Raw genomic sequence first — 57,001 nt, forward strand, 5'->3', positions numbered from 1 at the left:
AGTCCCGCGGCGACGCCGACCCTCCTGGCCTTGCCGCGGCGGGCGCCCGAGGGGGCGGGCTCCGGCGCGGCCTCGGCGCCGATGACGACCAGCGGGCTGGTGGCGGTGACGCTGGGCAGCGGCCGCCGCGCCTCCGCCTCGCACGCCGCCAGCACGCGTTCGCGCAGCTCGCGCGGCGGCTGGGCCGGTGCGCGGCGGGCCAGCAGCTGGGGCAGCCTGCCCTTCTCGAACGCGCCGATGAGCTCCAGGTGCGTCCGGGTGCCCGCGGGGGCGCGCATGAGCGCGTCCAGGACGGCGCGTTCCAGGCGGATGCGGGCGGCGTGCAGCAGCCCGCGCGCGGTGTCGGGGGCGACGCCCACCACCCGGGCGATGTCGTCGATCTCCAGCCACTCGCCCGCCCACAGCAGCAGCACCTCGCGGTGGTCGGCGCGCAGACCGGCGGCGGCGCGCAGCAGCGGGTCGCCCTGCCCGGCGGCCGGCCGCGGGGACGGCGGGCGGCTCTGGAACACGCCGTCCGGCAGGCCGCCCAGGGCGCCGCGTTCCAGGCAGGCCGAGCGGGCCAGCGCGTACAGCCACAGCACCGTGTCGCCGCGCGGCGGGTGGCGTACCGTCGCGACGAACGTGCTGGTGACGGCGTCCGCCGCCGCGCGGTCGCCCACCAGCGACCAGCAGTAGGCGTACAGGCGGGCGGCGTGCGCGTCGTACAGGGCTCCCGGGTCCGCGCGCATCATTCCTCCGTCGTGACCTGGGCCGACCCCCCAGGCAGGACAAAACGGTGGGAAACGGGACTCTAGTGCAATCTGCGACGGAGTGGGTAGTTGGGTTGGTTTCACTAACTTTTCTCAAGATTGCCGGATAGGTGATCCGGTTCACCGGGGAAGGCTTCGAGACCGTCGCCGAAGGACTGTTTCGACACAAGGGGGTGCCCCGGTGGTCCACCTGACCGTGGACGAGGTCCACCAGTACATACGCGGTGTCTGCTTCAAGAAGGGCCCGCCCGGCACCGTCGGCGCGGAGACCGAGTGGCTGGTGCTCGACCGCGCCGCGCCCGGCGCGCCGGTGCCCCCCGCCCGGCTGCGCGCCCTGCTCGACCGGGCCGGGCCGCCGCCGCACGGCAGCCGCATCACCTACGAGCCGGGCGGCCAGCTGGAGCTCAGCTCGGCGCCGTTCCCCGGGCTCGGCCCCGCGCACCGCGGCCTGGGCGCCGACATCGCGCACGTCCGCGACGCGCTCGCGCCCGCCGGGCTCGTCCTGGCCGGGCACGGCGTCGACCCGGCGCGCGGCCCGGTCTTCCAGGCCGAGCACCCGCGCTACCAGTGCATGCGCAGCTACTTCGACTCCCGCGGCTTCACCGACGCGGGCATGGCGATGATGTGCTCGTCCGCGTCCGTCCAGGTGTGCCTGGACATCGGCGCGGACGCCGCCGACGCGGCGCGGCGGTGGCGGCTCGCGCACGCGCTCGGCCCGGTGCTCGTCGCCGCGTTCGCCAACTCCCCGGTACGCGCCGGGCGCCGCACCGGCCTGCGCTCCACCCGGCAGGCCGTCTGGACGGAACTGGACCCGTGCCGCACCCTGCCCGTCCTGCGGCCCGGCGCCGACGGCGACCCCGCCGAGGCGTGGGCCCGGTACGCGCTGGACGCCCGCGTCATGGTGCTGCGCACCGCCGCCGGCGACTGGGTGGCCGACCCCGGCATGACGTTCCGCGAGTGGCTGGCCAAGGGGGAGCCGGGGCTGGACGACCTCGTCTACCACCTGTCCACCCTGTTCCCGCCGGTCCGGCCGCGCGGCTGGCTGGAACTGCGCATGATCGACGCGCTGCCCGGGGAGTACTGGGCGGTCCCGGTCGCCGTCGCCACCGCCCTGCTGGACGACGCGCGCGCCTCCGCCGCCGCCGAGGCCGCCACCGAACCGGTCGCCGACCGGTGGGCGGCCGCCGCCCGCGACGCGCTCGCGGACCCGGCCCTGGCCAGGGCCGCCCGCACCTGTTTCCACGCCGCGCTGGACGCCCTGCCCCGGCTCGGCGCCCACCACCTGATCCCGCTCGTGGAGGAGTACACCTCGCGCTACGTCGACCGCGGCCGGTGCCCCGCCGACGACGTCACCGGCACCTCCGGCCCGCCCCTCCGCCCCGACGAACCGACCCGTGAAGGAACCCGTCATGCCTCCGCTGAGCTCGCTTGACGAACAAGCGTTGAAAGAACTGATCGCGGCCGAGCTGCAATCGGCGCGGGACCGCAGCCTGGGCCTGACCACCGAGGCACTGGACGAGCCCGAGCTGACCGCCCAGGTCTCCCCGCTCATGTCCCCCCTGGTCTGGGACCTGGCGCACGTGGGCAACTACGAGGAACTGTGGCTGCTGCGCGCCGCCGCCGGCATCGAGCCCATGCGCCCCGAGATCGACGACCTGTACGACGCGTTCGAACACCCCCGCGTTGAGCGCCCCAGCCTCCCGCTGCTGCCCCCCGAGGAAGCCCGCGAGTACATCGCCACCGTCCGCGCCAAGGTGCTCGACTCCCTGGACGCGGTGCGGTTCGACGGTTCCGGACCGCTGACCACGGGCGGGTTCGTCTACGGCATGGTCGTGCAGCACGAGCACCAGCACGACGAGACCATGCTGGCCACGCACCAGTTGCGCAAGGGCGCCCCCGCCCTGCTCGACCCGCCGGAGACACCGGCCCCCGCCCGTGACACCGTGCCGGCGGACGAGGTCCTCATCGAAGCGGGCCCGTTCGAGATGGGCACGTCGGACGACCCGTGGGCCTACGACAACGAACGTCCCGGTCACGTCGTCGACCTGCCCGCCTACTACATCGACACCGAACCCGTCACCAACGCCGCCTACCTCGCCTTCATGGAGGCCGGTGGCTACGACGACCCCCAGTGGTGGCACCCCAAGGGCTGGGAGTGGCGCTGTGCCAAGGGCAAGCGCGCCCCCGCGTTCTGGACACGTGAGGCGGGCCAGTGGCTGCGCCGCCGTTTCGGCAAACTGGAACCGGTGCCCTTGGACGAGCCCGTACAGCACGTGTGCTGGTACGAGGCCGACGCCTACGCCAGGTGGGCGGGCAAACGGCTGCCCACCGAGGCCGAGTGGGAGAAGGCCGCACGCTGGGATCCGGTCGCCGCCCGCTCCCGCCGCTACCCCTGGGGCGACGAGTACGAGGAGGGCCGCGCCAACCTGGGACAGCGCATGCTCCATCCCTCCCCGGCGGGATCCTTCCCTTCGGGGGCGTCCGCGTACGGGGTGCGGCGGATGCTGGGGGACGTGTGGGAGTGGACGTCCACCGACTTCCACGGCTACCCGGGCTTCCGGTGGTTCCCCTACAAGGAGTACTCCGAGGTGTTCTTCGGCCACGAATACAAGGTGCTGCGCGGAGGCTCCTGGGCCACGCACCCCCTCGCCGTACGCGGCACGTTCCGCAACTGGGACTACCCCATCCGCCGCCAGATCTTCACAGGGTTCCGTCTTGCGCGTGACGCGGCGGAGCCGCCGGCGCGGCCCTCTGGGGGCAACTGATGTGCAGGCACGTGGGATACCTCGGGGCGCCGGTGACGTTGCACTCGTTGATGTACGAGGGGGAGCACTCGCTGGAGCGCCAGTCGTACGCGCCGCGCATGACGCAGGGGAACCTGCTGAACGCCGACGGGTTCGGCGTGGGCTGGTACCACGAGGGGGAGGCCGTCCGGTTCCGCAGGGCGCAGCCCATATGGACCGACGCGTCCTTCCGGGAGGTCGCCCGCGTCGTGACGTCCGGATGCGCGGTCGCCGCCATCAGGTCGGCGACCGTGGGCTTCCCCGTGGACGAGAGCGGCGCCCAGCCGTTCCGTGACGGCCCCCGCCTGTTCAGCCACAACGGCGTGGTGGAGGGGTTCGCGGGTGTGGAGGCCAAGCTGCGCGAACTGGCCGGGGACCTGGCGCCGGTGCCCGACGCGCGCGCCGCCGTCGACTCGGCCCTGCTGTTCGCCATGGCCGCCCGGCACTGGCGCGACGGCGCGTCCCTCGCCGAGGGCCTGGCCGCCGTGGTGCGCACCGTCACCGCCCTCGCCCCCGGCCGTTACAACCTGCTCGCCGCCGACGGCACCGCGCTCGCCGCCACCACCTGGGGCGACTGCCTGCACGTCCGCGCCAGGCCGGACGCGGTGATGCTGTCGTCCGAACCCCTGGACGAGTCCGGATGGCAGGCCGTGCCCGACCGTTCGCTGGTGACCGCGGACGCCGAGTCCGGCGTCCGCGTCACCCCCCTGTGAAGGAGCCGCCCGTGGACCGGTACCTGACCGCCGACGACCTGGCCAAGACGCTGCGCCGCGACGTGCGCGACGGGCTGACCGCGACGCCGAAGACGCTGCCGCCCAAGTGGTTCTACGACGAGCGGGGCAGCGCGCTGTTCGAGGAGATCACCCGGCTGGACGAGTACTACCCGACCCGGCGGGAACGGGAGATCCTCGCCGCGCGGGCCTCCGACATCGCCGCCGCCACCGGCGCCGAGACGCTGCTGGAGCTGGGCGCCGGATCGGGGGAGAAGACCCGGCTGCTGCTGGACGCGCTGGACGGCACGCTGCGCTCCTACGTGCCGGTGGACGTCAGCGGCGACTTCCTCGCCGAGGCCGCCGGGCAGATCGCCGCCGACCACCCCGGCCTGGCGGTGCGCCCCGTCGTCGCCGACTACGAGCAGCACCTGCACCTGCTGCCCGGCGGGCGGCGCCGCCTGATCGCCTTCCTCGGCGGGACGATCGGCAACATGCCGCCCGGCGCCCGCGTCGGCTTCCTCGGCGGCCTGCGCGCGGGCATGGCCGACGGCGACGCGCTGCTGCTGGGCGCCGACCTGGTCAAGGACGAGCGCCGTCTCGTGCGCGCCTACGACGACGCGGCCGGGGTCACCGCCGCGTTCAACCGCAACGTCCTGCACGTCGTCAACCGGGAGCTGGACGCCGACTTCGACCCCGGCGCCTTCGAGCACGTCGCGCTGTGGGACGCCGAGCGGGAGTGGATCGAGATGCGGCTGCGCTCGGCCCGCGACCAGGCCGTCCGGATCGGCGGGCTGGACCTGGCGGTGTCGTTCGCGGCGGGCGAGGAGATGCGCACCGAGATCTCCGCCAAGTTCCGCCGGGAACGCCTGGAGGACGAACTGCGCGCCGCCGGCCTCGCCCTCGCCGAGTTCTGGACGGACTCGGCGGGCGACTTCTCCCTGTCCCTGGCCCGTCCCGCCTGACCGTCCCGCCTGACCGTCCCGCCTGACCGTCTCGTCTGAGCTGGTCGCCCCCCGGTCCATCCTCACCGGACGGGCCGGGGGCGGCGCGCGTCAGGCGGTCGCGCGGGAGGGGTGGGCCAGGTGCAGGCGGCGCAGGTTCTCCACCAGGCGCGCGGCGATGTAGCGGTGACCCTCGGGGGTCGGGTGCACCCCGTCCTTCTTGATGAAGACCGCCGCGTTGCCGGTCCCTTCGGAACGGTCGCCGGTGATCCACCGCTCGGCGATCGGGTCGATGAACGGCACGCCCAGCTGCTGGGCGACCCCGCGCAGCTGGTCGCGCACGGCCAGCGCGGCGGGCGGGGGCGTGTCGCTGCCCCAGATCGGGCCGATCAGCGCGATACGGGTGCCGGGCCAGCGCTGCCGCGCCCGCACCAGCAGGTCGCGGGCGGGCGGGCCGACCTGCACGTCCCGGACGCGCGCGTCGTTGTGCCCGCCGGAGATGATCAGCAGGTCGGGGGCCGGGCGCCAGCCGAGCTGGCTTTCGAACATCACCCCGAACGGCGTGCGGCCGGCGCCGCCCTGCACGAACCCGGTGCCGCCGCGTCCTCCGACGATCACCTGCCAGCCGAGCAGCCGCGCGGCCGCCGAGGCGTAGGCGGTCTCGACGAGGGTGCCGCGTTCGCCCACCGTGTAGCTGTCGCCCAGGAACATGACCACCGGGGCGCGCGGCACGGACGACGCCGAGGGGGCGGCCGGGGCGGCGGCGTTCGGGCGGCTCGGCTCGGAGAACGCGCCACAGCCCGTCGCCAGCAGGGAACCGAGGCACAGCGTGGCGATCGCCGCGCCGCGGCGGGCGCGGCGAGATGTCATGAAGTGACCACCATTTCTCCGGGGACGCACCGAATACTACTGAGGACCGCGCCTCCGGAGGGGCGGTCTTACCCGACACGTGGCGTTCACCGGCGGCTCATTTGGCCGACCCGGACGTGCCACCCGCCGACGCGAGCCTTCCGCGCGTGAATCGACGCGACCGGCTCCGGGAACTGGATCTGCTGCGCTTCGCCGCGGCCATGGCGGTGGTGCTGTACCACTTCACCGGCTTCGGCGGCTCGGGCCCCTGGCCGGAGCCCGCCCGGGCGGTGTTCCCCGGCCTGGGCGAGATCACCCGGTACGGCTATCTCGGCGTCGACCTGTTCTTCATGATCAGCGGCTTCGTCATCCTGATGAGCGCGTGGAACCGCGGGCCGGGCGAGTTCGGGATCTCCCGGGTGACCCGGCTGATGCCCGCGTACTGGGCCAGCGTGCTGCTGGGCGCGGTCATCTACCTGGTGTTCGGCCTCGGCAAGGGCGTCCCGGGGCTGGTCGTGCCCAACCTGACCATGCTGCAGGCCGGCCTGGGCCTGCAGAACGTGGACGCGGTCTACTGGACGCTCTGGGTCGAGCTGCACTTCTACTTCCTGGTGGCGCTGCTGGCCGCCCGGGGCATCACCTACCGGTCCTGCCTGGTGTTCATGGCCGCCTGGATGCTCCTCGGGGTGTTCGCCGACGAGGCGGAGAACAAGTTCCTGCAGGTCATGCTGGTGCCGACGTGGAGCCCGTACTTCATCGCGGGCATGGCGCTCTACCTGATCCACCGGTTCGGGCCGACACTGCTGCTGTGGGGGTACGTGGCGGCGGCGTGGCTGCTGGCGACGCACTGGGCCGCCTGGCGCACCGACGTGGCGTTCAAGGGCGCGCACGAGGTGGTGGCGTCGGCCGCCGTCGCCGGGATCTTCCTCATCATGATCCTGGTGGCGACCGGGCGGCTGTCGTGGCTGCGCTGGCGCGGGCTGACCGTGCTGGGCGCCCTGACCTACCCGCTGTACCTGACGCACTCGCAGATCGCGCTGCCGCTGCTGGAACGCGCCTACCCGTCCCTGGACCGCTGGACGGCCCTGGTGCTGGTCACGGCGGTGTCGATGCTGGTCGCCTACGCGGTGTACCGGCTGGTCGAACGCCCGGGGCAGGCGTGGCTGCGCCGCCGGTTGCGCGCCTCGCTGGTCCCGCTGCGCCGCCCGCCGGAGCAGCAGGCCGCCGAGCCGTCCGTCCCCGCCCCGCGCCCGGCGGACGGCGATCTCGTCGGGGCGGGCGGCCGTCCCGCCTCGCTCGGGTGAACGACGGGAAAACTCATAACGTTCGGCGTATTGACATATCTTTTCCCGGTTCCTTAGTGTCTTCGCATGTCAGAGCGTGATCGTCCGCTCCATGCGCGGATCCGCATGGAGATCGAGGCGCGCATCAGGGACGGCCGCCTCGGCCCCGGGACCCGGGTGCCGACGGAGGCCGAGCTGGGCCGCGAGTTCGGGGTGTCCCGGATCACGGTGCAGCGGGCCCTGCGCGACCTCGCCGAGGCCGGGCTGGTCGTCCGGTACCGGGGACGCGGCACGTTCGTGGCGCAGACGGCGAGCGAGGAGAACCTCCTGCGCTTCACCGGACTGCTCACCCCCGGGCCGGAGAAGCACGGCGACCACCGCGTGGTGTCCGTCGAGGTGCTGCCGGCCGGCCGGGCGGCGCTGCGGCTGCCCGGCCTGGACGACGACGAGGCCGTCGTGCAGCTGGAGCGGCACAAGCTCGGCGACGACGGCGTGGAGGTGCTCAACACCGAGCTGGCGGTGCTGCCGTTCCGGTACGCGCCCGACCTGCCCGACCGCCCGCTGGAATCCCTGATCACCCACGTCTACCTGCGGGAACGGGGCGTCGCCCTGCGCCGGTCCCGGCTGTACGTCGAACCGCACGCGCTGACCGAGGAGCAGGCCGCGCTGTTCGGGCTGCCCGCAGGCGCACCGGTGTTCCGGTGGCTGCGGGTCACCTGGGCCGCCGGCGACGAGCCGGTGGAGGTCATGGAGGCGATCCTCCCGGCCACCACCGAACGGTTCTACGTCGAGACCAACCTCGCCTGACGCCTCGCCCGGCTGGACCGTTCCCACCTGTCATCCACCGCCGATCCCCGCAAGTTCCCGCCCCATACCCCACCTCTTCCGATGGTGAGCCCTCCCCGGGCTCCGCGGACCTGCCTGGAGGTATGTCCCGTGCCCCCTCATCCCCTCGTCCCATCCCGCGTGACCGGCCTGGCCGGCCTGACCGCCGCGGCCGCGCTGGCGCTCGGCGCCTGCGCCGCCCCCAACCCCTCGGCCGCCGCGGGCACCGTCGTCGTCGCCGGATACGGCGGCTCCTACCAGGAGGCGTTCGAGCAGTCGGTGATCCCCGGCTTCGAGAAGTCCTGCGGCTGCAAGGTCACCTACATCGCGGGCAGCTCCACCGACACAGTCGCCAAGCTCAAGGCGCAGGCCGGCCGCCCGCAGATCGACGTCGCGCTGATCGACGACGGCCCGCAGGCGCAGGCCGCGCAGGCCGGCCTGCTCGCCAAGCTCGACCCCGCGCGGGTGACGCGGCTGCCGCAGGTCGCCGAACTGGCCCGGCTGCCCGGGGACGTCGGCGTCGGCTTCGGCCTCACCGCCACCGGCATCGCCTACAACCCCGACTGGTTCGCCGAGAACGGGCTGCCGGAGCCGACGAGCCTGGAGGACCTGGCCTCCCCCAAGCTCAAGGACAAGGTCGTCCTGCCGTCCATCACCAACACCTACGGCGTCCACCTGCTGGTCATGGCGGCCAAGGCGGGCGGCGGCTCGGAGAAGAACATCCAGCCCGGGTTCGACGTGGTGCGCAGGCTGGCCGCCAACGCCGTCACCTTCGACAACACCGCCGACGTCTCCAACTACTTCCTGCAGGGCCAGGCGGCCGCCTCGGTGTGGGGCAAGTCGCGCGTCGAGACCCTCGCCGACAAGAAGTTCCCCATCAAGTTCGTCTACCCGAAGGAGGGCGCGGTCCCGCTGCTCGCCACCGCCAACGTCGTCAACAAGGCGCCGCACCCCGACCTGGCGGCCCGGTTCGTCAACGAGCTGCTCGGCCCCGAGGCGCAGAAGAAGCTGGCCCAGGACGGGTACGACGGCCCCACCGTGAAGAGCGTCCAGCTCGACCCCGCGCTGCGCGACAAGGTCGTCAACCTCGACCGGGCCGCCGAGCTGACCCGGCTCGACTGGGCGACCGTCAACGCCGGCCGGTCCGCCTGGACCGACACCTGGAACAAGCGGGTGGAGGCGTGATGACCGGCGCGCGCCCGGACCCGGCCGGCGGCCGGCGGCTGCGCCTGACCGGGGTCCGCAAGAGCCTGGGCGGCCGGGAGATCGTCAAGGGCCTGGACCTGGAGACCGAGCCCGGCGAGTTCCTCACCCTGCTCGGCCCCTCCGGCTGCGGCAAGACCACCACGCTCAACATGATCTCCGGGCATCTCACCGCCGACGGCGGGACGATCGAGGTGGATGGCCGCGACGTGACCGGCACGCCCCCGCACCGCCGCTCCATGGGCATGGTGTTCCAGTCCTACGCGCTGTTCCCGCACATGACGATCGCCGACAACGTCGGGTTCGGGCTGCGCATGCGCAAGGTGCGCGGCGCCGAACGCGACCGGCGCGTCGCCGAGGCGCTGGAGATGGTCGGCCTGGACGGCATGGCGGACCGCTATCCCCGGCAGCTGTCCGGCGGGCAGCAGCAGCGCGCCGCGCTGGCCCGCGCACTGGTGATCCGTCCGGACCTGCTGCTGCTCGACGAGCCGTTCTCCAACCTGGACGCCAAGCTGCGGGTGCGGCTCCGCGAGGAGGTCGTGGCACTGCAGCGCCGCGTCGGCATCACCACGATCCTGGTCACCCACGACCAGGACGAGGCGCTGGCCGTCTCCGACCGCATCGCGGTCATGGCGGAGGGCACGATCCACCAGCTCGCCGGACCCGAGGAGATCTACCGGCGCCCCGCCACCGGGTTCGTGGCCGAGTTCGTCGGCGAGGTCAACGCCTTCGACGGCGTCGCCGAGGGCGGCGACGGCGCCCGGATCGGGGACGCGGTCGTCGCGGCCACCCCCGCGGCGGGCCCGCCGCCCGCGGCCGGCACGGCGATCCGCGTGTACGTGCGTCCCGAGGCGGTCCGGCTGCGCAAGGACCGCGCCGCCGCCGGGCTGACCGGCACCGTCACCGGGACGCGCTTCCTCGGCTCCCGGGTGCGCTGCGACGTCGACACCCCGGCGGGCCCGGTGACGGCCATGCTCCCGTTCGACGCCGAGCCGCCCACCGTGGGGGAGGAGGTGACGTGCACATGGCGACCGTCGGACGCGTCGCTGGCCCGGCGGTAGGCACCGCGGACCGGCCGCGCCTGCGCACCGGCCTGCTGCTCGCCGCCCCCGCCATCGCGATTTTCGCGCTGCTGTTCGTGGCTCCGCTGTGCACCCTGGTGGCCAACAGCTTCCGCACCCAGCAGGGCGCCCTCACCCTGGACAACTACGTCCGCTTCCTGGGCGACCCGTTCTACCGCGGGGTGCTGCTCAACACCTTGAAGATCGCCGCGCTGACCACCGTGGGGTGCCTGCTCGTCGGCTACCCGTTCGCGCTGTACCTGCGCGGCCGGTCGCCGCGCGTGCGCAACTGGCTGGCGCTGATGCTGCTGTCCCCGCTGCTGGTCAGCATGGTGATCCGCGCGTACGGGTGGCTGGTGGTGCTCGGCCCCAACGGACCGGTCGCGGGCGCGTTCGAGGCGGTCGGGCTGGGCGCGCCCCGGCTGCTCTACAACGACACCGCCGTGCTCATCGGCATGGTGCACGTCATGCTGGCCTACATGGTGCTGCCGCTCATGGGCAGCCTCGACCGGATCGACCCGACGCTCGTCCCGGCGGCCCGGGGCCTCGGCGCCTCCGGCTGGACGTGCTTCTGGCGGATCACCGTGCCGCTGTCGGCGCCCGGCATGCTGGCCGGGGCGATGATCGTGTTCAGCCTGACCGCGTCCAGCTTCGTCACCCCGGCCATCCTGGGCGGCCCGAAGGTGAAGCTGATGCCGTACTTCGTGTACACGCAGGCCACCACCACCCTGGACTGGCCGTACGCGGCGGCCATCGGGTTCGTGCTGGTGATCGTCACCACCGGGCTGCTGCTGGGGTACGCGCGGCTGCTGCGCCGGGGCAGGGGCGAGGTGGTGTTCGCATGAGCCGCCTGGGCCGCGCGCTCGGCACCGTCTTCGCGGTGCTGGTCGGGTTGTTCCTGCTGGCGCCCGTGCTGGCGACGGTGGCGTCCTCGCTCACCACCACCCGGTACGTCACGTTCCCGCCCAAGGGGCTGACGCTGCACTGGTACGCCGAGCTGCTGAACAAGCCGGAGTTCCTGTCGTCGTTCCTGCTGAGCGTGGTCGTGGCGCTGGCGGCGGCCGTGGTGTCGTCGGCCGTCGGGCTGGCCGGGGGCCTGGCCATCCACCGCTACCGCTTCCCGGGGCGCGCGGCGTTGGAGGGCCTGCTGGCGGGCGCGTTCGCGGTGCCCACGATCGTGCTGGGCATCGGGCTGCTGCAGTGGTTCGCCCAGCTCGGGCTGGCCGCGAGCCCGCTGACGCTGCTGCTGTCGCATCTGGTGCTGACCGTGCCGTACACGGTGCGGCTGGTGCTGGCGGGCCTGGCCGGGCTGGACCGCTCCGCCGAGCGGGCCGCGGCGGGCCTCGGCGCGTCGCCGCCGCTGGTGTTCTGGCACGTCACGCTGCCCGCCGTGCGCGGCGCGCTGGTCGGCGGGGGGTTCTTCGCCTTCATCACCTCCTTCGACGACCTGACCGTGGCGCTGTTCGTGGTCACCACCGACCTGCAGACGCTCCCGGTGCGGATCTTCAACTACCTGCAGTACGACTACGACCCGACGGTCACCGCCATCGGCACCCTGATGGTGCTGTTCGCGGCGGTCGCCGTGGTGGTGATCGAACGCGTCGTCGGGGTCGCCCGGCTGTTCGGCGCCGCCGAGGACGGGCACTGACCCACGGGCCCGTCCGGTTGCCCGAGCCCTCTGCACGAGCCGTCTTCACGATCGTTCTCACGAGCCGTCCCATCCACGAGTAAGGAGCTTGCGTGCGAGTCGTCGTCATCGGGGCCGGAGTGGTCGGCGCCGCCGTCGCGGCCGGGCTGGCCCGGCGCGGCGCGGAGGTCACCGTGCTGGAACGCGACGTGCCCGGCGCCGGGACCACGGCCACCTCGGTCGCCTGGATCAACGCCAACAACAAGGACCCCGAGCCGTACTTCGCGCTCAACCACGCGGCGGTGCGCGCCCACCACGGCCTGGCCGCGGGCGGCGGCGACTGGTTCTTCCCGACCGGCAACCTGGAGTGCGCCGCCGCGCCCGAGCACCGCGAGCAGCTGGCGGCGCGCGTCGCCAAGCTGCTGGACCGCGGCTACCCGGTGCGGCGGATCACCGCCGAGCGGGCCCGCGCGCTGGAACCCGACCTGATCCGCCCGGCCGACGCGGACTACGTGTTCTTCCCCGAGGAGGCCCACACCCTGCCGGTCAGGCTGCTCGGACGGTTCCTCGGCGAGGCCCGCGACCTGGGCGCGCGGGTGGTCGCCGGCGCCGAGGTCCGCGAGATCGCCGCCGGGCCGTCGGGGGTCACCGTGACCGTGGCCGGCGGGGACGCCTACACCGCGGACACCGTCGTCACCTGCACCGGACGCTGGACCGAGGAGGTCGCCGCCCGGGCCGGGCTGACCGTCCCGATGCTCGATCCGCGCACGTCCGGGCCCACCACCAACGGGTACCTGGGGGTGACGGCGGCGCTGCCCGCGCGGCTGTCGCGGGTGCTGACGACCGACCGGCTCAACCTGCGGCCGGACGGCGGCGGACGCATCCAGCTGCAGGCCCTCGACCTGGACGCCACCGCCGACCCCGCGGTCGAGCCCGGCCCCGCGATCGGCGCGCGGATGCTGGACCGGCTGGCGGACGTGCTGGCCGCCACCGACGGCGCCCGCATCGAGCAGATCCGCGTGGGGCAGCGCGCCATGCCCGCCGACGGCCTGACCGTCGCCGGCTTCGCCGACCCGCACGCGCGGATCTACGTGGTCGCCACCCACAGCGGGGTGACCCTGTCGGCGCTGCTGTCCGAGGTCGTCCCGCAGGAGGTGTACGGCGGCGAGGCCCCGCTGCTCGCCCCGTTCCGCCCGGGCCGTTTCGCCGACGGCACCGCCGGCCCCGCCCCGGCCCCGGCCCGCAGGCCGGGCGAGCAGTGACTCACGCCTCGGCCGCGGCGGCGGGCAGGGCGCCGGGCACGGCGGCGAGGTCCACCCCGGCCTCGGCCAGGACGTCGGCCGCGGTGCCGCGGCCGACCACGGCCAGCCCGGCCAGCAGGTGGTCGCAGCCGATCCGGTCAGGGGCGAGATCGCGGGCGATGGCGAGGGCCTTGCGCGCGTAGGGCGTCCAGGCGATGCGTTCGGCCGCCTGCGAGGCCCCGAGCGTCAGCCGGGGCTCCAGCAGGCGGCGCAGCTCGTCGGGGGACGCGCCGCGCGCGGCCAGCAGCCGGGTGGCGCTGTTGTCCTCGGCGAGCAGCCCCCACAGGACGTGCTCGGTGCCGATGTAGTTGTTGCGGTTGCGCACCGCCAGGGCCTTCATGTGGGTCATGGCCTGGCGCAGTTCCTCGGCGTACTCGTCCGGGTCGTAGGCGCGGTGCGGGACGAGGAAGCGCTGCTGCGCCGCCTGCCGTGACACCCCCAGGGCCGAACCGATGTCGGTCCACGAGCAGCCGTGCAGGCGGCAGTGCTCGACGTAGTCCTCGACCAGGTCGTCGGCGAGCGCCTGCAGCCGTCCGGCGATGTCGGCGGCCGTGGTCAGCAGCGCGATCCAGTCGGGCTGCGCGCCGTCGCGCCGGTGCGCGGTGGCGCAGGTGCGGTCCACCTCGGCGATGAGGTCGTCCAGATCGGGAAGGCTCATGAGGCAAGTGTTCGTTGACAAATCCGGTTTGTCAACGAACACTTGCCAATCTTGTGGACGGTGGGAACGCGCCCGGCTCAGGACAGGGCCTTGATGACCAGGGGCAGGACCTGGCCGACCGCGTTCATGTCGTTGGTGAGCCGGTTCTTGGTCAGCGCGAACGCGATGCCCGTGGCGGTGTCGCCGCACGCGAAGCTGCCGCCGACCCCGCCCACGCCGAACAGGGTCGGCGAGTCCAGCTCCGGGTCCATGGGGAAGCCGACGGAGTAGCCCAGGCCCCAGGTGGTCGGCATGCCGAACACCTGGTCCGGGCCGCTCGCCGACGGCGCGGTGACCTCGGCGAGCCGCTCGGGGGAGATCAGGCGGACGCCGTCCACCTCGTCCAGCAGCGCCGCGTACAGCCGGGCCATCGCGCGGGCCGAGGTCTTGCCCCCGGCGGGGATGTCGGCCTCCAGCATGTCGGTCCGGTTGCCCAGCGCGGCGGTCGGGAACGCGTGCATCGGCGCCGACCGGAACAGCGGCAGGTCGGCGGGCATCTCGCCGAACGCCTCCGCCTCCGGTGCCTGGCCTTCGGGCATGGGGGCGTCCTCCAGGCGGGCCAGCCGGCCGTGCTCGGACGCGGGCATACCGAAGTACAGCTCACCGGACACGCCGAGCGGCCCGGCCACCTCCTCTTCCAGCACCCGGGAGATTGGCCTGCCGGTGACGCGGCGCACCACCTCGCCGAGGATGTAGCCGAACGTGTAGGCGTGGTAGCCGATCTTGGTGCCGGCCTCCCACCACGGCTCGGCGTCGGCGACCGCCGCGCACATCTTCTCCCAGTCGCACAGGTCCTCGATCGTGCTGTCCAGCGGGATGCCCGGCACCCCCGCCGTCTGGTTGAGCGCGTGCTGGACGGTCACGCCGCCCTTGCCGTGCGCGGCGAACTCGGGCCACAGCTCCGCCACCGGGGTGTCGTAGCCGAACAGGCCCCGCTCGACGAGAACGTGCACGACCGTGGCGGTCGCCGCCTTGCCGATCGACCAGTTGTAGAAGACGGTCCCCAGGGTGACGGCACGTCCGGTGTCGGGGTCGGCGACCCCCGCGGCCGCCTCCACGACGGGCTTGCCGTGCTGGTAGACGGCGACCTGGACGCCCCGCTCCGCCCCCGACTCCACCATCTGCTCGATGGCCTGCTGAACCTGTGCCTGCAAGTCCGCGTTCATCTGTCGGTGCTCCCTTCCAACGTTTGCACCCGTACAGACTGGCGGTCCTGCGCAAACTCATCGCGGCATTGACCTAAACCTGGCGCGTCCTGGTCGTCGTGTGGCGTGGGGCGTCTGACGTTGGAGGTGTGACGTTTCCAGGCGCGCAGGCGCTGGAGGAGGTAAGGGGCGGGCCCTCCGGCCGTGAGCGGGGATCGGGCGGCCCGCCCCCTCCAAACGCGGGGTCAGGCGGGGGCGTCCAGGGGACGCAGCTCGTCGGCGTAGCTGACGGACACGCGGCGCATCACGCCGTCGCGGTCGATGGAGTACTGGCCGAGCCGCCACAGCGGCGGCGAGTAGGCGTGGATGGACACGCTGGCCTCGGCCACGCCCACGAGGCGGTGGATGTGGTCGGGCCCGAAGCAGAACGACCGCCCCTCGGTGACGACCGTGCGGACGTGGTCGCCGCCTATGCGCGGGTTGCATTCCTCCAGCGCACCCGAGACGACGCGCACCGCCCCCGAGGAGATGTCGTGGTCGTGCCAGCCGGTGTCGTTCTGCGGGGTCCAGCACAGCAGCCAGACGTCGACGTACTCGTCGCGGTGGAGCGAGGCGTAGTGCCGCTGGTCGTCGGAGAAGGCGACGTGCTGCCGCCACAGCCCGGGTTCCTGCGCCAGGGCGTCGACCAGTGTGCGCAGCTCGCGCTTGTCGAGTGTCCTGGCGGGCAGGCTCGCCAGACAGGACGAGGCACCGGGGGAAGGGGGGGTCAGCAGTGCCTCAGACGGCATGGATTCGCTCCTCTCCATTCAGTAGGCGGTACGGATTGGTGACGCGGAAGGCGTGCCGGGCCGCGTCACCCTGCATGAGGTCGGCGGGAAGCGCGTACGGGCGGTCCGAGCCGTGCACGACGACGTCGACCCCGAGTGCGCGCACGACGGCGTCGGCGGCCCGCGGCCCGTAGGAGGAGGTCTCGACGAAGGCGTCCGGGTCGACCTCGCCCCGGCCGCCGCCCCGGGCGGCCAGGCGTTCACCGTGCACGGGGGCGAGCCCCGCCAGCAGCGCGAAGCACACGCGCAGGCGCGGATGACGCGGACGGCCGTAGGCGCGGAACGCGAACCAGGCGGCGTGCATCTGCTGCACGTAGGGCACCAGCGCCGTCCACCACGCCGGGACGTCGCCGTCGACGCGGGGAGCCGGGCCGGGGTGGACGAACAGCGGCAGGCCGCGTCGCTCCAGCACGTCCAGCAGGGGCGCGCAGCGGGCGTAGCCGGCGGCGTCGGCCAGCGCGTCGGCGGGGAGCTGGAGCCCGACGAAACCGCGGTCGAGGTCGTCGGCGAGCGCGTCCGCGTCGATCTCCCGCACGCACGCGGCCGCCCAGGCGCGGAACGGCTCGGGCAGCGCGGCGGCGCCGTCGTGGTAGGCGTCCAGAAGTGGCCGACTCTCCTCCGTTGGCAGCCATTCAATGCCCAGAGGTGAGGACAGTGAGACCAACGCGGCGTCCAGGCCGTCGGCGGCGACCAGCTCGGCGCGGCGGGACGGGTCGTGGTCGGCGGGATCGACCTCGTACGGCGGCTCTCCGTGCAGGTGAAGCGTCCATCCGTCGAGCCGGGGCGGGGTGCGGCGGGCGCGCAGGGCCTCGACGAGGGGAGCCCCCCACAGATGCTGGTGCACGTCCACGCCGGGCATGCGCGATCCCCCCGGAACTCTCTCGGTTGTACTGAACCGCATCAGTGAACCGTTTCAGTGAAGCGGTTCAGTCAGCGGCGCGTCAAGTCGGTGCCCCGGGACTGTCGGCGCCGCCCTCTAGGGTTGGACTGTGCCAGGCAGGCGCAAGCGCGCGACCATCAGAGAGGTGGCGCAGGCGACCGGGCTGTCGCCTGCGGCCGTCTCGTACGCGTTGCGCGGCATCCAGACGTCGGAGGAGACCCAGGAGCGGGTGCGCGCGGCGGCCGAGGAGCTCGGCTACGAGGCGCATCCGATCGCCCGCGCCCTGGCCAGCGGCCGCACCGGCATGGTGGGCCTGCTGTGCGGGTCGCTGGAGGACTACTGGCAGCAGTCCCTGGCCGTGGGCATCGGCCGGGCCCTGCTCGCCCGCGACCGCTACGCGCTCATCGTCGACGCCGTCGGCGACCCCGAGCGCGAGCTGTCGCTGGCCCGGCAGCTGCGCGACCAGCGGGTGGACGGGCTGATCGTCCAGCCGCTGGACCCGTCCGCGCCGCTGTGGGCCGAGCTGGCCGAGACGCTGCCGGTGGTGTCGATCGGCGACGTCCTGGCGGGCGGCAACTCCCAGGGCGAGGTGGTCTTCGACAACCGGCGGGGCGTGACCCTGGCGCTGGAGCACCTGCGCCTCCTCGGGCACCGCCGCGTCGCGGTGTTCACGCCCACCGGCTCCAGCACCCCCGACCGTCCCGCCGACGTCCACGTCAACGCCGAGGCCAAGCGGCTCGACCTGGAGGTCGAGGTGGTCGTCGCGCCGCAGTCCCTGGCCGAGGCCACCGACACCGCCCGCCGGGTGCTGGAGGGCCCCGGCCGCCCCTCGGCGGTCTTCTGCTTCTCCGACGTGATCGCCTACGGGGTGTACGCGGCGACGCGCGCGCTCGGCCTGGCCGTCCCCGGCGACGTGGCCGTGTGCGGATACGACAACCATCCGATGTCGGCCCTGCTCACGCCGCCGCTCACCACCGTCGACTGGGACATCGGCGGCATCGTCGACACCGCGGTCCGCCTGGTGGTGGACGTCATCGAGGAACGCTCGCCCACCCGCCGCGTCGTCTGCGAGCCCGCCCTCCGCGTGCGCGACTCCACGGCCCAGAAGACCGCATGACCTCCCGTGGCCTGGCCGCGGTGCGTGCCCGCTCGGTGCGGGCCGCCGTCCGTCGTCTTCCGTGGCTCGGTGCGGCGCTACGGCTCCTGAGGGCCGAGAGGGGGGAGAGGCCACGGGGCCGGCGGGCCGTCCTGAGACGGGGTCGTGCCGGGCGGCGCGGTGGCCTGGCGCAGGGTGCGGGCCAGGCGGGGCAGCAGGTCGGCCGCCGACGCGATGTCGGTGTCCAGGGGCCGGTCCTCCACGCGCGCGTCCAGAACGCCGGCGGCAATGTCGTAGGCGGCCCTGAGCGGGCCGCCCGCGGGGGCGCGGCCCTGCATCCGCAGCGCCCGCACGGCCGCGACCAGCTCGCAGCCCAGCCCGATCCGGTACGCACCGAGCGCGTCGGTGGTGGCGCGCGACGACTGCGTCGAGAAGCCCGCGTGCTCCTCCACGCCGCGCGACAGCACGGCGCTGCCCAGCGCGGCGGGCGTGGCCAGACGGCGGACGTCGGCCAGCGCCGAATGCGCCACGTACTCCAGGATCATGATCCCCGAGGACGCCTCCGTGGCGCCCTGGAACGGGTACAGGCCGGTGAACGACGGCTCGGCCAGCGTGCCGAGACGGGCCGCCGACAACGCCATGGTCTGGAACAGCGCGGCCCGTACCGAGTCCAGGGCCAGCCCCACGTAGGCGGTGTGGAAGTTGCCGTTGTGCCAGACCGTGCGGCCCGCCACGTCCACCAGCGGGTTCTCGGCGCGGGCGTTGATCTCGCGGGTGACGGTGTCCTCGGCGTAGGCGGCGGCCTCCAGCGCCGGGCCGTGCACCTGCGGGAACGCCCGGTAGCCGTACGGGTCCTGGATGCGCGCGGGCGTGGGCTGCTCGTAGGCGAGCAGGGTGCGCATCGCGTCGGCGACCTGCTGCTGGCCCGGGTGCGGGCACGCCTCCTGGACGGCCGGGGAGTACGGCTCCTCCGACCCGCGCACCGCGAACAGCGACAGCGCCGCCACGACGACCGAGGCGTCCAGCAGTTCGCGCAGGTCGGTGACGGCCAGCGCCGCCTCGCCGAGCGTGGCCGCGTTGGAGCTGATGAACGCCAGCGCGTCCGCCGAGCGCAGGGTGAAGCCGGGGCCGCGCTCGGTGCCGCCGTCCGCGCCGCCGCCCAGCCAGGCCCGCTCGCCCAGCAGGCACAGCGCGGTGGACGCCAGCGCGGTCAGGTCGCCGGTGCCGATCGCCCCGTACACCGGCACGGGCGGCAGCAGGCCCAGGTTGAGCACGTCGGCGAGGGCCTGCAGGACGCCGGGGTCCACGCCCGAGCCGCCCGCGGCGATCTGGTTGAGCCGCACCGTCAGCATCGCCCGGACGATCTCGGGGGCGACCAGCGGGCCCGCGCCGGCGGCGTGGCTGCGCAGCAGCCGCAGGCCGTGCGCGTCGGCGTCCTCCCACTCCACGTCCACGACGCGGTTGGCGCCGACCCCGGTGGTGCGGCCGTACACCGGTTGGGCGGCCGCCACGTCCCGGGCCACCCGCCAGGCCGCTGTGGCACGTTCCACACCGTCCTCGGCTATGGCGATCGTCACGTCGCCGCGTGCGGCCCGGGTGACCTGGGCACAGGTGAGCGATGTGCCATCGATAACGATTCGGCTGTTTTCCACGCCCTCACGGTACTTTCCGTATTTTTCAGGTAGTTATGCTTCGGTGACGGGGCGGGCCGGTCTGGCGGCCATGGCTCCGGCGGTATCGATTGACTACCGTGAGGTAAGGACGTACCCGAGCAAAGCGTTACGGAGCAGGCAGCCGCCACCAGGACGATGACACCCACCGGACAACCCACCGGACACCGCGGCGTCGCCCCGACGCCCACGAGGACGTGACCACCTTGATCACCTTTGCGGGCGTGACCAAGCGCTACCCCGACGGCACGGTCGCCGTCGACCATCTGGACCTGGAGATCCCGGCCGGGCGGATCACCGTGCTGGTCGGCCCGTCCGGCTGCGGCAAGACCACCACGCTACGGATGATCAACCGGATGGTGGAGCCCAGCGAGGGCACCGTGACGGTGGACGGCCGGGACGTGCGCGGCGTCGACCCCGCCACGCTGCGCCGCGGCATCGGCTACGTCATCCAGCAGGCCGGGCTGTTCCCGCACCGCACGATCGTCGACAACATCGCGACCGTGCCGTACCTGCTGGGCTGGGACAAGAAGAGGGCCCGCGCCCGGGCGCACGAGCTGATGGAGCGCGTCGGCCTGGACCCGGCGCTGGCCCGCCGCTACCCCGCCCAGCTGTCGGGCGGCCAGCAGCAGCGCGTCGGCGTCGCCCGCGCCCTGGCCGCCGACCCGCCGATCATGCTGATGGACGAGCCGTTCAGCGCCGTCGACCCGATCGTGCGCGCCGGCCTGCAGGAGGAGTTCCTGCGGCTGCAGCGCGACCTGGAGAAGACGATCGTGTTCGTCACCCACGACATCGACGAGGCGGTCAAGCTGGGCCACCGCATCGCGGTCTTCCAGGTCGGCGGCGTGCTGGCCCAGTACGCCACCCCCGACGAGCTGCTGGAGCGGCCCGCCGACGACTTCGTCACCGACTTCCTCGGCGGCGAGCGCGGCATCCGCCGCCTGCGCTTCTTCCAGGAACTCGACGCCGAGGACTCCGCCGCCGGCACCGCCGGGGACGCCGCGGCCGAGGGCGAGGGCGGCCGGACCGCGGCGGCGGGGCGGTGAACGCGCTGGCGGCGGCCGCCGCCGACGGCGAGCCGCTCATCCGCTGGGACTGGATCTCGCGCAACCTCGGCGGCTCCATCGCCGAGGCGTTCCGCGAGCACCTGGTGCTGTCGTTCACGCCGGTGCTGCTCGGCCTGCTGATCGCGCTGCCGCTCGGGCTGGCGTGCGCGCGCTGGTCGCGGCTCTACCCGGCGGTGCTGGCCGCCACCAGCGTGCTGTACGCGGTGCCCGCCATCGGCCTGTTCGTGATCTTCGTGGCGTTCACCCAGCTCACCTACACCACGGTGATCGTCCCGCTGGCGCTGTACACGCTGTCGGTGCTGGTGCCGAGCGTGGTGGACGGGCTGCGGTCCGTCCCCGACCACGTCCGCCAGTCCGCCGAGGCCATGGGCTACCGGCCGCTGCGGCGGCTGCTGCGGGTGGAGCTGCCGATCGCGCTGCCGGTGGTGATGGCCGGGCTGCGGGTCGCCACGGTCGCCAACATCAGCCTGGTCAGCGTGGGCGCGCTCATCGGCATCGGCGGTCTCGGCCAGCTCATGGTCACCGGGATGAAGTGGCCCGGCGGCGGGTTCACCACCCCGATCGTCGTGGCGATCGTGCTGATCATTCTGCTGGCGCTGGTCGCCGACCTGCTCCTGCTGCTCGTCCAGCGGCTGCTCACCCCCTGGGAGCGGGCCGGGCGCCGCGGGAGACGCGCCGCGCGCCGCGAGGCGGCCGCCGAGCCGCGCCGGGCGGCCGTGACGAAGGGCGGGGGCGCCGCGTGAACGTCATCTGGAACTCCCTGGGCTGGTTCGGCGAGGCGGGCCGCTGGTCGGGCCCCGACGGCATCCCGGCCCGGCTGCTGGAGCACCTGTGGTACTCGCTGCTGGCCTTCGCGATCACCGTGGCGATCGCGCTGCCGCTGGGCCTGGTGCTGGGCCACCTGCGGCGCGGCCGGGCCGCCGCGGCCGCCGGTTTCCTGGTGATGTCGTCGGCGAACGCGGCGCGCGCCCTGCCCACCCTGGGCCTGCTGATCCTCGCGGTGATCATGACGTCCGCCGGGGACCTGGTGCCGATCCTGGTCCCGCTGGTCGCGCTGGCGATCCCGCCGGTGCTGGTCAACACCTACGCCGGGGTCCAGCAGGTGGAGGCGGGGCTGCGGGACGCGGCCGAGGGCATGGGCATGACCGGACGGCAGGTGCTGGCGCGGGTGGAGCTGCCGGTGGCGATGCCGCTGATCCTGCTCGGCCTGCGCACCGCGCTGATCCAGATCATCTCCACCGCCACCATCGCCGCCTACGTGGGGCTCGGCGGACTCGGACGCTACATCGTCGACGGCTACTCCCGGCAGGACTACGACAGCATGGCCGGCGGCGCGATCCTGGTGATCGCGCTGGCGGTCGTCACCCAGCTGGCGTTCGCCGCCCTGTACCGCGCCGCGGTCTCGCCGGGCGTGCGTCCGGGAGCCCCCCGCCGCACAGAGCGTCCCGGAACGAAGCGGCGCGCGCGGAGCGCACCGCCTGTGAGGAAGGAAACCCTCCCATGACCCGGATGATCCGCGGGGCGGCGCTGCTGGCCGCCGCCGTGCTCGCCCTGTCGGCCTGCGGCGGCGGAGGCGGTGACGACAACCCGCTGAGCGGCGGCGGAGGCGACGGGAGCACCATCACCATCGGCGGCGCCGACTTCCCCGAGAGCGGCCTGATCGGCGAGATCTACGCGCAGGCGCTGGAGGCCAAGGACGTCAAGGTCGAGCGCAAGTTCGGCATCGGCTCCCGCGAGGTCTACATCAACCAGGTCAAGAGCGGCGCGATCCAGGTCTTCCCCGAGTACAACGGGGCGCTGCTGGCCTACGTCGACAAGGAGAACCCGGCCAGCACCAGCCAGGAGGTGGACGCCGCGCTCAGCCAGAAGCTGCCGCCCGAGCTGGAGATCCTCAACCCGGCGCCGGCCGAGAACAAGGACACCCTGGCGGTCACCCAGGCCACGGCCACCAAGCACAACCTCAAGACGATCGCGGACCTCAAGCCGGTGGCCAAGGACATGGTGCTGGGCGGCCCGCCGGAGTTCAAGACACGCAAGCAGGGCCTGGTCGGCCTGGAGAAGGTGTACGGGCTGAAGTTCAAGGAGTTCAAGTCCCTGGACACCGGGGGCCCGATCACCGTGTCCAACCTGAGCAAGGGCCAGGTCCAGGTGGCCAACCTGTTCTCCACCGACGCGGCGTTCAAGAAGAACGGCTTCGTCGCCCTGCAGGACCCCGAGAACGTGTTCGGCGCGCAGAACGTGGTGCCGCTCGTCTACAAGTCCAAGGTGAACGACACGGTCCGCAACGCGCTCAACGCGGTGTCGGCCAAGCTCACCACGGAGGGGCTGCTGGAGATGAACGCCGACATGTCGGAGAACAAGACCGACCCGGCCACCGTCGCCAAGAACTGGCTCGGCAAGAACGGCCTCGCCTGACCGGCCTCCTCGCACAGCCACCCGAACGGGCCCCGCGCCGACCGGCGCGGGGCCCGTTCACGTCGGCGGAGAAGCCCTGCCGCCCAGGCGGGTGGTGAGGTCGGCGGCGATGGCGCGGACGCGTTCGGCCAGCCACGGCCAGGACTCCTCGGGGCGGCGCTCCCGCCGGAACGTCACGGCGACCGCGGCCGTGGGATGGCCGGTGTGGTCGAACGCGCAGGCGGCGATGCTGGCCAGCCCCTCGGTGATCCAGCCGTCCTCGTACGACCAGCCGCGCCGCGCGTCGACGGCCAGCACGCGGCGCAGCTCGCGCAGCGACGCCGGGCCCCGCCCCGTCCGGTGCACGAACGGCGCGGGCCCCGGGAACAGCGCGCGGACCTGGGCGGCGGGCAGGTGCGCCAGCATCGACCGTCCGCTGGCGGTCAGCTGCGCGGGCATCCGCACGCCCACGTCGGTCACCAGCGTCTCGGGCCGCGGCGGCTGCTCCTTGAGCAGGTAGAGCGTCTCGGCGCCGTGCAGCACGCCGAGCTGGGCGGTCTCGCCGACCCGGTCGACCAGGCGGCGCAGCAGCGGGCGGGCGAGCCGCTCCAGCGGCCCGTGCCGCAGGTAGGCCGAGCCGATCTCGAACGCGGCCACCCCCAGGCCCCAGCGCCGCTCCTCGGGCAGGTACGTCACGAACCCGTCCTCGGCCATCGCCGCCAGCAAGTGGTACGTGCTGGAGCGCGGCACGTCCAGGTGACGCGCGATCGCCGACGCCGGAAGCGGACCGGCGGACGCCGCCAGCAACCGCAGCACCGCCAGCGCCCGCCGCGCCGCCGGCACCTGCTCGCCCATCGCGCCCCCCTCGTCCGGATGACCCTCGTCCGGATGACGCCATTGTCTCGTATGTCAGACACAGCGGCCGTTCGGGGGCTGGGGAGCCGGGGCTCGGCGCGCTCCAATGGTGGGTATGGATTTCGGCATGGGGGGCGCAGTCGTCGAGGTCGGCCCGGAACCGCTGGCCTTCGACCAGGTGGTGGCCGTCGCGCGGGACGGGGCGGCGGTGGCGCTGTCGGACGAGGCGCTGAAGCTGATGGCCGCCTCCCGCGCCCACATCGAGGAGCTGGCGGCCCGTCCCACCCCCGTCTACGGGGTGTCCACCGGCTTCGGGGCGATGGCGACCCGGCACATCGAGCCCGAGCTGCGCGAGAAGCTGCAGGTCAACGTGGTGCGTTCGCACGCCGCCGGGTCGGGCCCGGAGGTGGAGCGCGAGGTCGTCCGGGCCATGATGCTGCTGCGGCTGCGCACCCTGGCCAGCGGGCACACCGGCGTCCAGCCCCGCACCGCGCAGACCCTGGCCGCGCTGCTCAACGCGGGCATCACCCCGGTCGTGCACGAGCACGGCAGCCTCGGCTGCTCCGGCGACCTGGCGCCGCTGTCGCACGTCGCGCTCGCGCTGATCGGCGAGGGCACGGTGCGGGACGCGTCCGGCGGGCTCCGCCCGGCCGCCGAGGCGCTCGCGGACGCGGGCATCGAACCCGCCGTGCTCGGCGCCAAGGAGGGCCTCGCGCTGATCAACGGCACGGACGGCATGCTCGGCATGCTCGTCCTGGCCATCGCCGACCTGCGGTGCCTGCTGACGGCCGCCGACCTCGCCGCCGCGATGAGCGTCGAGGCGCTGCTCGGCACCGACCGCGTGTTCGCCGCCGACCTGCAGGAACTGCGGCCGCATCCCGGGCAGGCCGTGTCCGCCGCCAACCTGCGGGCCCTGCTCGCCGACTCGCAGATCATGGAGTCGCACCGCGGCCCCGACTGCACCCGCGTCCAGGACGCCTACTCGCTGCGCTGCTCCCCGCAGGTGCACGGCGCGGCCCGCGACACCCTCTCCCACGCCGAGCTGGTCGCCTCCCGCGAGCTGGCGTCCGCCATCGACAACCCGGTGGTGCTGCCGGACGGGCGGGTGGAGTCCAACGGCAACTTCCACGGCGCGCCCGTCGCCTACGTCCTGGACTTCCTGGCCATCCCGGTCGCGGACGTGGCGTCGATGTCCGAGCGCCGCACCGACCGCATGCTCGACCGCGGCCGCTCCGGCGGGCTCCCGGCGTTCCTGGCCGACGACCCCGGCGTCGACTCCGGCCACATGATCGCCCAGTACACGCAGGCCGGGATCGTGTCCGAGCTCAAGCGGCTCGCCGCGCCCGCCAGCGCCGACTCCATCCCCAGCTCGGCGATGCAGGAGGACCACGTGTCCATGGGCTGGAACGCCGCCCGCAAGCTGCGCCGCGCCGTGGACGGCCTGGCGCAGGTCGTCGCCGTCGAGATCCTCACCGCCGCGCGGGCCCTGGACCTGCGCACCCCGCTGCGTCCCGGGCCCGCCACCGGCGCCGCCGTGGCCGCGCTGCGCCGCCGCGTCCCGCCGCCCGGACCCGACCGCCACCTCGCCCCCGAGATCGCAGCCGCCACCGAACTGGTCCGCGACGGCACCCTCGTCGCCGCCGCCGAAACCGTCACCGGCCCCCTCTCCTGACAAGGAGCGATCGTCATGTCCGCTGGTCCCCGGCCCGTGCGCGCCCCGCGCGGCACCTCGCCCACCGCCGCCAAGGGCTGGCCCCAGGAGGCGGCCCTGCGCATGCTCATGAACAACCTCGACCCGGAGGTCGCCGAGCACCCCGACGAGCTGGTCGTCTACGGCGGGTCCGGCAAGGCCGCCCGCGACTGGGACTGCTTCGACGGCATCGTCCGGTCGCTGACCTCGCTGGAGGGCGACGAGACGCTGCTGGTGCAGTCCGGCAAGCCGGTCGGGATCTTCCGCACGCACGAGTGGGCGCCGCGCGTGCTGATCGCCAACTCCAACCTGGTGCCGCAGTGGGCCACCTGGGAGGAGTTCCGCCGCCTGGAGTCGCTCGGGCTGACCATGTTCGGGCAGATGACCGCCGGGTCCTGGATCTACATCGGCACCCAGGGCATCCTGCAGGGCACCTACGAGACGTTCGCCGCCGTCGCCGCCAAGCGGTTCGGCGGCTCGCTGGCCGGGACGATCACGCTGACCGCCGGGCTCGGCGGCATGGGCGGCGCCCAGCCGCTGGCCGTCACCATGAACGGCGGCGTGGCGATCTGCGTCGAGTGCGACCCGTCCCGCATCGACCGCCGCGTGGAGCACCGCTACTGCGACGTGCGCGTGGACGACCTGGACGAGGCGCTGCGCCTCGCCGAGCAGGCCCGCGACCGGCGGGAACCGCTGTCGATCGGCGTGCTCGGCAACGCCGCCGACATCGTCCCCGAACTCCTGCGCCGCGGCGCGCCCATCGACATCGTCACCGACCAGACCAGCGCCCACGATCCGCTGAAGTACCTGCCGCGCGGCGTGGCGTTCGAGGACTGGGGCGCCGAACGCGACAAGGACCGCGACGGCTTCGTCACTCGCGCCCGCGAGTCGATGGCCGCGCACGTCGAGGCGATGGTCGGGTTCCAGGACGCCGGCGCCGAGGTGTTCGACTACGGCAACGCCATCCGCGGCGAGGCCCAGCTCGCCGGCTACCAGCGGGCGTTCGACTTCCCCGGGTTCGTGCCCGCCTACATCCGTCCGCTGTTCTGCGAGGGCAAGGGCCCGTTCCGGTGGGCGGCGCTGTCGGGCGACCCGCGCGACATCGCCCGCACCGACCAGGCGATCCTCGACCTGTTCCCCGACAACGAGCCGCTGACCCGCTGGATCCGCATGGCGGGGGAGAAGGTGCACTTCCAGGGCCTGCCGTCGCGGATCTGCTGGCTCGGTTACGGCGAACGCGACAAGGCCGGGGCGGTGTTCAACGACCTGGTGGCGCGCGGCGAGATCAGCGCCCCGATCGTCTTGGGCCGCGACCACCTGGACTGCGGCTCGGTCGCCTCCCCCTACCGCGAGACCGAGGGCATGGCCGACGGCTCCGACGCCATCGCCGACTGGCCCCTGCTGAACGCGATGCTGAACACCTCCTCCGGCGCCACCTGGGTCTCCCTGCACCACGGCGGCGGCGTCGGCATCGGCCGCTCCATCCACGCCGGCCAGGTGTGCGTGGCCGACGGCACCGACCTGGCCGCCCAGAAGCTGGAACGCGTCCTCACCAACGACCCCGGCACCGGCGTCATGCGCCACGCCGACGCCGGGTACGAGCGCGCCCGCGAGGTCGCCGCCGAACGCGGCGTCCGCATCCCCATGAACGAGACCACCGCGGACGAGGGCTGACGGCGTGGGCTTCGAGGAGATGTGGTCGGCGCTGCTGCCGGTCGGCCGCGACCCGGACGGCGGCGGATACCACCGGTTCGCCTGGACGCCGCCGGAACTGGAGTGCCGTGCCTGGTTCCTGGACGAGGCGCGCCGCCGCGACCTGGACGTCGAACGCGACCGCAACGGCAACCTGTTCGCCTGGTGGCGCCCGGACGGCGCCGCCGGGCGGGCCGTCCTGACCGGCAGCCACCTGGACTCGGTGCCGGGCGGCGGGGCGTTCGACGGGCCGCTCGGCGTGGTGTCCGCGCTGGCCGCCATCGACCTGATGCGCGAACGCGGCGTGCGCGTCGACCGGCCCGTCGGCGTGGCCGTGTTCGCCGAGGAGGAGGGGGCCCGCTTCGGCGTCGCCTGCCTGGGCTCGCGGCTGCTCACCGGCGCCATCGACCCGTCCCGCGCCCGTGCCCTGCGCGACGGCGACGGCCGCACGTTCGCCGACGTGCTCGCCGCCCACGACCTCGACCCCGACGCGATCGGCCGCGACGACGACCTGCTCGGCCGCGTCGGCTGCTTCGTCGAACTGCACGTCGAGCAGGGCCGGGCCCTGGACGAGCCGGTCGGCGCGGCGAGCGCGATCGTCCCGCACGGGCGCTGGCGGTTCGACTTCACCGGCGAGGGCAACCACGCGGGCACCACCCGCCTGGCCGACCGCCGCGACCCCATGCTGCCGTTCGCGCGCATGGTGCTGGCCGCCCGCGAGGCCGCCGAACGCCACGACGCCGTCGCCACCGTCGGCAAGGTGGACGTGACACCGGGCGGGGTGAACGCCATCCCGTCGTCGGTCGCGGCGTGGCTGGACGCCCGCGGCCCGTCCGACGACGCCGTCCGCCGCACCGTCGCCGACGTGCACGAGGCCGCCCGCGCCGCCGCCGCGTCCCACGGCGTCGCCGTGGAACTGTCCGAGGAGTCCTACACCGAGGTCGTCGGGTTCGACACCTCCCTGCGCGACCGCCTCGTCGCGGCCCTCGGCGGGGTGCCGGTGCTGCCCACGGGAGCCGGGCACGACGCGGGCATCCTGTCGGCGCGGCTGCCGACCGCCATGCTGTTCGTCCGCAACCCGACCGGGGTGTCGCACGCCCCCGCCGAACACGCCGAGACGCCCGACTGCCTGGCCGGTGTCGAGGCCCTCGCCGCGGTACTGACCGACCTCGCGCGCGGGTAGTGATTCCGTTATGCACTGGCATGCCGAGTTCGCCTGGCTCGGCGACCACATGGCCGCCGACGTGCTCATCGAGGCCGACGGTGAACGGTTCACCCGCGTCACGCCCGGCGTCCCCGCCCCTCCGGACGCCCGCCCCCTGCCCGGCCTGACACTCCCGGGCCTGGCCAACGCCCACTCCCACGCCTTCCACCGCGCCCTGCGCTCACGCGCCCAGGGCGACCGCGGCACCTTCTGGACCTGGCGGGAACAGATGTACGCGGTCGCCGAACGACTCGACCCCGACACCTACCGCGCCCTGGCCACCGCCGTGTACGCCGAGATGGCGCTGGCCGGGGTGAGCTGCGTCGGCGAGTTCCACTACCTGCACCACCGCCCCGGCGGGGAACCGTACGACGACCCCAACGCCATGGGGGAGGCCCTGATCGCGGCCGCGGCCGACGCGGGCATCCGCATCACCCTCCTCGACACCTGCTACCTGACCGGCGGAATCGGCCGGCCGTTGCAGGGCCCCCAGCTGCGCTTCGGCGACGGCACCGCGGGCAACTGGGCGCGGCGCGTCGACAGCCTGTACGACCACACCGGCAAAAGCGGCCGCCTGCACGCCCGGGTCGGCGCCGCCGTGCACTCCGTCCGCGCCGTGCCCCGCGAGCAGATCGGCGCCGTGGCGGACTGGGCGCGGCAACGCCGGGCGCCGCTGCACGTCCACCTGTCCGAGCAGCCCGCCGAGAACGAGGCGTGCCGGGACGCCTACGGCATGAGCCCCACGCGGCTGCTCGCCGAATGCGGCGCGCTCGGCGCCCGCACCGTCGCCGTGCACGCCACCCACCTCACCGACGAGGACATCGGCCTGCTCGGCACCACCATGACCGGCGTGTGCATGTGCCCCACCACCGAACGCGACCTGGCCGACGGCATCGGCCCGGCCCGCGACCTGGCCGCCGCCGGATCACCGATCTGCCTCGGCTCCGACCAGCACGCCGTCATCGACCTGTTCGAGGAGGCCCGCGCCGTCGAACTGGACGAACGGCTGCGCACCCGCGAACGCGGCCACTGGACCGCCGGGTCACTGCTGGCCGCCGCCACCTGGAACGGCCACTACGGCCTGGGCTGGCCCGAGGCGGGACGGCTGGAACCCGGCTCGTACGCCGACCTGGTCACGGTCGCGCTCGACTCGCCCCGCACCGCCGGAGCCGGCCCCGACCACCTGGCCGAGGCCGCCGTCTTCGCCGCCACCGCCGCCGACGTCCGCCACGTCGTCGTCTCGGGCCGCGAGATCGTCCGCGACGGCCGTCACCTGCTTGTCGGGGACGTCGCCGCCGCCCTGGACTCCGCCATCACCGCCGTCACGCAGGAGGCTTGAGACCCCGCGCCCCCAGTGCCCTGCCGAACCGCTGGGCCGGAGCCTCGACCCAGCGGTAGGTCACCCAGCTCACCGCCAGCAGCACGACCACGAACACGACGAGCCTGTGCACCTCGTCGCGCCCGGACGTGCCTAGAAACCGGCCGGACAGCATCAGCAGGACGTGATGCACCAGGTAGACGGAGAAACTGATCGTCCCCAGGCCCGTCCACCACCGCGGAAACCGCCGCTCCCGCAGCAGCCACACCCCGGCGAACGACCCGGCCGCCAGCAGCACCGAACCCGTCCAGTAGACCCGGAACCCGGCGACCTGCTCCTCGGGCACGCTGACCTGCGCATGCCAGAGCCCCGCCGCGACCACACCCGCCAGCACCGCCAGCATCGTCCCGGCGGCAGCCCGCCGCCCCATCTGCCCGTGCTCGGCCCGGTACACCACCGTGCCGGTGAACATCACCGCCAGGATCACAAAACCCTCCCAGGCGCCGATCCGGCTGTTGAGCGCGACCAGCAGAACAGCGACGACCCCACCTGCCACCCCTCCGGCGATCCGCACGGCCCCCCGCCCGTACATGGCGAGCCCCACCGCCGCCGCGAGCAGCACAGCCGTACCGAGCACGACCACGCCGATCCCCGCCGTCCGCGAGAACAACGCGACGGGCAGCACCCCACCGGCCACCAACGCCGCGACGACGCACACACCCGCGACCGCCCCCGGCCGCCGGCCACCCTTCACCACGAACAGCGCCACGACCACCAGGTAGAAGGCCATCTCGTACGACAGCGTCCACAGCACGTTGATGGCGTTCGGCACCGCCAGCACGTCCTGCAGCATCGTCACGTGCGCCAGCACCGCCACCACCGGGTCGTAGTCGCCCAGCCCGGCCCGCATCTCGCGCAGCCCCGACACGGCCAGCGCCACCGGCACCGCACACGCCACCGCCAGCAGCGGGTAGATGCGGAAGAACCGTCCGATCCAGAACCGGCGCACGTCCCCGTGACGCTCCAGCGAGACCGGCACGATGTACCCGCTCACCAGGAAGAACAGCAGGACGCCGTACCGCCCGGGGTCGAACCAGCCGACCATCTGCGCCCGCAGCTCCGGCACGTAGTAGAACGACGCGTGATGCAGCGCCACCACCAGCGCCGCCCACCCCCGCAACGCGTCCAGCCACCCCAGCCGCACCGCGACGGCGGTCTCATCAGGACGCGACAGAACAGCGGGGGGAGCCACCCCGCAAGACTAAACGCCCCCGAAGTCACCCAAATCGTCAGCCGATGAGGCGCTGGGCGCCTTCACGCGCCCGGTCGGCGGGGATCGCGAAGCCGATGCCGATCGAACCGCCGCCCCCGCCCCGCATCAGCGTCGCGATCGCGGTGTTCACGCCGATGACCTCGCCGCGCGCGTTGACCAGCGGGCCGCCGGAGTTGCCGGGGTTGATGGACGCGTCGGTCTGCAACGCGGTGCCCCCGGTTCCGCCGTCGCCCATGCGCACCTCCCGGTTCAGCGCGCTGACGATGCCGCTGGTGACGGTCCCCTGCAGGCCCAGCGGCGAGCCCAGCGCGAGCACCGGCTCGCCGACGCGCACCCGCGACGAGCGGCCGAAGGGCAGCGGGGCCGGGCTCTGGTCGGCGGGGATCGCCAGCACCGCCAGGTCGCGGGCGCGGTCGGAACCCACCACGCGCGCCGGGACGCGGCGGCGGTCGGCCAGCACCACGGTGACCCGGCCGCCGTCCCCGACGACGTGCGCGTTGGTCAGCACGCGCCCCTGCCGGTCGATCACGAACCCGGACCCGGCGCCCAGCCTGCCGCCCGACCGCACCTCGATCGACGTCACGCTCCCCTGCACCCGCGCCGCCACGGCGCTCAGATCGCCGGCCGCGCCGTCCGCCGTCCCGGCGGCGGCCTGCGGTGCCGTGGGCGCCGGCACTCCTGCGCTCATCCGCCCGGCGACGCCCCCGGCCAGCCCCCCGACCACCAGCGCCGCCAGCACGACCGCGACGACCACCAGGCCGGCCCCGCTGCTGCGACGCCGCGACCCACCGTAATCCCACGGGTCCGACGGCACGGGCTCCCTGAACGGATCGTCCCGAGGCCACGTAGCAGTGGGAAAGCCAGGACGGCCTGATTCATACGTGCCGTACGGGACGCCGTTGCGGGCGGTCCCCGTACCCAGGCCGTACCCGGGATCTGCGTGCGGTGGGTAACTCATGCGGCTCCTCACTCTCACAAGTGAGTACTCCGCCCCCACCGCACTCCGTTCAACGGGCCACAACGCCCCCTGCCGCCATGCGCCCGGAGCGGTCTGAGTTACCCCTTCGCCTTCGTGACGATCTGGCTTATCTCGTCCCGGCCGAACGCCCGCAGGGTCGTGCTGCGGACGTTGCCCGCCCCGCCGTTCCGCAGCAGCGCCGCGGCGGCCGTTTCGTCATCGGGGGCCTCGATGATCCCCACCAGGTCGTACTGACCCACGGTCCAGAAGAGGTCCACGAGCCTGGCGCCCATCTCCTCCAGCATCGCGGCGAATGTCTCCGCCCGCTTCATGGTGTCCTCGTAGGCCCGGATCCCTTGATCCGTCCAATTCAGCAGCGAGATGTAAGTCGGCACCTCGTCTCACCTCCTGGGGACGACGGCTCAGTCACCGACTCCTACCCCGCGTCCGACCAAGCGAGCCCCCACCACCGGTCACGGTGCCCCCACGTACAACCGCACGACCAAACCGCAGCAGCTCGCGTTCACCGGAACGAGATCGGCTGGCACACCCTCGCCATCGAACACGTCCTGGATCCCCGCCCGCACGTCGGCCCTGGCTTCCTCTGGCGTATCGCCGTAGCCGTAGACGGCGGCGTGTATTCGCGTGGCAAGGGTCTGACGCGCGGGCGGGGTGGCTCGTAGCCTGAAGGCAGCGAGTCTCCAGGAGGTGCGGGCTCATGCGTGGACGTGACATCGATCCGGCCGACCCGGAGCTGTCCGTGGGGCAGCGGGTCCAGTACTTTCGGCGGCGACGTGGCATGAGCCGCGAGATCCTGGGCGGGCTGGTCGGCAAGAGCGCCCGCTGGGTCAAGGCGGTGGAGCGCGGAGAGATCAGGGAGCTCAAGCTGCCGACCGTGCTCAGCCTCGCGGAAGCCCTGCGGCTCCGCGACATCGCACAACTCACGGGCGGCCGACCGCTGCCCACCAGCATGTTCCGTGGCCCCGGCCATCCTGCGCTGCCCGCCGTCCGGGACGCCATCAACTCGGTGTCGGTGTCCATGACCGACCCGCCCAGCCCGTTGGAGCACCTGGAGACGCGGCTGGACGCGGCGTGGCGGGCGCGTCATGCGGCTCCCGACCACCGCACCGTCCTCGGTGCGCTGCTGCCCGACCTCATCAAGGACGCCAAGAACGCCGTGCGCGCGTATGAGGGAGCGGAGCGGCGGCGCGCCCTGTCGCTGCTCGCACGCGTCTACAACCTCGCGCAGTTCTTCCTCGCTTACCAGCCGGCCACCGATCTGTATTGGCGTGTGGTCGAACGGTCGATGATGGCGGCGGAGGAGTCCGAGGACGCGCGCGCGTTCGCCGCTGCCGTGTGGTGCACCGCCCAGGCCCACCGGGACGCGGGCGATTTCGACGCGGCCGAGGCCGTCAATCGCGAGGGGCTCGAACTGCTCAAGCCGCGCATCGATGGCGCGGAGGAGAATCTGTGGGCGCTCTGGGGGGCTCTCCACCACGAAGTGGCCTACACCGCGGCGTGTGGTGGGGAACGGGGCACGGCGTGGCGGTGGTGGGAGAAGGCCGAGAAGATCGCTCAGTCTCTGCCGACCAGCTACTACGAGCCGATGACGTCGTTCAGCAGGGTGATCATGGGGGCGCACGCGGTGACGGTCGCCGTGGAAGCGAGGCAGAGCGGCGAGGCGCGCAGGCAGGCGGTCCGGACGGCCGCCGCCGCAATTCCGTCGCAGCCTCGCAAGGGGCGTCACCTCATCGAGGTGGCACGCGCGTGGCGGCTCGGCGGCGACGAAGAGACGGCGCTGCGCTCGCTCGACGACGCGTACGTCGCCGCACCGGAGACGATCCGCTACAACGGCTACGCCCGCCGGATGGTCACCGAACTGGCCCAGGAGGGGCCGCTCGGCCTCCGGCGAGACGCGCGCGACCTCGCGGACCGGATTGGCCTGCTTGTGTGAGGTCCCTGGTCCCCTGAGGTAGGGGACAACTTCCTGTCCTCCTCGCGCTGCGGGGCGTCCTAACGTCCCGCCATGACAAAGTCACGCAGAGTGATCAAAGTTGGCCGCGGCGTCACATCGAGGCTGGCGGCCGAGTTCCCCGGGTGGGGTGTTGAGTGCCGGGGTGGGGGGTGGGTGGCGCGGCGAAGGCCGCTGGTCGGGGTGCGGTTCGTCGACTTCGTCGTCTCGGAGGTGGGGGCGGACTCGGCGGGGGAGTTGCGGGCGGCGCTCAGGCTGATCACGCGGACGGACGCCGTTGTGCTCGTGCGGCGGCTCGGTCGCGCGCTGGAGGAACGCGGGCGCCGCGTCTATGTGCGTCGCGACATCCTGGTCGCTGTCGACTCGGGTGGCGGTGAGTGGCCGGTCGTCTGGGACGGTGTGCAGTTTCGGTGGGGGGACGGGGCGCCGGTGCCACCCGCCCGTGACATCCAGGAGACCGCGGAGCTGATCGATCGGGCCATGCGGCGGGAGTCGGGGCGGTGATCGGGTTCAGGGTGTTCGGTGTCGACGCCGAGCAACTGCACACTCCGGCGGCGCGGGCTCTCGAAGAGCGGTTTCCGGGGGTGCGGGTCTGGTACGGGCTGGCGACGCGCAAATGGTGGGCGCTGGAAGGAGGGCGGCTGCTCGAAGCCGATACTCCTGAGGATCTCGCGGGGCAGATCGCCTGGATTCGGAGGTTAGCGTGAACGCATCCCCGCGAATCGGAGAAATGCGGGTGACGATTCGGGATGTCCTAAAGAAACCGGGGGCGCGGCATGTGCCTGGCCTGGGGTGTCTAGGGCGGTCGGTGGAAGATCGCTAGTGGTTCCGGCGAATGATCGCCGGATGGTGATCGCATGGTGACGTGATCGTGTCCTTGGTTCGCCGCGCCGGGGGCGGCTCCTGTGATTGTCTCTGCTGCCGGGATTTTTGCAGTACGGGGGATTGGAGCGTATTGTGCGGCGTTTTCTGGTTATAGCCGCGGTCATGGCGGCGCTGGCGGTGACAGGGGGACCGGTGGCGGCCGCGGCGGCCGGGCCGGTCGTCATCCGGGACGACGCCGGGGTGCTGCGGACGGCGTCGGTGCGCCTGGCGGCCGAGCCGCTGCCCATGCCGGTGCGGATCGCCACCGCGCGCACGCCGTCCACCAAGGCGGCCTTCGGTAGCTGGGTGACGAGCCAGCGGACCTCGTCCGACATGCTGGTGATCGGGTACAACCCGTCGCTGGACTACCTGTACTACACGGCGGGGCCGGCGTCCGGGCTCACCCAGACGGACATGAACCTGGCGACGCAGGAGTTCAGCCGTACGGCCAGGAGCACCCGGGACGTGACGTTGAGCATCAACGCCCTGCTCCGCCAGTTGCGCTCTTCGGCGCCGAGCTCATCGCCGACGCCGCCGTCGTCGCAGGCCGTGCCGACGGCGCCGTCCGTGACGACGCCGACCTACGACACCGACACCACCTACACCGGGTCCCGGCGGCGCGGCAAGGGGATCGGCAAGCTGATCGTGTTCGGGATCGGCGCCGTGGTCGTCCTCGGAGTCGGTGCCGTGGGGGCGCTGGTCAAGGGCAAGGGCAAGCCCGCGCCGGCTCCCGTCGCCCAGGCGCCGGTCCCGGCGGCGGCGCCGATGCCCGGTGTCCCGCCCATGCCGGGCCCGGGGATGCAGCCGGCGGCGCCCTATCCGCCGCAGCCCGCCGCGTATCCGCCCGGCGGGGGCGTTCCGCCGGCCCCGCCGCAGGCGTACCCGCCGGTGCCTCCGCCCGCGTACGGCTATCCGCCCGCGCCGCCGCAGCAGCCGGGTCACGGCGGTCAGCCTCCGCACGGCTGGTAGCGCGAAAAACGCGTTGCCGCGATCACGCGGAGTCCGGACACTCGTTGGCGTAGATCGCCCCGGTTCGAGAAAGGGCCATGATGTCCACGCTGCGGGTCACCGCCGAACAGCTGACCATCCACCCGCACGACAACGCCGACGCGCTCGAACTGGCGCAGGTCGGCCTCTACCGGGCGGTCGTCGCCAAGGGCCGCTACCAGACCGGGGACTGGGCGCTCTACATCCCCGAGGGGGCGCTGCTGCCGGACGAGCTGATCGAGGAGCTCGGCCTCACCGGCAGGCTGGCGGGCTCGGCGAAGAACCGGGTCAAGGCGGTCCGGCTGCGCGGCGAGCTGTCGCAGGGCATCGTGTGCGTGCCCAAGGCCGTGGACGGCGTCGACCTGGCCGAGGCGCACGCGCAGGGCCGCGACTTCGCCGCCGAGCTGGGCGTCACCAAGTGGGTGCCGCCGATCCCGGTGCACATGGCCGGGGAGGTCGAGCCCGCGCCCGACCTCATCCCGTGGATCGACATCGAGGACATCAAGCGGTACCCGAAGCTGTTCGAGCCCGGGGAGCCGGTGGTGGCCACGGAGAAGATCCACGGTACGGCGTGCGCGTTCACGCTGGTCGGCGGCGAGGCGTACGTCTCCTCCAAGGGGTTCAGCGCCAAACGGATGGCGATCAGGCGGGACGCGTCCAACCTGTATTGGCGGGCCGTGGAGGCTTACGGCGTGCCCGAGGCCGCCGCGCGGATCGCCGAGCGGCTGGGCGCCGAGCGGGTCGGCGTGTTCGGCGAGGTGTACGGCAACGGCGTGCAGGACCTGGCGTACGGTGCCGACGCCAAGGGCGAGCGTCCCGGCTACGCGGTGTTCGACGTCGCGGTCTCCGGCGACGACGGCAACGTGCGCTGGCTGGACCCCGCCGAGCAGGCCGAGATCCTCGACGAGCTGGGTCTGCCGCGCGTGCCCGAGCTGTACGCGGGGCCGTACGACGCCGACGTGCTGATGGAGCTGGCCACCGGCAGGGAGACCGTGTCCGGCGCGAGCGCCCACCTGCGCGAGGGCGTGGTGGTGCGGACCGCCACGGGCCGCTACAGCCCGGTGGTGGGCGGCCGCGCGATCGGCAAGTTCGTCTCGCCCGCGTACCTGACCCGCAAGGGCGGCACGGAGTACGAGTGAGCGCCTCCGGCGGTCCGTCTCACATGCCAGACGGATCGTCGGAGCCGGTCGCCGGTGCGGCCGGCGGCGGGTGCGATGCTGGCCGGGTGAGCATCGTCATCACGAACATCGGCGAGCTGGTGACCAACGACCCCGGCCTCGGCGAGGACGCGCTGGGACTGCTCCGGGACGCGGCGGTCGTGATCGACGGCGGCACGGTCGCCTGGGTCGGCCCCACGGAACGGGCGCCCGCGGCGGACGAACAGTACGACGCGGCCGGACGCGCGGCCCTGCCCGGCTTCGTGGACTCCCACGCGCACCTGGTGTTCGCCGGGGAACGGGCCGAGGAGTTCGCCGCGCGGATGAGCGGCCGTCCCTACACGGCGGGCGGCATCCGCACCACCGTGGCGAGGACCCGCGCCGCGTCCGACGACGACCTGCGGGCCAACCTGCGCAGGCTCGTCGACGAGATGGCGCGGCAGGGCACCACCACCGTCGAGTGCAAGTCGGGGTACGGGCTGTCGGTGGAGCAGGAGGAACGGTCTCTGCGCATCGCCGCCGAGACCGTCGACGAGGTGACGTTCCTGGGCGCCCACGTCGTCCCGCCGGAGTACGCCGACGATCCCGGCGGCTACGTGCGGCTGGTGACGAACGAGATGCTCGCCGCCTGCGCCCCGCACGCCCGCTGGGTCGACGTGTTCTGCGAGGACGGCGCGTTCGACGCCGACCAGTCCCGGGAGATCCTCACGGCGGGCATGCGGGCGGGTCTGACCCCGAGGGTCCACGCCAACCAGCTCGGGCCGGGCCCGGGGGTGCGGCTCGCCGTGGAACTCGGCGCCGCCTCCGCCGACCACTGCACCCATCTCACCGACGCCGACGTGGACGCCCTCGCCTCGGCCGCGACGGTCGCGACGCTGCTGCCCGGCGTCGACTTCTCCACCCGCCAGCCCTACCCGGACGCGCGGCGGCTGATCGACGCGGGCGCCACCGTGGCGCTGGCCACCGACTGCAACCCCGGTTCCTGCTACACCTCCAGCATGCCGTTCTGCATCGCGCTCGCCGTCCGCGACCTGCGCATGACCCCCGCCGAGGCGGTGTGGGCGGCCACCGCGGGCGGCGCGCGAGCGCTACGCCGCGACGACGTGGGCCGCCTGACGCCCGGCGCGCGCGCCGACGTGCTCGTGCTGGACGCCCCGTCCCACATCCACCTCGCCTACCGTCCCGGAGTGCCGCAGGTGGCCGCCGTGTGGAAGGCGGGACGCCGCGTCCAGGCATAGACGCGTCCAGCCGGGTAGATGCCTCCCCCAGGAGGTAGACATGGCGGAATTCCTTACCGACATCAAGACGCTGCGCGAGCGCGCCCGGCAGGAGATCGACAAGGGGCCGATCACGTCCGCGTACGGGGCGGACGTCGACCGGGTCGTGCAGGTCTGCAACGAGGCCCTGGCCACCGAGATCGTGTGCGTCCTGCGGTACAAGCGGCACTTCTTCACCGCGACGGGCATCCACGCCGAGTCGGTGGCGCAGGAGTTCGCCGAGCACGCGCGGGAGGAGCAGGAGCACGCCGACATGATCGCCGAGCGGATCGTCCAGCTCGGCGGCGAGCCGGACTTCTCCCCCGACACCCTGACCATGCGGTCGCACGCCGAGTACGACGCCAGCGCCGACCTCATCGACATGATCAAGGAGGACCTGGTGGCGGAACGGATCGCCATCGCGTCCTACACCGAGATCATCCACTGGCTCGGCGAGGGCGACCCCACCACCCGCCGTGTCTTCGAGCAGATCCTCGCCCAGGAGGAGGAGCACGCCGACGACCTGCGCGGCCTCCTCGAACGACTCCCCTCCGAGCTGGGACGCGCCTAGGACCGGGCGGTGCCCAGGGCCGTGCCGCCACGCGGGCGGGGGCGTCACGACCCGCCCAGGTAGCGGCGGTTCACGCGGATCAACGGGTCGCGGCGGCGGGAGATGTAGTCGGCGGACAGCACCTCGGCGACGAACAGGACGTGGTCGCCCGCCTCGATGCGCCGGCGGGTCTCGCATTCGAGGGCGGCCACGCCGTCGTCGACGATGAGGGCCTCCGAGTAGGGCCCCCGGTGGTGGGGCTCGCTCGCCAGCAGGATGCGGGCGCTGGGGCGGCCGGCGGCGGCGAAACGCCCCGCGAGGGCGCGCTGCCCGGCGCCCAGCACGGTCACGGCCCAGCGGTCCCGGCGCTGGAGGACCTCGCACAGGTAGGACGTGGCCGTCACCCCGGCCAGCACCATCGGCGGGTCCAGCGACACCGACATGAAGGAGGTGACCGTCGTGCCCAGGTCGTCGCGGCCGTCGCGGACGGTCAGCACCACCACGCCGGTGGCGAAGCCCGCGACGGCGTCGGTGAAGTCGGCGCCGCTGACGTTCGTCTCCCGGGTCAGCGGATCTCCCACACGCCGGGGAGGGTGAGCGGACCGGCGGCGGGCAGGCCCAGGCGGGTGGCGACGCCGGCCAGCGACCCCCAGCCGTCCAGGCGGGCCGCGGCGGCCGTGCGGTCCTCACTGGACTCGGCCGGACGCAGCCGCTCCAGCGGGGAGACGTGCGGGTAGGAGCGGACGGGGGCGTCCTCGGGCAACCCGGCCTTCTTACGGGCCAGGTCGAGGGCGTGGTCGAGGCCGCCCAGCTCGTCGACCAGGCCGTTGTCCTTGGCGTCGGCGCCCGTCCACACCCGGCCGCGGGCCAGTTCGTGCACGCGCTCGCGGGACAGGCCGCGGCCCTCGACGGCCTTGGCGGTGAAGTCCTCGTAGATGCGGTCCAGGGAGGCGTTGACGCGCTCCCACTCCGAGTCGCTGAAGTCCTTGGTGGCGCTGAACATGCGGGCGTGGTCGCCGTCGGCGACGCTGCCCATGCCGACGCCCAGCCGGTCCAGCAGCCCGTTCACCACGGCCTTGCCGACGACCACGCCGATCGACCCGGTGATGGTGCCGGGCTGCGCCACGATCGTGTCGGCGGCCATGGCGACGTAGTAGCCGCCGGACGCGGCCACGTTGCCCATCGACACGATCACCGGCTTGCCCGCCTTGCGCGCCAGCACCACCTCGCGCCAGATCGCGTCGGACGCCACCGCCGAGCCGCCGGGGCTGTTGACGCGGAACACGATCGCCTTGACCCGCTCGTCCTTGACCGCGGCGCGGAACGCGGCGCCGATCGTGTCCGAGCCCATGGCCAGGCCCTGGCCGGGCAGCGGCCCGCCGCGTCCGCTGCGGCCGAGCCGGATCGGGCCCTGCCCGTTGATCAGCGCGACGACGTCCTGGCGGCCCGGCTGCGGCAGCCGCTTGGCCAGGCCCTGCGTGCGGTTGTAGCGCGACACGTACCGCAGCTGCGCCTGCGGGCCGACCTCGGCGCGCAGGTCGGCGTACACCTGGTCGCGGTAGCCGAGCCGGTCGACCAGCCCCTCCTCCAGCGCCTCCCCGGCCAGCAGCGGGCCCCGGTCGACCAGGTCGCGGACCTTGTCCTCGGGCAGGCCGCGGGCGGCGGCGATCCCGGCGACCAGCTGCTCGCCGAGCGAGTCGACCAGGCGCTGGGACGACTCGCGGTGCTCGGGCGTGTAGCCCTGCTCCATGAACGTGTTCGCCATGGTCTTGTACTCGTGCCGCTGGGCGAACCGCGGCTGGATGCCCGCCTTCTCCAGGGCCCCGGCCAGGAACGGCTCCTCCAGCGCCACGCCGGTCAGCCCGACCTCGCCGGACGGCTGCAGGTAGATCCGGTCGAACGCGGTCGCCAGGTAGTACGGCACCGAGCCGTGGCCGCCCTCCCCGAACGTCTCGGCCCAGGCGACGGTGAGCTTGCCCGCCTCGCGCAGCGCCCGCACCGCGTCGCGGACCTCCTGCGCCATGGCCACCGGGACGCCGCTGGCCACCTTGACCACCAGGGCGCGGACCCGCTCGTCGCGGCGGGCGCGGCGCAGCCCGTCCAGCACGTCCCGCAGGTGGGTGCGGCGCATCGACATGATCGCCGTCAGCGGGTCGGCGGGCGGCGTCTCCACCAGCCCGTCGGTGAGGTCGAGTTCCAGGACCAGCGGGGCGACGCGCCGTTCGCGCGCGTGCTTGACGAGGTTGACGACTGTGCCGGGATCCACCATGGCCCCAGCCTATGCGCTGCCCCCGCCCCACCGGCCACGGTCGGACGATCGCCGGACGGGCGGATATCGTCGCCTCATGGGAGACGGCGACGGATGGGCGCGCTGCGGCCTCGGGCACGTGCACTGGGGACGGTTCGGCGCCGCCGGGTTGCTGCTCTTCCACCGCGACCCCGGCGACGGGCTGCTGCGGGTGCTGCTGCAGCAGCGGGCGTGGTGGTGCCACGGCGCCGGCACGTGGGGGATGTTCGGCGGCGGACGGCACAGCGGCGAGGACCCGGTGACCGCGGCGCTGCGCGAGACCGCCGAGGAGTGCACCCTGGACACCCGGGCCGTCCGCGTGCACGGCGTGCGCACCGACGACCACGGCGGCTGGGACTTCGCGTCCGTGATCGCGTCGGTGGACGACCCGCCGGACGTGCGTCCCGCGTCGCTGGAGACCCGCAAGGCCGCCTGGGTGCCGGTAGAGGAGGTGCGGGGCAGGCGGCTGTTCGGGCCGTTCGCCCGCACCTGGCCGCTGCTGAGCACAATGCTCACCCGGCTCGTGCTGGTGGTGGACGCGGCGAACGTGGTCGGTGCGCGCGCCGACGGCTGGTGGAGGGACCGCGCGGGCGCCAACGCCCGGCTGTGCGACGACCTGGCGGTGCTGCGCGACGGGATCACCGGGCTGCCCGACGGGGTGCTGCCCTACGAGCGGGTGTTCCCCGAGGTGGTGCTGGTGGTGGAGGGCGCCGCCCGCGGTGTCGCCGAGCGGCCCTGCGACGGGGTGCGCGTCGTGGCCGCGCCCGGCAGCGGTGACGACCGCATCGTCGAGCTGGTCACCGCCGCCGATCCCGACGCCACGTACCTCGTCGTCACCGCCGACCGCGAGCTGCGTGCGCGCTGCACCGCCGCCGGCGCCTCCGTCACCGGTCCCCGCTGGCTGCTGTCGCGGCTGCCGCGGCGCGGCCGGTCAGGCTGAGTCGATCACCTGGTGGCCCGCCTCCTTGAGGGCGGCGGTCGCCTCGGCGATCAGGTGTTCGGGGACGAGGACCAGGTCGGCGTGGTAGGTGGACGCCACGAACACCGGGATGCCCGCGTCCGACAGCGGGCCCACCAGGGCGGCCAGCATGCCGGCGGCGTCCAGGTCGTGCGGTTCGACGGCGTACAGGCCGAGCCACCGCCGCACCTCGGCGTACGGCGGGGCCTCGCGGATCACGGTCAGGCCCTCCGGGGCCCGCACCAGCGCGATCCACTCGTCGTCCTCGGGGAACACGGCGTTCGGCAGGTGCTCGATCATGAACTGGGACGGCACGATCTGCAGGCGCTGCGCGGTGGTCACCCGGCAACCCTATTCGGGGACGAGCCAGACCGCGCCCAGGGGCGGGACGCGCAGCACGGCGGACGCGGGCTGGGCGTGCCACGGCTCGTCGGAGGCCTCGATGCGGCCCATGTTGCCCACGCCGCTGCCGCCGTACTCGTAGGCGTCGGTGTTGAGGACCTCGCGCCAGCCGCCGGCAAACGGCAGGCCCAGCCGGTAGTTCTCGTGCGGGGCGCCGGAGAAGTTCACCACGCAGGCGACGACGGGCGGCCGCCCCCCGCTCCCGGCGTCCGGCGCGGGGGCCTGCCCGGGGGGCTGCTCCGCGTCCGGCGGGACCGCGTAGCGCAGGTACGACAGGCAGTTCCCGGCGGCGTCGTTGGCGTCGATCCAGCGGAACCCGCCGGGGTCGTTGTCCAGCGTCCACAGCGCGGGCAGGTCGCGGTAGGCGCGGTTGAGGTCGCGGACGAGCCGCTGCACGCCCAGGTGCTCGGCGCCCTCGGCGGCGTTGTCCAGCAGCCACCAGTCCAGCGACCGCGACTCGGCCCACTCGGCGCCCTGCCCGAACTCGCCGCCCATGAACAGCAGCTGCTTGCCCGGGTGCGTCCACATGTACGCCAGCAGCACGCGCAGCCCGGCGAACTTCTGCCAGTTGTCGCCGGGCATCTTGCCCAGCAGCGACCCCTTGCCGTGCACCACCTCGTCGTGCGACAGCGGCAGCACGTAGTTCTCCGAGAACGCGTACACCATCGAGAAGGTGATCTCGCCGTGGTGGTAGTGCCGGAACACCGGGTCGCGCCCGACGTACTCCAGCGTGTCGTGCATCCAGCCCATGTTCCACTTGAACCCGAACCCGAGCCCGCCCAGGTGGGTGGGACGGGTGACGCCGGGCCAGGCGGTGGACTCCTCGGCGATCGTCATGATGCCGGGGTTGCGCTTGTAGGCGGTGGCGTTCATCTCCTGCAGGAAGGAGATGGCCTCCAGGTTCTCCCGGCCGCCGTAGACGTTGGGCGTCCACTCGCCCTCGCGCCGCGAGTAGTCCAGGTAGAGCATGGACGCCACCGCGTCCACGCGCAGCCCGTCGACGTGGAACTCCTCCAGCCAGTAGCAGGCGTTGGCCACCAGGAAGTTGCGCACCTCGGCGCGGCCGAAGTTGAACACCAGGGTGCCCCAGTCGGGGTGCTCGCCGCGCCGGGGGTCCTCGTGCTCGTACAGGGCCGTGCCGTCGAAACGCGCCAGCGCCCACTCGTCGCGGGGGAAGTGGGCGGGGACCCAGTCGACGATGACGCCGATGCCCGCGCGGTGCAGGCTGTCCACCAGGAAGCGGAACTCGTCGGGGTCGCCGAAGCGCGCGCTCGGGGCGTAGTAGGACGTGACCTGGTAGCCCCAGGACGGGCCGTAGGGGTGTTCGGCGACCGGCATGAACTCCACGTGGGTGAAGCCCATGTCCGTCACGTAGGCGGTGAGCTCCTCGGCCAGTTCGCTGTAGCTCAGTCCGGGCCGCCACGAACCCAGGTGGACCTCGTACACGCTCATCGGCTCGTTCACCCAGGAGCGGTCCTTGCGGCGGTCCATCCACTCGCCGTCGGTCCACTCGTAGGTGGAGGCGAACACGCGCGAACCGGTCGCCGGGGGGTGCTCGGTGGCCTGCGCCATCGGGTCGGCCTTGGCGCGCCACTGCCCGTCGGGGCCGAGGATCTCGTACTTGTAGACGGCGCCGTCGCCCACGCCCGGGATGTACAGCTCCCACACCCCGGTCGACCCCAGTGAGCGCATGGGGTGCGCGCGGCCGTCCCAGTGGTTGAAGTCGCCGACGACGCGCACGCCCCGGGCGTTGGGCGCCCACACCGCGAACGCCGTTCCGGTCACCGGGCCGAACGCCGAGGAGTAGCCGCGGGTCCGCGCGCCCAGCGCCCGCCACAGCTCCTCGTGCCGTCCCTCGCTGATCAGGTGCAGGTCGAGCTCGCCGAGCGTGGGCAGATGCCGGTACGGGTCGTCCTGGATCAGCTCGATGCCGTCGGCGTAGGTGACGGCCAGCCGGTAGTCGGGGACCACCTGCGGCGCCTCGTCCTCCTTGCCGCCCGACAGCGACGCCTCCGGCGGCAGCGTGACGGTGAAGACGCCCTGGTGGAAGTGACGCATCTTGTACCGGTCGCCGCCGGGCAGGACGACCTCCACGCGTTCGGCCAGGGGGCGCAGCGCCCGGACGGTCACGCCGTTGCGTCCGGGATGCGCGCCGAGGACACCGTGTGGGTCGTGGTGGTCGCCGCCGACGAGCTTGTCGATCTCCGCACGCGTCACCCGTGCCATGGGCTCATGGCCTCCTCCGTGCCGGGGGTCGTCTCCACTTAGCACTGCCCCCAAGGCGGCCTCTTTCACCCGCGGATTCCGGTCTGTCCGTGAATGCCGAGGTCAGCGCGGGCGTACCGGTCTCCGGCGGAGGACGCCCCGGTGCACGGCCGCGGGGGAGGCGGGACGTGCGACCGCACGGTGGCGCAGCTCTCTCGTTGGGGGTCGCGCCGATGTGACTGCGCCGACCGTGCGGCCACGTCCGTCTGGCCACGGTGGACACATCGCCACCGCCGACCGCGCCTCCATTCCTCCATAACCGCAGCGACAGAATTACCTGTCGCCACCGCGGGTTCCGCTCAGGTGTCCTCGGCGTCCCGGCGCGCCTGGTCGCGCAGCAGCTCGCGCAGCCCGGCCGAATCGTCCGCCGCCACCGTCATCGCGTATCCCGCCTGCAGCTGGGCGTCGGTGAGGTCGCCGCTGCGCGTGGCGTACCAGCGTCCCGCGTCGCTGCGCCATACCAGCCATCCGGGGAACTCCGCCTCGATGGCCGCTTTCAGGTCATCGAAGTCGCCCATCAAGGTCGTCCCTTCCCCGAGGAGGCTGTTCTGTATACAAAAGTCTTACTCCGTCGAAGAGGTGTCAAGCTGTGCGTAAGCGGACCGTCTCCCCGTGGATAGCGGGGAGGAGGCGGGCGGCCGGGACCGCGGACCGGCCGGGACACCGGCGCGCCGCCGTGCGGCGGCGCGCCGGGACGCGGTGGGCAGGGACGCGGCGGCGGGCTCGGATGAGAAGAGGTGATTGCCGGTGCCGGACCGTCCGGCCTACCTCCGGATAGCCGACACCCTGCGCGAACGGATCCGGGACGGCGGGTACCCGCCGGGCGCCAGGCTGCCGACGATGGCGCAGCTGTGCGCGGCGCACGGCGTCTCGGAGATCGTGGTCCGCCAGGCGATCGCGCTGCTGCGCGGCGAGGGGCTCGTCGAGACCCGGCGGGGCGGCGGCACCGTCGTGCGGGCCCGGCCCCGGGTGCGCCGCGTCGCCATGGACCGCTACCGCGCGGTCACCCGGCCCCTGGCCGTCCCGGCGGCCGAGCCGCCCTCCGCCCCGCCCCCGCCGCCCAAGACGACCTTCACCCACGACCAGCGCATCGGCTGGGACGAGTACCGCCTCGACCGGGTCTTCGCCCGCACCCACGCCGACGCCGAACTGGCCGGGCTGTTCGAGCTGCCCGTCGGCACCGAGCTGCTGCGCCGCCGCTTCGTGTTCTACGCCCGCGGGGAACCGCAGCAGATCTCGGTGAACTACCTGCCGTGGGACCTGGTGGGCGGCACCCCCGTGGCCGACCCCGACCGCGAGCCCTGGCCCGGCGGCACCCTGGCGCAGCTCAGCTACCTCGGGCACCCTCCGACGCGGGTGGAGGAGGCGGTGCGCGCCCGCATGCCCACGCCGGAGGAGAGCGAGACGCTCCACATGGCCGCCGGGGTCCCGGTGGTGGCGATCACCCGGCGGATGCTGTCGGGGCCCCAGATCATGGAGGTGTGCCGCGACATCGTCATCCCGGCCGACCGGGTCGTCCTCGACTACGCCATCGACCTGTGAGGCCCCGGCCGTCTCACCCCGCCAGATGCGCCAGCGAGCGCAGCGGCACCGGCAGCCAGGACGGGCGGTTGCGCGCCTCGTACCGGATCTCGTACACCGCCTTGTCGAACTCGAACGCCCGCACCAGCACCGCGTGCTCCGCCGGGTCGAGGCCGCCCGCGGCCGCGTAACCGTGGCAGAAGGCGTCCCGGTTGCGCGCCGCCCACGCGTGCGCCCGCGTCTCCAGGCTGAGCGCGGTGTCGGTCGGCAGGCTCTGGTCGGCGATCAGGTACCGCGCCGCGTACTCGAAGGACCGCAGCATCCCGGCCACGTCCCGCAGCGGGTGGGCGACGGCGCGCCGCTCACCGGGCGTGCGCGCCGGCTCGCCCTCGAAGTCCAGCACGATCCAGCCGGTGTCGGTGCGCATCACCTGGCCGAGGTGGTAGTCGCCGTGGACGCGCTGGAACGTCAGCGGCGTGCGCAGCCGCGCCAGCTCGTCGAACGCCTCCCGGATCGCGGTCTCGTGCTCGGACAGCGCAGGCACGGACCGGCACACCTCGTCCAGCTGCCGGTGCATGCCCGCGGCCATCTCCCGCACGTGCCCGGCCGGCATCTCGGTGACGCCGAACGCGGCGGCCAGGTCGCGGTGCACGGTCGCGGTGGCGGCGCCCAGCCGCTCGGCCTCGGCGGCGAAGTCGCCCCCGGCGGCGGCCGCGTCCTCGTCGGTGGGCGCCTGCCGGTCGCAGACCGTGGGCGCGTAGGCGAACCAGTCGCGCACGCTGGTGATCGCCATGTCCCAGCCGTCGGTGCCGCTGCGCAGGTACTGCGACATCATCGCCAGCGTGGTCGGCTCGCCCGCGCCGGTCTCGCCCTCGGTCAGCCCCGAGGTCAGCGCGGGCGCGGCGGACGGGGCGAGGTCGATCCAGCCGCACACCGCGGGCACGTGGGCGCAGCCCGCCCGCGACAGGGCCAGGTTGACCTCCAGGTCGGGGTTGGCGCCCGGCGCCAGCCGCCGGAACAGCTTGCAGATGTAGACGTCGCCGAAGATCAGCGAGGTGTTGCTCTGCTCGGCCGAGCCGGGCACGCTCTCCAGCTCCGTCTCGACCTCGGTGCCGGGAGCGCGGCGGAACCGCAGCGGCCCCACGACCGACTCGGCGGCCATGCCGTCCAGCAGCACCCGGGTCAGCTCCGCGTCGTACACGGCGTCGTAGACGTGGGCGGACACCGGGTGGTCCGCGCCGACGTCCGGATGCTCGGCGGTGAAGCCGCCGATCTCCCCGTAGCGCAGCCGGTCGGGCATCTCGTGCCGGACGCCGAGCAGCAGCTGGTAGTGGTCCCAGCCGTCGCCCTGCCGCACCGCGACGATCACGTGGTGCAGCTCGGGGCCGTCCTGGGCGCCCGCCGGTCCCGGGTGCAGCTCGGTGGCGGTGCCGATGGAGATCTCACCGATGGCGCGGTCCTTGCCGGCGAACCAGCGCTGCCGCGGCAGCCAGCCCGCCAGCAGGTCGGCCAGCACGTCGTCGGGCGGTCGCATCGTCACATCACCTCCTCCTCGGTGGGCTCGGGCTCCGGCAGCAGGAACCAGTAGAAGCCGTGCCCGGGGAGGGTCAACAGGTACGGCAGCTCGCCGATGGCCGGGAACCGCACGCCGCCCATGCACTCGATGGGCGTGGAGCCGCGGAAGCGGCGCAGGTCCAGTTCGACGGGCTGGGGGAAGCGCGACAGGTTGTTGACGCACAGCACCCGGTCGACGCCCGCGCGCCGCACGCCGTCCTCGTCGGGCCTGGCGGTCCAGTGCGAGGACACGCCTTCGCCGATCTCCCGGACGAACGCGAGCACGCTGGGGTTCGACGCCGACAGCTCCACATAGGAACCGATGCCGAACACCGGATGCCGCTGCCGGATCTCGATCATTTTCCGTGTCCAGTGCAGCAGCGAGCCGGGGTTGTTCTGCTGCGCCTCGACGTTGACCGCCTGGTACCCGTAGATCGGGTCCATGATGACCGGCAGGTACAGGCGGGCGGGGTCGCAGCGGGAGAACCCGGCGTTGCGGTCGGGGGTCCATTGCATGGGGGTGCGGACGGCGTCACGGTCACCGAGCCAGATGTTGTCGCCCATGCCGATCTCGTCGCCGTAGTAGAGGACGGGGGAGCCCGGCAGTGACAGCAGCAGAGCGGTGAACAGCTCCAGCTGGTTGCGGTCGTTGTCGAGCAGCGGGGCCAGGCGGCGGCGGATGCCGATGTTGGCCTTCATGCGGGGGTCTTTGGCGTATTCGGTGTACATGTAGTCGCGTTCTTCGTCGGTGACCATCTCCAGGGTGAGCTCGTCGTGGTTGCGCAGGAAGATCCCCCACTGGCAGTTCTCGGGGATCTTCGGTGTCTGCGCCATGATCTCGGAGATGGGGTAGCGCTGTTCGCGGCGGACGGCCATGAAGATGCGCGGCATGACGGGGAAGTGGAACGCCATGTGGCACTCGTCGCCGCCGGCGGCCGGGTCGCCGAAGTACTCCACGACGTCGGCGGGCCACTGGTTGGCCTCGGCGAGCAGGACGCGGTCGGGGTACAGGCGGTCGACCTCGGCGCGGACGCGTTTGAGGTAGGCGTGGGTCTCGGGGAGGTTCTCGCAGTTGGTGCCCTCGCGCTCGTACAGGTACGGCACCGCGTCCAGGCGGAAACCGTCGATGCCCAGGTCGAGCCAGAACCGCAGGACCTCCAGCATCGCCTCCTGGACGGCCGGGTTGTCGTAGTTGAGGTCGGGCTGGTGGGAGAAGAAGCGGTGCCAGTAGTACTGGCCGCGGACAGGGTCGTAGGTCCAGTTGGACGCCTCGGTGTCGACGAAGATGATGCGGGCGTCGGGGTATCTGTCGTCGGTGTCCGACCAGACGTAGAAGTCGCCGTAGGGACCGTCGGGGTCGGTGCGGGACGCCTGGAACCACGGGTGCTGGTCACTGGTGTGGTTCATCACCAGGTCGGCGATGACGCGGATGCCGCGGGCGTGGGACTGCTCGATGAGCTCCACGAAGTCCCCCAGCTCGCCGAACTCGGGCAGGATCTGGGTGTACTCGCTGATGTCGTAGCCGCCGTCGCGCAGCGGCGAGTGGTAGATCGGCAGCAGCCACAGGCAGTCGATGCCCAGCCACTGCAGATAGTCGAGCTTGTCGATCAGCCCGCGCAGGTCGCCGGTGCCGTCGTTGTTGGAGTCGTTGAAACCGCGCACCAGCACCTCGTAGAAGACCGCCGTCTTGTACCAGTGCGGGTCGCGGGCCACCTCCGGGTTGAACGCGTCGGGCACCGCCTCCGACGGGCTCGGCACGGCCTCGGTCGGAAGGTCGTGCATGGGCTCGCCGCGCGGCACGGTGCCCGGGGCGACGTCCTGCCCGGCGCGGCCGGCGCGGTCCGCCTCGGGCGGATCGGCGCGGTCCACACGGCCCGCGCCGCCCGCGTGGGCCGTGTCGCCGGGCGCCGCGTCGGCGAGCTCGGCGTCGCCCGGCGGTGGAGCGGGGGGTCGAGGGGTTCGCGCGGGGTGACGGTTTCCTTCTCGGGGAGCTGGAGGCGTGTCGCGGTCGCTCAACTGTCGTCTCTCCGGAGCGTGAAGATGTGGGCCGGCTGGATGTGGGGGTCGAGACGGACGTAGTTGGCCTGCCGCCAGGTGTAGGACTCGCCCGACAGTTCGTCGGTGACCACGAACTCCGCGTCGGGGTCCAGGCCCAGCGCGGCCATGTCCAGATGAACGGTCGCCTCGCGGACCATGTGCGGGTTGAGGTTCACCACGGCCAGCACGGTGTCGTCGAGCGCGACCAGCGACTCCCCGGTCTCGGGGTGCACCTCCGCCGACGGCAGCGCCGCGGTCACCCGCTTGGAGAAGCAGATCAGCTCGGGCTGGTCCACGTGGTGGAAGCGCAGGTTGCGCAGCCGGTGCAGGGCCGGATGCCCGCGCCGGAACGCGTTCAGCCGGGTGATCAGCGGGGCGATGCTGCGGCCCTCGCGCTCGGCCGCCTCCCAGTCGCGCGGCCGGTACTGGTACTTCTCCGAGTCGCGGTACTCCTCGCTGCCGGGCCGCACCGGCACGTTCTCGATCAGCTCGTAGCCGGAGTACACGCCCCACGTCGGCGACAGCAGCGCCGCCAGGATCGCGCGGATCTCGAACGCGGGCCGCCCGCCGTGCACCAGGTACTCGTTGAGGATGTCGGGGGTGTTGACGAACACGTTCGGCCGCATGTACGCCGCCGTGTCCCCGCTCAGCTCCCGGAAGTACTCCTCCAGCTCCCACTGGGAGTTCTTCCAGGTGAAGTAGGTGTACGACTGGTGGAAACCGATCTTGGCCAGGGTGTGCATCATGGCCGGGCGGGTGAACGCCTCGGCCAGGAAGATCACGTCGGGATCGGTGCGGTCGATCTCGGCCAGCAGCCGCTCCCAGAACGGCACCGGCTTGGTGTGCGGGTTGTCCACCCGGAAGATCCGCACGCCGTGGTCCATCCAGTGCCGCACGACCCGCAGCACCTCCCGGTAGATGCCCTCCGGGTCGTTGTCGAAGTTGAGCGGATAGATGTCCTGGTACTTCTTGGGCGGGTTCTCCGCGTAGGCGATCGTGCCGTCGGCGCGGGTGGTGAACCACTCGGGATGCTCGCGCACCCACGGGTGGTCGGGCGAGCACTGCAGCGCCAGGTCCAGCGCCACCTCGAGGCCCAGGTCGCCGGCGTACCGCACGAACGCGTCGAAGTCCTCGATCGTGCCGAGGTCGGGGTGGACGGCGTCGTGCCCGCCGTCGGGGGAGCCGATCGCCCACGGCGAGCCCGGGTCGTACGGCCCGGCCTCCAGGGTGTTGTTGGGGCCCTTGCGGAACGTCGTGCCGATCGGGTGGATGGGCGGCAGGTACACCACGTCGAATCCCATGTCGGCGATGGCGGGAAGCCGCTTCATGGCGGTGCGGAACGTGCCAGACATCGGCCCGCGCCGCCCCATCGGGTCGTAGGACGCGCCCTCCGACCGGGGGAAGAACTCGTACCACGCCCCGGTGAGCGCCCGCTCGCGGTGCACCGCCAGCGGGAACCAGTCCGTGGTGGTGAGCAGGTCGCGCAGCGGGTAGCGGTCGATCAGATCGAGCACGTCCGGGTCGCCCACCGCCTCCAGCCGCCGTGTCGGCGGGACGGTGCGGTCGGCCAGCAGCCGGGCCAGCCGGGTGAACGTGGGACGGTCCTTGCCCGGCAGTCCCTCGGCGGCCCGTTCGAACAGCAGCGACCCCTCGGTGAGCATCAGCTCCACGTCCTGGCCGCGCGGCACCTTGATCTCCGCGTCGTGCCGCCAGTGCGCGACGGGGTCGCCCCACGCCTCGATCCGGAAACGCCAGTGCCCCGGCCCGGTCGGGGCGACCTCGGCGCCCATCCGGTCGGTGCCGGGGGCCAGTTCGGCCATGCGCACCGGCGGCTGCACCCGGCCGCCCGGATCGCGCAGCACCACCTCGGCGCCGAGCATCTCGTGCCCCTCGCGGAACACGGTCGCGGTCACCTGGAACGATTCGCCCACCACCGCCTTGGCGGGCCACCGGCCGCAGCCCACCAGCGGTTCGACGTCCAGGATCGGAATGCGCCCGATGCGCGGCGCCTCCCGGTGGGCGGACGGTTCGGCCCCTGCCCGTCCGGGGCCTGTTTCTTCGGGACGTCGCATGCGCCACCTCTACCCGCTCGCGATTTCCAAAACTTCCATGCCCGCGATCCGCCCCTTACCGTCATGTAGTTTTCGGGAAACTTTCCGCGATTTTCCGGACACGCTCTGCGACTGGCCGAAGGGGGATCGTGACCTCATGGTGATCGCCGGGCCGTGTCCGCGACCCGGCCGGCGGCGAGACGCGGCCGTTGCCCGGGTTCGCCTCGGGAACGTCCGGGCAACGCAGAAGCAACCTTTTCTCTAAGGACGTCCTGATCTGCGGAGATGCCGGGCGGCACGCCCCGGCCGGCGGCGGCCGCGGGAGCGCCGTTCCGTACGGGTTCGGTGACCCGCCGCCACCCTTGCGGGCGCCGCCGGCGGCCCCCAACCGAACGGTGATGATCCCGTAGCGGGGTCGCCAGGAGCCGCGCACGGCGCCTAACGTGGCGTTTCGTGAGGGCAATACGACGATTCACCGTACGCACCGTCCTGCCGGAGCCGCTGCGTCCGCTGGAGGAGCTGATCCTCAACCTGCGCTGGTCGTGGCACCACGAGACCAGAGACCTGCTTCGTTCGGTGGATCCCGCGCTGTGGGAGGCGGTCGGGCACGACCCGGTGCGCCTGCTGGGCGAGGTGTCCCCGGACCGGCTGGAGCAGCTGGCCGCCGACCGGCGCTTCCTGCGGCGCCTGGAGGACACCGCCGAGGATCTGCGCGAGTATCTGACCGCCCCCCGGTGGTACCAGTCCCTGACCGAATCCGCGCCGGCCGGGGGATCCGGGAACGGCCGGCCCGCCGAGGCGATCGCCTACTTCTCGCCCGAGTACGGGATCACCGCCGCGCTGCCGCAGTACTCCGGCGGCCTCGGCATCCTGGCGGGCGACCACCTCAAGACCGCCAGCGACCTCGGCGTGCCGATCATCGCCGTCGGGCTGCTGTACCGGCACGGCTACTTCGCCCAGTCGCTGTCGCGCGACGGCTGGCAGCTGGAGCGCTACCCGCCGATCGACCCCAACGGGCTGCCGCTGACCCTGCTGCGCGACGCCGACGGCGCGCCGGTGCGGGTCACGATCGACCTGCCGCAGGGACGCAGCCTGCACGCGCAGGTCTGGCTGGCGCGCGTGGGCCGGGTGCCGCAGCTGCTGCTCGACTCCGACGTCGAGGACAACGACCAGGCCGCCCGTGACATCACCGACCGCCTGTACGGGGGCGGTGGCGACCACCGGCTGCTGCAGGAGATGCTGCTGGGCATCGGCGGTGTCCGCGCCATCCGCGCGTACTGCCGCATCACCGGCCACCCGGCCCCCGAGGTGTTCCACACCAACGAGGGGCACGCCGGGTTCCTCGGCCTGGAACGCATCCGCGAGCTGGTGTCGGAGGAGGGCCTGACGTTCGACGAGGCCCTGGAGGCGGTGCGCGCCGGGACGGTGTTCACCACCCACACCCCGGTCCCCGCGGGCATCGACCGGTTCCCCCGCGAGCTGATCGAACGCTACTTCGGCGGCGACGCCGAGAGCCGCGACGTCCCGCTGGGACGCGTGCTGGACCTGGGCGCCGAGACCTACCCCGACGGCGACCCCGCCGTGTTCAACATGGCGGTCATGGGCATGCGGCTGGCCCAGCGCGTCAACGGCGTCAGCGAGCTGCACGGCCGGGTCAGCCGCGAGATGTTCGGCGGCCTGTGGGGCGGCTTCGACACCGCCGAGGTCCCGGTCGGGTCGATCACCAACGGGGTGCACGCGGGCACCTGGGTGTCCCGCGAGATCCTGGACCTGGTCGCGCGCGAGGCGCCGTCGGTGGTGGAGTCCGGGCAGGGCTGGCAGCAGGTGCGCGACCTGCCCGAGCCCGACCTGTGGCGGGTGCGCCGCGACCTGCGCGAACGCCTCGTCGTCGAGGCCCGCCGCAGGCTGCGCGAGTCGTGGCGGCAGCGCGGCGCCAGCGAGGCCGAGGTGTCCTGGATCGACGAGGCGCTCGACCCGGACGTGCTGACGATCGGGTTCGCCCGCCGCGTCCCGTCCTACAAGCGGCTCACGCTGATGCTGCGCGACCCCGAACGCCTGCGCTCGATCCTGCTGGACCCCGAACGACCCGTGCAGATCGTCATCGCGGGCAAGGCGCACCCCGCCGACGAGGGCGGCAAGCGGCTCATCCAGGAGATCGTGCGCTTCGCCGACCGCGAGGACGTGCGGCACCGCATCGTGTTCCTGCCCGACTACGACATGGCGCTCGGGCGGTTCCTGGTGCAGGGCTGCGACGTGTGGATGAACAACCCGCTGCGTCCGCTGGAGGCGTGCGGCACGTCCGGCATGAAGGCGGCGCTGAACGGCGGCCTCAACCTGTCCATCCGCGACGGCTGGTGGGACGAGTGGTACGACGGGCAGAACGGCTGGGCGATCCCGTCCGCCGACGGCCTGGCCGGCCCCGACCGCCGCGACGCCCTGGAGGCGGCCGCCCTGTACGAGCTGATCGAGGACCACGTCGCGGTGATGTTCTACGACCGCGACTCCTCGGGCCTGCCGCGCCGCTGGCTGGAGATGGTCAAGCACACCATCGCCACGCTCGGCCCCAAGGTGCTGGCCTCCCGCATGGTGCGCGACTACGTCACCGACCTGTACACCCCGGCGGCGGTCGCGTCGCGGGCGATGAGCGCCGACGGGTACGCCGGCGCCCGCGAGCTGGCGGCCTGGAAGCAGCGGGTCGCCAAGGCCTGGCCGGGTGTGGCCGTCGAGCACGTGGAGTCCAGCGGGGAGGAGAGCCCGCACCTGGGCGGCCGGCTGGCCGTGCGGGTCGTCGTGGACCTGGCCGGGCTGGACCCGTCCGACGTGGCGGTCGAGGCCGCCTACGGCCGGGTCGACGAGTCCGACGCGCTGATCGACCCGTCGTACCTGGAGCTGACCCCGGCCGAGCCGGCAGAGAACGAGCGGCTGCGCTACGTCGGCGAGGTGCCGCTGCGGCGCAGCGGCGCGTTCGGCTACAGCGTGCGCGTCGTCCCCCGGCACCGCCTGCTGGCGCACCACGCCGAGACGGGCCTGATCGCCCTGCCGCCCGCGCCGCACGGCATGACCAACGGCGACCTGCGCTGACACCGCGCCGGAAACCGGTCCATAATCATCCGATCATGGACCGGTTTCCGCGGGTCGCCTCCGTGGCGGCCGCCGCCGTCGTCGGCCTGGCCTTCGGCGGCGGCGTCGTCTGGCGGGTGAACGGCACCTCCGGCGAACGGGACGATCCCGTCCGCGCCGTGCGCTCGCCCTGCAATCTGGCGCCCGCCGAGCCGCTGGACGAGGCGCTGCCCGGCGCGGTCGTGGTGTCGTCGTCCGGCTCCGGCGAGCCGGGCGAGGCGTGGTCGGCGAGCAGGGAGTGCGCCCTCGCCCCGAAGGGGACGGCGGAGCCCGCCCTGACGCTGCGGCTGACGCGGTACGGCGCGCACCGGGAGGACACCGACCCGGGGAAACGGGAGAGGATCGTGGTGCGTCCAGGCGCCGAGCGGGCGGCCAGGGAGTTCGCCGCGGGCCTTGCCGACGACTACGGCATCTGCCGGCTGCGGACCGTCACCGGGATCGGCGAGCAGGCGGCGGCGTGCGCGGGCACGTACTACGACGGGCAGTCCCCGGCCTACCGGCTGCTGGCGCGGCGCGGCGATCTGGTGTTGAGCGTCGTCGGCGTGGCGGGCACCGCCGCGCGGCGCGGGCCGCTGGGGCGGCTGGCGGCCGGGGTGCTGGAGGCGGGCCGGTGAGCGGGCGGGCGTCGCTGCGGGAACTGGCCTCCACGCAGGTCGGACGGGTCGTCCTCGGCCTGTTCGGCGGCTGCCTGGTCGGCTCCATGACGGTGCTGACCGGGCAGGTGACCGGGATGCTGCCGCTGGGCGAGCCCCGCACGCTGCGCGCCCCCTGCCGGGACGCGTCGGTCACGGCGCTCGTCCCCGGCGGGGAGGTGGCGCGCGACGAGGGCGGCCGCACGGGCGCGGAGTGCGAGACCAGCGCCCCGTCGCCGCGTCACGCCCGCCTTGAGGTCAGGGTCGAGAAGGCGTGGACGCCCGGCCGGGCCGAGGAGGGCCACCGTCGCGGCTGCGCGTCGCTGACCGGGCTCGGCCCGGTGGGACACCCGCCGGGGCTCGGCGACGAGGCGTGCGTGGTGACGGACCGTGGCATGCTGCCCGTCACCACGGTCCTGGTGCGTCGCGGCGCCCTGCGCGTCACCGTGCGGTACGCCTCGGCCGCCAAGGGCGCCGCAGCCGTCGAGGGCGACGCGGTGGCCGTCGCCCGGCGCGTCACCGCGTCGCCCTGAGAGTCCTTCAGCGCCCACCTGGCGGGATCAGGCGACCTCCGCCTCGTCCTCCTCCTCGGGGGGCGGGTCGGACATGCGCCAGGCGGTGACCAGCATCGGCAGCGACCACACGGTGGCCATCAGCGCGAACAGCAGCACGGTGGCCGCCGCGCTGGGCACCTCCGGCTTGTCCCCTCGCAGCGCCAGGCCGACGACGAAGAACACCACGAGCAGCAGCAGGAGGGTCAGGCGGTGGGCGATGGGGTGGGCGCTCAGCCGCTCGCGGATCTGCCGCTCGTCCAGCAGGTGTACGGGAAGGCTGGCGGTGCCCCGGGTGACGATGTGGATCATTCCCCACAGCTGGGTGCCCAGCGCCAACGCCACCCCCCACAGGACGAACGTGGTGACCATTGCGGCGGTGCTGGGTGCCAGGAACCAGCAGACGACCGCCGCCGCCCACATCAGCCCCAGGCACCCTCCGGCCGCGACCACCAGCCTCCGCCGTCTCTCCCTGGTCTGGTAGCGCGGCGTCTCGCGCTCCAGCACCGTCAGCATCCGTTCCTCGCGCCGGTTGCGCGGCTTCATGATCGGCTCCCGTCGTTCGTCGTGTCCGTGGCGCCCAGGCGCGGGAAGGGGGTCAGCGAGAACACCACCTCGACCGGCACCTCGAAGTAGTCGGCGATGCGCAGCGCCAGATGCAGGCTCGGGCTGTACTCGCCGCGCTCCAGGTAGCCCACCGTCTGGTAGTGGACCTCCAGCGCGGCGGCCAGGTCGC

The 57,001-nt window shown here is 73.2% G+C and carries 52 protein-coding genes and 1 pseudogene (1 of these 53 cut by a window edge); 32 read left to right on the plus strand and 21 right to left on the minus strand.

The features are described 5' to 3' along the window. On the minus strand, positions 1-728 hold a 728-nt coding region (locus tag ABD811_RS27500; RefSeq protein WP_425549467.1), incomplete at its 3' end, for an RNA polymerase sigma factor. A 202-nt stretch (positions 729-930) separates the two neighbouring features. Here ABD811_RS27500 and egtA point away from each other — a divergent pair. The 4 genes from egtA to egtD are packed head-to-tail and all read left to right on the plus strand — an operon-like array spanning position 931 to position 5,207. Next, positions 931-2,181: an ergothioneine biosynthesis glutamate--cysteine ligase EgtA gene (egtA, locus tag ABD811_RS27505; protein ID WP_344953311.1), complete on the plus strand. Its 1,251-nt coding sequence runs from the start codon at positions 931-933 to the stop codon at positions 2,179-2,181. After that, positions 2,159-3,514 (plus strand): ergothioneine biosynthesis protein EgtB, encoded by a 1,356-nt coding sequence (gene egtB / locus ABD811_RS27510; RefSeq protein WP_344953314.1) that lies wholly within the window; start codon positions 2,159-2,161, stop codon positions 3,512-3,514. The genes egtA and egtB overlap by 23 nt, the downstream gene beginning before the upstream one ends. Further along, positions 3,514-4,245, plus strand: a complete 732-nt coding sequence (gene egtC, locus ABD811_RS27515; protein WP_344953317.1) for an ergothioneine biosynthesis protein EgtC — start codon at positions 3,514-3,516, stop codon at positions 4,243-4,245. The genes egtB and egtC overlap by 1 nt, the downstream gene beginning before the upstream one ends. An 11-nt stretch (positions 4,246-4,256) precedes the next feature. Further along, positions 4,257-5,207 (plus strand): L-histidine N(alpha)-methyltransferase, encoded by a 951-nt coding sequence (egtD, locus tag ABD811_RS27520; protein ID WP_344953320.1) that lies wholly within the window; start codon positions 4,257-4,259, stop codon positions 5,205-5,207. 90 nt (positions 5,208-5,297) lie between these two features. Here the strand turns inward: egtD and ABD811_RS27525 are convergent, their stop codons facing one another. Further along, positions 5,298-6,056, minus strand: a complete 759-nt coding sequence (locus tag ABD811_RS27525) for an SGNH/GDSL hydrolase family protein (protein WP_344953324.1) — start codon at positions 6,054-6,056, stop codon at positions 5,298-5,300. A gap of 146 nt (positions 6,057-6,202) precedes the next feature. Here ABD811_RS27525 and ABD811_RS27530 point away from each other — a divergent pair, with 146 nt between their 5' ends. The 7 genes from ABD811_RS27530 (at position 6,203) to ABD811_RS27560 (ending at position 13,296) form a co-directional block, all read left to right on the plus strand. Continuing rightward, positions 6,203-7,339 carry an acyltransferase family protein gene (locus tag ABD811_RS27530; protein ID WP_344953327.1) on the plus strand — a complete coding sequence of 379 codons (1,137 nt, stop codon included), beginning with the start codon at positions 6,203-6,205 and terminating at the stop codon, positions 7,337-7,339. A 66-nt stretch (positions 7,340-7,405) separates the two neighbouring features. Then, on the plus strand, positions 7,406-8,125 hold the full coding sequence (locus tag ABD811_RS27535) for a GntR family transcriptional regulator (RefSeq protein ID WP_344953330.1): 720 nt from the start codon (positions 7,406-7,408) through the stop codon (positions 8,123-8,125). 129 nt (positions 8,126-8,254) lie between these two features. Beyond that, entirely contained in the window at positions 8,255-9,328 is a 1,074-nt protein-coding gene (locus ABD811_RS27540) for an ABC transporter substrate-binding protein (protein ID WP_344953333.1), read from the plus strand. Further along, the gene (locus ABD811_RS27545) at positions 9,328-10,407 is read left to right on the plus strand and encodes an ABC transporter ATP-binding protein (protein ID WP_344953336.1); all 1,080 of its coding nucleotides are present in this window, start codon (positions 9,328-9,330) and stop codon (positions 10,405-10,407) included. The genes ABD811_RS27540 and ABD811_RS27545 overlap by 1 nt, the downstream gene beginning before the upstream one ends. Beyond that, positions 10,371-11,252, plus strand: a complete 882-nt coding sequence (locus ABD811_RS27550) for an ABC transporter permease (RefSeq protein WP_344953339.1) — start codon at positions 10,371-10,373, stop codon at positions 11,250-11,252. Before ABD811_RS27545 ends, ABD811_RS27550 begins: the two co-directional genes overlap by 37 nt. Next, positions 11,249-12,055 (plus strand): ABC transporter permease, encoded by an 807-nt coding sequence (locus ABD811_RS27555; protein ID WP_344953342.1) that lies wholly within the window; start codon positions 11,249-11,251, stop codon positions 12,053-12,055. The genes ABD811_RS27550 and ABD811_RS27555 overlap by 4 nt, the downstream gene beginning before the upstream one ends. Positions 12,056-12,147: 92 nt before the next feature. Then, positions 12,148-13,296: an NAD(P)/FAD-dependent oxidoreductase gene (locus ABD811_RS27560; protein WP_344953345.1), complete on the plus strand. Its 1,149-nt coding sequence runs from the start codon at positions 12,148-12,150 to the stop codon at positions 13,294-13,296. Between the two features lies 1 nt (position 13,297). Here ABD811_RS27560 and ABD811_RS27565 read toward each other — a convergent pair whose 3' ends face one another. From ABD811_RS27565 to ABD811_RS27580, 4 genes are all read right to left on the minus strand, one after another. Then, a complete protein-coding gene (locus ABD811_RS27565) occupies positions 13,298-13,993 on the minus strand; it encodes a Clp protease N-terminal domain-containing protein (RefSeq protein WP_344953347.1) in 696 nt (231 codons plus the stop codon). Between the two features lie 77 nt (positions 13,994-14,070). Continuing rightward, positions 14,071-15,198, minus strand: a complete 1,128-nt coding sequence (locus tag ABD811_RS27570) for a serine hydrolase domain-containing protein (protein ID WP_344953350.1) — start codon at positions 15,196-15,198, stop codon at positions 14,071-14,073. 224 nt (positions 15,199-15,422) lie between these two features. Then, the gene (locus tag ABD811_RS27575; RefSeq protein ID WP_344953353.1) at positions 15,423-15,965 is read right to left on the minus strand and encodes a cysteine dioxygenase; all 543 of its coding nucleotides are present in this window, start codon (positions 15,963-15,965) and stop codon (positions 15,423-15,425) included. Continuing rightward, positions 15,955-16,863, minus strand: coding sequence for an amidohydrolase family protein (locus tag ABD811_RS27580; protein WP_344953356.1), 909 nt, complete (start codon positions 16,861-16,863; stop codon positions 15,955-15,957). Before ABD811_RS27580 ends, ABD811_RS27575 begins: the two co-directional genes overlap by 11 nt. Positions 16,864-17,029: 166 nt before the next feature. Between ABD811_RS27580 and ABD811_RS27585 the strand changes: the two genes are divergently transcribed. After that, positions 17,030-18,001, plus strand: coding sequence for a LacI family DNA-binding transcriptional regulator (locus ABD811_RS27585; protein WP_344953358.1), 972 nt, complete (start codon positions 17,030-17,032; stop codon positions 17,999-18,001). A gap of 77 nt (positions 18,002-18,078) precedes the next feature. On the opposite strand, the gene ABD811_RS27590 is transcribed toward ABD811_RS27585, so the two are convergent. Continuing rightward, entirely contained in the window at positions 18,079-19,632 is a 1,554-nt protein-coding gene (locus tag ABD811_RS27590; protein WP_344953361.1) for an aromatic amino acid ammonia-lyase, read from the minus strand. Positions 19,633-19,856: 224 nt separating this feature from the next. Here ABD811_RS27590 and ABD811_RS27595 point away from each other — a divergent pair. The 4 genes and pseudogenes from ABD811_RS27595 to ABD811_RS27610 form a co-directional block, all read left to right on the plus strand. Beyond that, positions 19,857-20,603, plus strand: a pseudogene (locus ABD811_RS27595) (ABC transporter ATP-binding protein); the annotation flags it as partial. Between the two features lie 89 nt (positions 20,604-20,692). Beyond that, entirely contained in the window at positions 20,693-21,460 is a 768-nt protein-coding gene (locus ABD811_RS27600; protein ID WP_425549468.1) for an ABC transporter permease, read from the plus strand. Next, positions 21,457-22,221, plus strand: a complete 765-nt coding sequence (locus ABD811_RS27605; protein ID WP_344953363.1) for an ABC transporter permease — start codon at positions 21,457-21,459, stop codon at positions 22,219-22,221. Before ABD811_RS27600 ends, ABD811_RS27605 begins: the two co-directional genes overlap by 4 nt. Next, positions 22,218-23,132: an ABC transporter substrate-binding protein gene (locus ABD811_RS27610; protein WP_344953366.1), complete on the plus strand. Its 915-nt coding sequence runs from the start codon at positions 22,218-22,220 to the stop codon at positions 23,130-23,132. The genes ABD811_RS27605 and ABD811_RS27610 overlap by 4 nt, the downstream gene beginning before the upstream one ends. Positions 23,133-23,189: 57 nt before the next feature. Here the strand turns inward: ABD811_RS27610 and ABD811_RS27615 are convergent, their stop codons facing one another. Then, positions 23,190-23,966 carry an IclR family transcriptional regulator gene (locus tag ABD811_RS27615; protein ID WP_344953368.1) on the minus strand — a complete coding sequence of 259 codons (777 nt, stop codon included), beginning with the start codon at positions 23,964-23,966 and terminating at the stop codon, positions 23,190-23,192. A 127-nt stretch (positions 23,967-24,093) separates the two neighbouring features. On the opposite strand from ABD811_RS27615, the gene hutH reads away from it, so the two are divergent. The 4 genes from hutH to ABD811_RS27635 are packed head-to-tail and all read left to right on the plus strand — an operon-like array spanning position 24,094 to position 29,891. Continuing rightward, a complete protein-coding gene (hutH, locus tag ABD811_RS27620; protein WP_344953370.1) occupies positions 24,094-25,638 on the plus strand; it encodes a histidine ammonia-lyase in 1,545 nt (514 codons plus the stop codon). Between the two features lie 15 nt (positions 25,639-25,653). Continuing rightward, positions 25,654-27,330, plus strand: a complete 1,677-nt coding sequence (hutU, locus tag ABD811_RS27625; protein WP_344953373.1) for a urocanate hydratase — start codon at positions 25,654-25,656, stop codon at positions 27,328-27,330. Positions 27,331-27,334: 4 nt separating this feature from the next. After that, on the plus strand, positions 27,335-28,531 hold the full coding sequence (locus tag ABD811_RS27630) for an allantoate amidohydrolase (RefSeq protein ID WP_344953375.1): 1,197 nt from the start codon (positions 27,335-27,337) through the stop codon (positions 28,529-28,531). Positions 28,532-28,541: 10 nt separating this feature from the next. Beyond that, positions 28,542-29,891, plus strand: a complete 1,350-nt coding sequence (locus ABD811_RS27635) for a formimidoylglutamate deiminase (protein WP_344953378.1) — start codon at positions 28,542-28,544, stop codon at positions 29,889-29,891. Here ABD811_RS27635 and ABD811_RS27640 read toward each other — a convergent pair. From ABD811_RS27640 to ABD811_RS27650, 3 genes are all read right to left on the minus strand, one after another. Then, complete coding sequence (locus ABD811_RS27640; RefSeq protein ID WP_344953380.1) at positions 29,875-31,122, minus strand: acyltransferase family protein; 1,248 nt, start codon at positions 31,120-31,122, stop codon at positions 29,875-29,877. The genes ABD811_RS27635 and ABD811_RS27640 overlap by 17 nt on opposite strands. Positions 31,123-31,159: 37 nt before the next feature. Beyond that, entirely contained in the window at positions 31,160-31,897 is a 738-nt protein-coding gene (locus ABD811_RS27645) for a S1C family serine protease (protein WP_344953383.1), read from the minus strand. Positions 31,898-32,199: 302 nt separating this feature from the next. Further along, the gene (locus ABD811_RS27650; RefSeq protein WP_344953385.1) at positions 32,200-32,496 is read right to left on the minus strand and encodes a GYD domain-containing protein; all 297 of its coding nucleotides are present in this window, start codon (positions 32,494-32,496) and stop codon (positions 32,200-32,202) included. A 323-nt stretch (positions 32,497-32,819) separates the two neighbouring features. Between ABD811_RS27650 and ABD811_RS27655 the strand changes: the two genes are divergently transcribed. The 7 genes from ABD811_RS27655 to ABD811_RS27685 all read left to right on the plus strand — a co-directional run bounded on the left by ABD811_RS27655 (position 32,820) and on the right by ABD811_RS27685 (position 38,908). Further along, positions 32,820-34,055: a helix-turn-helix domain-containing protein gene (locus ABD811_RS27655; RefSeq protein ID WP_344953387.1), complete on the plus strand. Its 1,236-nt coding sequence runs from the start codon at positions 32,820-32,822 to the stop codon at positions 34,053-34,055. 174 nt (positions 34,056-34,229) lie between these two features. Further along, a complete protein-coding gene (locus ABD811_RS27660) occupies positions 34,230-34,577 on the plus strand; it encodes a hypothetical protein (protein WP_344953390.1) in 348 nt (115 codons plus the stop codon). Next, positions 34,574-34,780, plus strand: a complete 207-nt coding sequence (locus ABD811_RS27665; RefSeq protein WP_344953392.1) for a hypothetical protein — start codon at positions 34,574-34,576, stop codon at positions 34,778-34,780. The genes ABD811_RS27660 and ABD811_RS27665 overlap by 4 nt, the downstream gene beginning before the upstream one ends. 250 nt (positions 34,781-35,030) lie before the next feature. Further along, complete coding sequence (locus ABD811_RS27670) at positions 35,031-35,906, plus strand: hypothetical protein (RefSeq protein ID WP_344953395.1); 876 nt, start codon at positions 35,031-35,033, stop codon at positions 35,904-35,906. 80 nt (positions 35,907-35,986) lie between these two features. Further along, complete coding sequence (locus tag ABD811_RS27675) at positions 35,987-37,063, plus strand: RNA ligase (ATP) (RefSeq protein ID WP_344953520.1); 1,077 nt, start codon at positions 35,987-35,989, stop codon at positions 37,061-37,063. Between the two features lie 86 nt (positions 37,064-37,149). Continuing rightward, entirely contained in the window at positions 37,150-38,319 is a 1,170-nt protein-coding gene (hutI, locus tag ABD811_RS27680) for an imidazolonepropionase (protein WP_344953398.1), read from the plus strand. A gap of 40 nt (positions 38,320-38,359) precedes the next feature. Next, positions 38,360-38,908 carry a ferritin-like domain-containing protein gene (locus tag ABD811_RS27685; protein ID WP_344953401.1) on the plus strand — a complete coding sequence of 183 codons (549 nt, stop codon included), beginning with the start codon at positions 38,360-38,362 and terminating at the stop codon, positions 38,906-38,908. 44 nt (positions 38,909-38,952) lie between these two features. Here the strand turns inward: ABD811_RS27685 and ABD811_RS27690 are convergent, their stop codons facing one another. Together ABD811_RS27690 and sppA are read right to left on the minus strand one after the other, a co-directional pair. Next, a complete protein-coding gene (locus tag ABD811_RS27690) occupies positions 38,953-39,468 on the minus strand; it encodes a flavin reductase family protein (protein ID WP_344953404.1) in 516 nt (171 codons plus the stop codon). After that, positions 39,453-41,156, minus strand: coding sequence for a signal peptide peptidase SppA (gene sppA, locus ABD811_RS27695; protein ID WP_344953407.1), 1,704 nt, complete (start codon positions 41,154-41,156; stop codon positions 39,453-39,455). Before sppA ends, ABD811_RS27690 begins: the two co-directional genes overlap by 16 nt. Before the next feature lie 76 nt (positions 41,157-41,232). Between sppA and ABD811_RS27700 the strand changes: the two genes are divergently transcribed. Beyond that, positions 41,233-42,114: an NUDIX hydrolase gene (locus ABD811_RS27700; protein WP_344953409.1), complete on the plus strand. Its 882-nt coding sequence runs from the start codon at positions 41,233-41,235 to the stop codon at positions 42,112-42,114. Here ABD811_RS27700 and ABD811_RS27705 read toward each other — a convergent pair. The 3 genes from ABD811_RS27705 to ABD811_RS27715 all read right to left on the minus strand — a co-directional run bounded on the left by ABD811_RS27705 (position 42,106) and on the right by ABD811_RS27715 (position 45,317). Further along, positions 42,106-42,474 (minus strand): ACT domain-containing protein, encoded by a 369-nt coding sequence (locus ABD811_RS27705; protein WP_344953412.1) that lies wholly within the window; start codon positions 42,472-42,474, stop codon positions 42,106-42,108. The two genes, ABD811_RS27700 and ABD811_RS27705, sit on opposite strands and share 9 nt — an antisense overlap. Before the next feature lie 9 nt (positions 42,475-42,483). Continuing rightward, positions 42,484-44,760: a 1,4-alpha-glucan branching protein GlgB gene (gene glgB / locus ABD811_RS27710; RefSeq protein WP_344953415.1), complete on the minus strand. Its 2,277-nt coding sequence runs from the start codon at positions 44,758-44,760 to the stop codon at positions 42,484-42,486. 338 nt (positions 44,761-45,098) lie between these two features. Further along, positions 45,099-45,317 (minus strand): hypothetical protein, encoded by a 219-nt coding sequence (locus ABD811_RS27715; protein ID WP_344953418.1) that lies wholly within the window; start codon positions 45,315-45,317, stop codon positions 45,099-45,101. A 229-nt stretch (positions 45,318-45,546) separates the two neighbouring features. On the opposite strand from ABD811_RS27715, the gene ABD811_RS27720 reads away from it, so the two are divergent. Further along, the gene (locus ABD811_RS27720; protein WP_344953421.1) at positions 45,547-46,341 is read left to right on the plus strand and encodes a GntR family transcriptional regulator; all 795 of its coding nucleotides are present in this window, start codon (positions 45,547-45,549) and stop codon (positions 46,339-46,341) included. A gap of 13 nt (positions 46,342-46,354) precedes the next feature. On the opposite strand, the gene ABD811_RS27725 is transcribed toward ABD811_RS27720, so the two are convergent. The 3 genes from ABD811_RS27725 to ABD811_RS27735 all read right to left on the minus strand — a co-directional run bounded on the left by ABD811_RS27725 (position 46,355) and on the right by ABD811_RS27735 (position 51,983). Further along, on the minus strand, positions 46,355-47,854 hold the full coding sequence (locus tag ABD811_RS27725) for a maltokinase N-terminal cap-like domain-containing protein (protein ID WP_344953522.1): 1,500 nt from the start codon (positions 47,852-47,854) through the stop codon (positions 46,355-46,357). 2 nt (positions 47,855-47,856) lie between these two features. Then, positions 47,857-49,656: a maltose alpha-D-glucosyltransferase gene (treS, locus tag ABD811_RS27730; protein WP_344953525.1), complete on the minus strand. Its 1,800-nt coding sequence runs from the start codon at positions 49,654-49,656 to the stop codon at positions 47,857-47,859. A gap of 230 nt (positions 49,657-49,886) precedes the next feature. Continuing rightward, positions 49,887-51,983, minus strand: coding sequence for an alpha-1,4-glucan--maltose-1-phosphate maltosyltransferase (locus ABD811_RS27735; RefSeq protein ID WP_344953424.1), 2,097 nt, complete (start codon positions 51,981-51,983; stop codon positions 49,887-49,889). 432 nt (positions 51,984-52,415) lie between these two features. Here ABD811_RS27735 and glgP point away from each other — a divergent pair, with 432 nt between their 5' ends. Genes glgP through ABD811_RS27750 form a run of 3 tightly spaced genes read left to right on the plus strand, consistent with a single transcriptional unit; the run spans position 52,416 to position 56,247 of the window. Next, positions 52,416-55,043 (plus strand): alpha-glucan family phosphorylase, encoded by a 2,628-nt coding sequence (gene glgP, locus ABD811_RS27740; RefSeq protein ID WP_344953427.1) that lies wholly within the window; start codon positions 52,416-52,418, stop codon positions 55,041-55,043. A gap of 35 nt (positions 55,044-55,078) precedes the next feature. Continuing rightward, on the plus strand, positions 55,079-55,696 hold the full coding sequence (locus ABD811_RS27745) for a hypothetical protein (protein WP_344953430.1): 618 nt from the start codon (positions 55,079-55,081) through the stop codon (positions 55,694-55,696). Beyond that, positions 55,693-56,247, plus strand: coding sequence for a hypothetical protein (locus ABD811_RS27750; protein ID WP_344953433.1), 555 nt, complete (start codon positions 55,693-55,695; stop codon positions 56,245-56,247). Before ABD811_RS27745 ends, ABD811_RS27750 begins: the two co-directional genes overlap by 4 nt. A 27-nt stretch (positions 56,248-56,274) precedes the next feature. Here ABD811_RS27750 and ABD811_RS27755 read toward each other — a convergent pair whose 3' ends face one another. Further along, positions 56,275-56,811, minus strand: a complete 537-nt coding sequence (locus ABD811_RS27755) for a hypothetical protein (RefSeq protein WP_344953436.1) — start codon at positions 56,809-56,811, stop codon at positions 56,275-56,277. Then, positions 56,808-57,001 carry the 3' portion of a helix-turn-helix transcriptional regulator gene (locus ABD811_RS27760; RefSeq protein WP_344953439.1) on the minus strand. It continues 70 nt past the right edge of the window, so only the last 194 of its 264 coding nucleotides appear in the window; its start codon lies off the right edge, out of view; the stop codon is at positions 56,808-56,810. Before ABD811_RS27760 ends, ABD811_RS27755 begins: the two co-directional genes overlap by 4 nt.

This window comes from Actinomadura miaoliensis, from assembly GCF_039536785.1.
GTDB classification, from domain to species: Bacteria; Actinomycetota; Actinomycetes; order Streptosporangiales; family Streptosporangiaceae; genus Spirillospora; species Spirillospora miaoliensis.

Excerpts from the sequence above, each read along its gene's own strand:
- ABD811_RS27745 (WP_344953430.1), top strand. The coding sequence starts at position 55,079 with ATGGACCGGTTTCCGCGGGTCGCCTCCGTGGCGGCCGCCGCCGTCGTC.
- glgB (WP_344953415.1), bottom strand. The coding sequence starts at position 44,760 with ATGGCACGGGTGACGCGTGCGGAGATCGACAAGCTCGTCGGCGGCGAC.
- ABD811_RS27700 (WP_344953409.1), top strand. The coding sequence starts at position 41,233 with ATGGGAGACGGCGACGGATGGGCGCGCTGCGGCCTCGGGCACGTGCAC.
- hutH (WP_344953370.1), top strand. The coding sequence starts at position 24,094 with ATGGGGGGCGCAGTCGTCGAGGTCGGCCCGGAACCGCTGGCCTTCGAC.
- ABD811_RS27565 (WP_344953347.1), bottom strand. The coding sequence starts at position 13,993 with ATGAGCCTTCCCGATCTGGACGACCTCATCGCCGAGGTGGACCGCACC.
- ABD811_RS27525 (WP_344953324.1), bottom strand. The coding sequence starts at position 6,056 with ATGACATCTCGCCGCGCCCGCCGCGGCGCGGCGATCGCCACGCTGTGC.
- ABD811_RS27755 (WP_344953436.1), bottom strand. The coding sequence starts at position 56,811 with ATGAAGCCGCGCAACCGGCGCGAGGAACGGATGCTGACGGTGCTGGAG.
- ABD811_RS27715 (WP_344953418.1), bottom strand. The coding sequence starts at position 45,317 with ATGGGCGACTTCGATGACCTGAAAGCGGCCATCGAGGCGGAGTTCCCC.
- ABD811_RS27675 (WP_344953520.1), top strand. The coding sequence starts at position 35,987 with ATGTCCACGCTGCGGGTCACCGCCGAACAGCTGACCATCCACCCGCAC.
- ABD811_RS27655 (WP_344953387.1), top strand. The coding sequence starts at position 32,820 with ATGCGTGGACGTGACATCGATCCGGCCGACCCGGAGCTGTCCGTGGGG.
- ABD811_RS27610 (WP_344953366.1), top strand. The coding sequence starts at position 22,218 with ATGACCCGGATGATCCGCGGGGCGGCGCTGCTGGCCGCCGCCGTGCTC.
- ABD811_RS27615 (WP_344953368.1), bottom strand. The coding sequence starts at position 23,966 with ATGGGCGAGCAGGTGCCGGCGGCGCGGCGGGCGCTGGCGGTGCTGCGG.
- ABD811_RS27725 (WP_344953522.1), bottom strand. The coding sequence starts at position 47,854 with ATGCGACCGCCCGACGACGTGCTGGCCGACCTGCTGGCGGGCTGGCTG.
- sppA (WP_344953407.1), bottom strand. The coding sequence starts at position 41,156 with ATGGTGGATCCCGGCACAGTCGTCAACCTCGTCAAGCACGCGCGCGAA.
- ABD811_RS27555 (WP_344953342.1), top strand. The coding sequence starts at position 11,249 with ATGAGCCGCCTGGGCCGCGCGCTCGGCACCGTCTTCGCGGTGCTGGTC.
- ABD811_RS27735 (WP_344953424.1), bottom strand. The coding sequence starts at position 51,983 with ATGCGACGTCCCGAAGAAACAGGCCCCGGACGGGCAGGGGCCGAACCG.
- ABD811_RS27545 (WP_344953336.1), top strand. The coding sequence starts at position 9,328 with ATGACCGGCGCGCGCCCGGACCCGGCCGGCGGCCGGCGGCTGCGCCTG.
- ABD811_RS27635 (WP_344953378.1), top strand. The coding sequence starts at position 28,542 with ATGCACTGGCATGCCGAGTTCGCCTGGCTCGGCGACCACATGGCCGCC.
- ABD811_RS27550 (WP_344953339.1), top strand. The coding sequence starts at position 10,371 with ATGGCGACCGTCGGACGCGTCGCTGGCCCGGCGGTAGGCACCGCGGAC.
- ABD811_RS27575 (WP_344953353.1), bottom strand. The coding sequence starts at position 15,965 with ATGCCGTCTGAGGCACTGCTGACCCCCCCTTCCCCCGGTGCCTCGTCC.
- hutU (WP_344953373.1), top strand. The coding sequence starts at position 25,654 with ATGTCCGCTGGTCCCCGGCCCGTGCGCGCCCCGCGCGGCACCTCGCCC.
- ABD811_RS27580 (WP_344953356.1), bottom strand. The coding sequence starts at position 16,863 with ATGCCCGGCGTGGACGTGCACCAGCATCTGTGGGGGGCTCCCCTCGTC.
- ABD811_RS27570 (WP_344953350.1), bottom strand. The coding sequence starts at position 15,198 with ATGAACGCGGACTTGCAGGCACAGGTTCAGCAGGCCATCGAGCAGATG.
- ABD811_RS27685 (WP_344953401.1), top strand. The coding sequence starts at position 38,360 with ATGGCGGAATTCCTTACCGACATCAAGACGCTGCGCGAGCGCGCCCGG.
- treS (WP_344953525.1), bottom strand. The coding sequence starts at position 49,656 with ATGCACGACCTTCCGACCGAGGCCGTGCCGAGCCCGTCGGAGGCGGTG.
- egtB (WP_344953314.1), top strand. The coding sequence starts at position 2,159 with ATGCCTCCGCTGAGCTCGCTTGACGAACAAGCGTTGAAAGAACTGATC.
- ABD811_RS27535 (WP_344953330.1), top strand. The coding sequence starts at position 7,406 with ATGTCAGAGCGTGATCGTCCGCTCCATGCGCGGATCCGCATGGAGATC.
- egtC (WP_344953317.1), top strand. The coding sequence starts at position 3,514 with ATGTGCAGGCACGTGGGATACCTCGGGGCGCCGGTGACGTTGCACTCG.